General features: G+C 63.2%; 52 protein-coding genes and 1 other RNA gene (2 of these 53 cut by a window edge). 37 read left to right on the forward strand and 16 right to left on the reverse strand.

What is annotated here, in order from left to right; genetic code table 11:
* Positions 1–1451, forward strand: the 3' portion of a protein-coding gene (gene ettA, locus ACH196_RS05100) for an energy-dependent translational throttle protein EttA (RefSeq protein ID WP_396645485.1). The gene continues 199 nt to the left of window position 1, outside the view; 1451 of the gene's 1650 nt are visible here — the last part of the coding sequence; the start codon falls outside the window, past its left edge; it ends in the stop codon at positions 1449–1451.
* Positions 1452–1461: 10 nt separating this feature from the next.
* Positions 1462–2214 carry a BglII/BstYI family type II restriction endonuclease gene (locus ACH196_RS05105; protein WP_396645487.1) on the forward strand — a complete coding sequence of 251 codons (753 nt, stop codon included), beginning with the start codon at positions 1462–1464 and terminating at the stop codon, positions 2212–2214.
* Between the two features lie 3 nt (positions 2215–2217).
* Here the strand turns inward: ACH196_RS05105 and ACH196_RS05110 are convergent, their stop codons facing one another.
* Entirely contained in the window at positions 2218–2862 is a 645-nt protein-coding gene (locus ACH196_RS05110) for an MT-A70 family methyltransferase (protein WP_396645488.1), read from the reverse strand.
* Positions 2863–3071: 209 nt separating this feature from the next.
* Here ACH196_RS05110 and ACH196_RS05115 point away from each other — a divergent pair, with 209 nt between their 5' ends.
* The 5 genes from ACH196_RS05115 (at position 3072) to ACH196_RS05135 (ending at position 7552) form a co-directional block, all read left to right on the forward strand.
* A complete protein-coding gene (locus ACH196_RS05115) occupies positions 3072–3329 on the forward strand; it encodes a hypothetical protein (protein ID WP_396645490.1) in 258 nt (85 codons plus the stop codon).
* A gap of 439 nt (positions 3330–3768) precedes the next feature.
* A complete protein-coding gene (locus ACH196_RS05120; RefSeq protein WP_396645491.1) occupies positions 3769–4626 on the forward strand; it encodes a hypothetical protein in 858 nt (285 codons plus the stop codon).
* Between the two features lie 151 nt (positions 4627–4777).
* Positions 4778–5557: a trans-aconitate 2-methyltransferase gene (gene tam / locus ACH196_RS05125; RefSeq protein WP_396645493.1), complete on the forward strand. Its 780-nt coding sequence runs from the start codon at positions 4778–4780 to the stop codon at positions 5555–5557.
* Between the two features lie 128 nt (positions 5558–5685).
* Positions 5686–6804 (forward strand): beta-ketoacyl-ACP synthase III, encoded by a 1119-nt coding sequence (locus tag ACH196_RS05130; RefSeq protein ID WP_396645495.1) that lies wholly within the window; start codon positions 5686–5688, stop codon positions 6802–6804.
* A 121-nt stretch (positions 6805–6925) separates the two neighbouring features.
* Positions 6926–7552 (forward strand): MOSC domain-containing protein, encoded by a 627-nt coding sequence (locus tag ACH196_RS05135; protein ID WP_396645496.1) that lies wholly within the window; start codon positions 6926–6928, stop codon positions 7550–7552.
* A 20-nt stretch (positions 7553–7572) separates the two neighbouring features.
* On the opposite strand, the gene ACH196_RS05140 is transcribed toward ACH196_RS05135, so the two are convergent.
* Entirely contained in the window at positions 7573–8412 is an 840-nt protein-coding gene (locus tag ACH196_RS05140) for an SDR family oxidoreductase (protein ID WP_396645498.1), read from the reverse strand.
* A gap of 141 nt (positions 8413–8553) precedes the next feature.
* On the opposite strand from ACH196_RS05140, the gene ACH196_RS05145 reads away from it, so the two are divergent.
* Positions 8554–9135: a TetR/AcrR family transcriptional regulator gene (locus tag ACH196_RS05145; protein ID WP_396645500.1), complete on the forward strand. Its 582-nt coding sequence runs from the start codon at positions 8554–8556 to the stop codon at positions 9133–9135.
* An 80-nt stretch (positions 9136–9215) separates the two neighbouring features.
* Here ACH196_RS05145 and ACH196_RS05150 read toward each other — a convergent pair whose 3' ends face one another.
* Together ACH196_RS05150 and tsaA are read right to left on the reverse strand one after the other, a co-directional pair.
* A complete protein-coding gene (locus tag ACH196_RS05150) occupies positions 9216–9524 on the reverse strand; it encodes a DUF2293 domain-containing protein (RefSeq protein WP_396645502.1) in 309 nt (102 codons plus the stop codon).
* Entirely contained in the window at positions 9524–10048 is a 525-nt protein-coding gene (gene tsaA, locus ACH196_RS05155) for a tRNA (N6-threonylcarbamoyladenosine(37)-N6)-methyltransferase TrmO (protein WP_396645504.1), read from the reverse strand. The genes ACH196_RS05150 and tsaA overlap by 1 nt, the downstream gene beginning before the upstream one ends.
* Positions 10049–10166: 118 nt before the next feature.
* Between tsaA and ACH196_RS05160 the strand changes: the two genes are divergently transcribed.
* Both ACH196_RS05160 and metF read left to right on the forward strand, forming a co-directional pair.
* Positions 10167–11165 (forward strand): ArsR/SmtB family transcription factor, encoded by a 999-nt coding sequence (locus tag ACH196_RS05160; RefSeq protein WP_396645506.1) that lies wholly within the window; start codon positions 10167–10169, stop codon positions 11163–11165.
* Entirely contained in the window at positions 11165–12094 is a 930-nt protein-coding gene (gene metF, locus ACH196_RS05165; protein ID WP_396645508.1) for a methylenetetrahydrofolate reductase [NAD(P)H], read from the forward strand. The genes ACH196_RS05160 and metF overlap by 1 nt, the downstream gene beginning before the upstream one ends.
* Before the next feature lie 342 nt (positions 12095–12436).
* On the opposite strand, the gene ACH196_RS05170 is transcribed toward metF, so the two are convergent.
* A complete protein-coding gene (locus tag ACH196_RS05170; RefSeq protein WP_396645510.1) occupies positions 12437–13384 on the reverse strand; it encodes a DMT family transporter in 948 nt (315 codons plus the stop codon).
* 343 nt (positions 13385–13727) lie between these two features.
* Here ACH196_RS05170 and ACH196_RS05175 point away from each other — a divergent pair, with 343 nt between their 5' ends.
* Entirely contained in the window at positions 13728–14951 is a 1224-nt protein-coding gene (locus tag ACH196_RS05175; RefSeq protein ID WP_396645512.1) for an alanine racemase, read from the forward strand.
* 60 nt (positions 14952–15011) lie between these two features.
* On the opposite strand, the gene ACH196_RS05180 is transcribed toward ACH196_RS05175, so the two are convergent.
* A complete protein-coding gene (locus tag ACH196_RS05180) occupies positions 15012–15203 on the reverse strand; it encodes a hypothetical protein (protein WP_396645514.1) in 192 nt (63 codons plus the stop codon).
* Positions 15204–15377: 174 nt separating this feature from the next.
* Here ACH196_RS05180 and glsA point away from each other — a divergent pair, with 174 nt between their 5' ends.
* Both glsA and ACH196_RS05190 read left to right on the forward strand, forming a co-directional pair.
* A complete protein-coding gene (gene glsA, locus ACH196_RS05185; RefSeq protein WP_396645516.1) occupies positions 15378–16379 on the forward strand; it encodes a glutaminase A in 1002 nt (333 codons plus the stop codon).
* A 37-nt stretch (positions 16380–16416) separates the two neighbouring features.
* Positions 16417–18036 carry an MFS transporter gene (locus tag ACH196_RS05190; RefSeq protein WP_396645518.1) on the forward strand — a complete coding sequence of 540 codons (1620 nt, stop codon included), beginning with the start codon at positions 16417–16419 and terminating at the stop codon, positions 18034–18036.
* Between the two features lie 221 nt (positions 18037–18257).
* Here the strand turns inward: ACH196_RS05190 and ACH196_RS05195 are convergent, their stop codons facing one another.
* The 3 genes from ACH196_RS05195 to ACH196_RS05205 all read right to left on the reverse strand — a co-directional run bounded on the left by ACH196_RS05195 (position 18258) and on the right by ACH196_RS05205 (position 22553).
* The gene (locus ACH196_RS05195) at positions 18258–19472 is read right to left on the reverse strand and encodes a lytic murein transglycosylase (RefSeq protein WP_396645520.1); all 1215 of its coding nucleotides are present in this window, start codon (positions 19470–19472) and stop codon (positions 18258–18260) included.
* Positions 19473–19740: 268 nt separating this feature from the next.
* Positions 19741–21507, reverse strand: coding sequence for a beta strand repeat-containing protein (locus tag ACH196_RS05200; RefSeq protein ID WP_396645522.1), 1767 nt, complete (start codon positions 21505–21507; stop codon positions 19741–19743).
* Positions 21508–21731: 224 nt separating this feature from the next.
* Positions 21732–22553 (reverse strand): GH25 family lysozyme, encoded by an 822-nt coding sequence (locus tag ACH196_RS05205; protein WP_396645524.1) that lies wholly within the window; start codon positions 22551–22553, stop codon positions 21732–21734.
* A gap of 200 nt (positions 22554–22753) precedes the next feature.
* Here ACH196_RS05205 and ACH196_RS05210 point away from each other — a divergent pair, with 200 nt between their 5' ends.
* Both ACH196_RS05210 and ACH196_RS05215 read left to right on the forward strand, forming a co-directional pair.
* Complete coding sequence (locus ACH196_RS05210; protein WP_396645526.1) at positions 22754–24145, forward strand: serine hydrolase domain-containing protein; 1392 nt, start codon at positions 22754–22756, stop codon at positions 24143–24145.
* A gap of 99 nt (positions 24146–24244) precedes the next feature.
* On the forward strand, positions 24245–24541 hold the full coding sequence (locus ACH196_RS05215) for a hypothetical protein (protein ID WP_396645528.1): 297 nt from the start codon (positions 24245–24247) through the stop codon (positions 24539–24541).
* On the opposite strand, the gene ACH196_RS05220 is transcribed toward ACH196_RS05215, so the two are convergent.
* Together ACH196_RS05220 and ACH196_RS05225 are read right to left on the reverse strand one after the other, a co-directional pair.
* Entirely contained in the window at positions 24538–25206 is a 669-nt protein-coding gene (locus ACH196_RS05220; protein WP_396645530.1) for a class I SAM-dependent methyltransferase, read from the reverse strand. The two genes, ACH196_RS05215 and ACH196_RS05220, sit on opposite strands and share 4 nt — an antisense overlap.
* Positions 25203–26447, reverse strand: coding sequence for a DUF3419 family protein (locus ACH196_RS05225; RefSeq protein ID WP_396645532.1), 1245 nt, complete (start codon positions 26445–26447; stop codon positions 25203–25205). The genes ACH196_RS05220 and ACH196_RS05225 overlap by 4 nt, the downstream gene beginning before the upstream one ends.
* Positions 26448–26617: 170 nt before the next feature.
* Here ACH196_RS05225 and ACH196_RS05230 point away from each other — a divergent pair, with 170 nt between their 5' ends.
* Positions 26618–27007 carry a cupin domain-containing protein gene (locus ACH196_RS05230; protein WP_396645534.1) on the forward strand — a complete coding sequence of 130 codons (390 nt, stop codon included), beginning with the start codon at positions 26618–26620 and terminating at the stop codon, positions 27005–27007.
* 12 nt (positions 27008–27019) lie between these two features.
* Here ACH196_RS05230 and ACH196_RS05235 read toward each other — a convergent pair whose 3' ends face one another.
* Together ACH196_RS05235 and ACH196_RS05240 are read right to left on the reverse strand one after the other, a co-directional pair.
* Positions 27020–30682, reverse strand: coding sequence for a hydantoinase B/oxoprolinase family protein (locus ACH196_RS05235; protein WP_396645536.1), 3663 nt, complete (start codon positions 30680–30682; stop codon positions 27020–27022).
* A gap of 149 nt (positions 30683–30831) precedes the next feature.
* A complete protein-coding gene (locus ACH196_RS05240; protein WP_396645538.1) occupies positions 30832–31074 on the reverse strand; it encodes a hypothetical protein in 243 nt (80 codons plus the stop codon).
* 300 nt (positions 31075–31374) lie between these two features.
* Here ACH196_RS05240 and ACH196_RS05245 point away from each other — a divergent pair, with 300 nt between their 5' ends.
* The 5 genes from ACH196_RS05245 (at position 31375) to rnpB (ending at position 34932) form a co-directional block, all read left to right on the forward strand.
* Entirely contained in the window at positions 31375–31587 is a 213-nt protein-coding gene (locus ACH196_RS05245) for a hypothetical protein (protein WP_396645539.1), read from the forward strand.
* Between the two features lie 220 nt (positions 31588–31807).
* Positions 31808–32527, forward strand: coding sequence for a TerB family tellurite resistance protein (locus ACH196_RS05250; RefSeq protein WP_396645541.1), 720 nt, complete (start codon positions 31808–31810; stop codon positions 32525–32527).
* Positions 32524–33294 carry an N-acetylmuramoyl-L-alanine amidase gene (locus ACH196_RS05255; RefSeq protein WP_396645543.1) on the forward strand — a complete coding sequence of 257 codons (771 nt, stop codon included), beginning with the start codon at positions 32524–32526 and terminating at the stop codon, positions 33292–33294. The genes ACH196_RS05250 and ACH196_RS05255 overlap by 4 nt, the downstream gene beginning before the upstream one ends.
* A 184-nt stretch (positions 33295–33478) precedes the next feature.
* Complete coding sequence (locus tag ACH196_RS05260) at positions 33479–34384, forward strand: lytic transglycosylase domain-containing protein (protein WP_396645545.1); 906 nt, start codon at positions 33479–33481, stop codon at positions 34382–34384.
* 97 nt (positions 34385–34481) lie between these two features.
* An RNA gene (gene rnpB, locus ACH196_RS05265) (RNase P RNA component class A) lies at positions 34482–34932 on the forward strand.
* A 110-nt stretch (positions 34933–35042) separates the two neighbouring features.
* Here the strand turns inward: rnpB and ACH196_RS05270 are convergent.
* A complete protein-coding gene (locus ACH196_RS05270; RefSeq protein ID WP_396645547.1) occupies positions 35043–36155 on the reverse strand; it encodes a cystathionine gamma-lyase in 1113 nt (370 codons plus the stop codon).
* Between ACH196_RS05270 and ACH196_RS05275 the strand changes: the two genes are divergently transcribed.
* Positions 36154–36294 (forward strand): hypothetical protein, encoded by a 141-nt coding sequence (locus tag ACH196_RS05275; protein WP_396645549.1) that lies wholly within the window; start codon positions 36154–36156, stop codon positions 36292–36294. The genes ACH196_RS05270 and ACH196_RS05275 overlap by 2 nt on opposite strands.
* 26 nt (positions 36295–36320) lie before the next feature.
* On the opposite strand, the gene ACH196_RS05280 is transcribed toward ACH196_RS05275, so the two are convergent.
* Positions 36321–39314, reverse strand: a complete 2994-nt coding sequence (locus ACH196_RS05280; protein ID WP_396645551.1) for a beta strand repeat-containing protein — start codon at positions 39312–39314, stop codon at positions 36321–36323.
* 375 nt (positions 39315–39689) lie between these two features.
* Here ACH196_RS05280 and ACH196_RS05285 point away from each other — a divergent pair, with 375 nt between their 5' ends.
* The 15 genes from ACH196_RS05285 to ACH196_RS05355 all read left to right on the forward strand — a co-directional run bounded on the left by ACH196_RS05285 (position 39690) and on the right by ACH196_RS05355 (position 55124).
* Entirely contained in the window at positions 39690–39929 is a 240-nt protein-coding gene (locus tag ACH196_RS05285; RefSeq protein ID WP_396645553.1) for a hypothetical protein, read from the forward strand.
* Positions 39929–40471, forward strand: a complete 543-nt coding sequence (locus tag ACH196_RS05290; protein ID WP_396645555.1) for a GGDEF domain-containing protein — start codon at positions 39929–39931, stop codon at positions 40469–40471. Before ACH196_RS05285 ends, ACH196_RS05290 begins: the two co-directional genes overlap by 1 nt.
* Before the next feature lie 490 nt (positions 40472–40961).
* On the forward strand, positions 40962–41426 hold the full coding sequence (mraZ, locus tag ACH196_RS05295; protein ID WP_396645745.1) for a division/cell wall cluster transcriptional repressor MraZ: 465 nt from the start codon (positions 40962–40964) through the stop codon (positions 41424–41426).
* Positions 41423–42439: a 16S rRNA (cytosine(1402)-N(4))-methyltransferase RsmH gene (gene rsmH / locus ACH196_RS05300; RefSeq protein ID WP_396645557.1), complete on the forward strand. Its 1017-nt coding sequence runs from the start codon at positions 41423–41425 to the stop codon at positions 42437–42439. Before mraZ ends, rsmH begins: the two co-directional genes overlap by 4 nt.
* Before the next feature lie 2 nt (positions 42440–42441).
* Positions 42442–42819: a hypothetical protein gene (locus tag ACH196_RS05305; protein ID WP_396645559.1), complete on the forward strand. Its 378-nt coding sequence runs from the start codon at positions 42442–42444 to the stop codon at positions 42817–42819.
* Positions 42816–44531: a peptidoglycan D,D-transpeptidase FtsI family protein gene (locus ACH196_RS05310; protein WP_396645561.1), complete on the forward strand. Its 1716-nt coding sequence runs from the start codon at positions 42816–42818 to the stop codon at positions 44529–44531. Before ACH196_RS05305 ends, ACH196_RS05310 begins: the two co-directional genes overlap by 4 nt.
* Positions 44532–44600: 69 nt before the next feature.
* Positions 44601–46055 (forward strand): UDP-N-acetylmuramoyl-L-alanyl-D-glutamate--2,6-diaminopimelate ligase, encoded by a 1455-nt coding sequence (locus tag ACH196_RS05315; protein WP_396645562.1) that lies wholly within the window; start codon positions 44601–44603, stop codon positions 46053–46055.
* Positions 46052–47485, forward strand: coding sequence for a UDP-N-acetylmuramoylalanyl-D-glutamyl-2,6-diaminopimelate--D-alanyl-D-alanine ligase (locus tag ACH196_RS05320; RefSeq protein WP_396645563.1), 1434 nt, complete (start codon positions 46052–46054; stop codon positions 47483–47485). Before ACH196_RS05315 ends, ACH196_RS05320 begins: the two co-directional genes overlap by 4 nt.
* Before the next feature lie 25 nt (positions 47486–47510).
* Positions 47511–48593 (forward strand): phospho-N-acetylmuramoyl-pentapeptide-transferase, encoded by a 1083-nt coding sequence (gene mraY / locus ACH196_RS05325; protein WP_396645564.1) that lies wholly within the window; start codon positions 47511–47513, stop codon positions 48591–48593.
* Positions 48594–48597: 4 nt separating this feature from the next.
* The gene (gene murD / locus ACH196_RS05330) at positions 48598–49998 is read left to right on the forward strand and encodes a UDP-N-acetylmuramoyl-L-alanine--D-glutamate ligase (protein WP_396645566.1); all 1401 of its coding nucleotides are present in this window, start codon (positions 48598–48600) and stop codon (positions 49996–49998) included.
* Entirely contained in the window at positions 49998–51155 is a 1158-nt protein-coding gene (gene ftsW, locus ACH196_RS05335; protein ID WP_396645568.1) for a putative lipid II flippase FtsW, read from the forward strand. Before murD ends, ftsW begins: the two co-directional genes overlap by 1 nt.
* Positions 51156–51167: 12 nt before the next feature.
* Positions 51168–52295 (forward strand): undecaprenyldiphospho-muramoylpentapeptide beta-N-acetylglucosaminyltransferase, encoded by a 1128-nt coding sequence (gene murG / locus ACH196_RS05340; protein ID WP_396645570.1) that lies wholly within the window; start codon positions 51168–51170, stop codon positions 52293–52295.
* Entirely contained in the window at positions 52292–53698 is a 1407-nt protein-coding gene (murC, locus tag ACH196_RS05345; RefSeq protein ID WP_396645572.1) for a UDP-N-acetylmuramate--L-alanine ligase, read from the forward strand. Before murG ends, murC begins: the two co-directional genes overlap by 4 nt.
* A complete protein-coding gene (murB, locus tag ACH196_RS05350) occupies positions 53695–54660 on the forward strand; it encodes a UDP-N-acetylmuramate dehydrogenase (RefSeq protein WP_396645574.1) in 966 nt (321 codons plus the stop codon). Before murC ends, murB begins: the two co-directional genes overlap by 4 nt.
* A 17-nt stretch (positions 54661–54677) precedes the next feature.
* Positions 54678–55124, forward strand: a complete 447-nt coding sequence (locus ACH196_RS05355; protein WP_396645576.1) for an NUDIX domain-containing protein — start codon at positions 54678–54680, stop codon at positions 55122–55124.
* 54 nt (positions 55125–55178) lie between these two features.
* Here the strand turns inward: ACH196_RS05355 and ACH196_RS05360 are convergent, their stop codons facing one another.
* Positions 55179–56738, reverse strand: partial view of a calcium-binding protein gene (locus tag ACH196_RS05360; RefSeq protein WP_396645577.1) — the 3' portion only. Its footprint extends 687 nt past the window's final position; the window shows 1560 of its 2247 coding nt (coding positions 688–2247); its start codon lies off the right edge, out of view — the gene reads right to left on this strand; the stop codon is at positions 55179–55181.

A 56738-nucleotide genomic window follows, 5' to 3' on the forward strand; every position in this document is an offset into this window, starting at 1 on the left:
ACGGCGCCACCGTCGGCTACCTCGCGCAGGAGCCGCAGCTCGACCCCGACAAGACCGTGTTCGAGAACGTCATGGAGGGGGTCAAGAAGAAGACCGCCATCATCGAGCGCTACAATGAGCTGATGATGAACTATTCCGACGAGACGGCCGACGAGTCCGCGAAACTGCAGGACGAGATGGACCGCCTCAACCTGTGGGATCTCGAGCAGCAGGTTGAGATGGCCATGGAGGCGCTGCAGTGCCCGCCCGGCGATTCCGAGGTGACCAACCTCTCCGGCGGCGAGCGCCGCCGCGTCGCGCTCTGCCGCCTGCTGCTGGAGCAGCCCGACCTGCTGCTGCTCGACGAGCCGACCAACCACCTCGACGCCGAGACCACGCAGTGGCTGGAAAAGCACCTGCGCGATTATCCCGGCTCGGTGCTGATCATCACCCACGACCGCTACTTCCTCGACAACGTCACCGGCTGGATTCTGGAGCTCGACCGCGGCCGTGGCATCCCCTACGAGGGCAACTACACCAAATATCTCGACGCCAAGGCAAAACGCCTGATCCAGGAGGGCCGCGAGGACGACGCCCGCCAGAAGGCGATCTGGCGCGAGCGCGAGTGGATCGCCTCCTCGCCGAAGGCCCGCCAGACCAAGTCCAAGGCGCGCATCAAAGCCTATGAGGATCTGGTCGAGCAGGCCGACAAGCGCCGGCCGACCGACACGCAGATCGTCATCCCGGCCGGAGAGCGGCTCGGCAACGTGGTCATCGAGGTCGCCGACATTGACAAGGGTTTTGGCGAGGAACTTTTGATCGAGAACCTGTCGTTCAAGCTGCCGCCCGGCGGCATCGTCGGCGTCATCGGCCCCAACGGCGCCGGCAAGACCACGCTGTTCAAGATGATCACCGGCCAGGAAAAGCCGGACGACGGCTCGATCCGCGTCGGCGAGACGGTAAAACTCGGTTACGTCGACCAGAGCCGCGATGCGCTTGACCCGACCAAGACGGTCTGGGAGGAAATCTCGGGCGGCGCCGAGGTCATCAAACTCGGCAAGCACGAGGTCAACTCACGCGCCTATTGCTCGTCCTTCAATTTCCGCGGCGGCGACCAGCAGCAGAAGGTCGGCAACCTCTCGGGCGGCCAGCGCAACCGCGTGCACCTGGCAAAGATGCTGAAGAACGGCGGCAACGTGCTGCTGCTCGACGAGCCGACCAACGACCTCGACACCGAAACGCTGGGCGCGCTGGAAGACGCTCTGGAAAACTACGCCGGCTGCGCCGTCATCATCAGCCACGACCGCATGTTTTTGGACCGCATGGCCACCCACATGCTGGCCTTCGAGGGCGACGCCCATGTCGAGTGGTTCGAGGGCAATTTCGAGGAATACGAAAAGGACAAGGCCCGCCGCCTGGGACCGGAGGCGCTCGTGCCTCACCGCATGACGCACAAGAGGTTGACGCGGTAAGGGCAGCCCGATGTTCGATCGGCTGCGAGAGCGAGGCTTCGACATACTCGCGCTTCATCATGCCGAGGCGATCATTTCGCGCGACATGGCCCTTGCCGAGGCGGAGATCGAGCAGTCTTTACTTGAACTGAATATTCCAATTGCCGAGATCGTTGCGGGAGGAGGCGGAGAAGCCGGTTTGACGCAACGGCTTCGCCGAGGTCTTGCCGAGCGCGGCTGGCGCAAGCGCAATATTCAGGTGCGTAAGCTTGTGAAATGGGGTGACGATCAGCCCGAGCGGGAGGTCGCCGCGCTGTCTCATGAAATTGACCACGTTAAAGGCTTCGGAGTGGAGGAGTCGATCTTTGCGCTCGAAATCGAATGGAATAACAAGGATCCATTCTTCGACCGCGACCTTGAGAGCTTCAAACGACTACATGCCGAGGGTGCTGTTTCGGTAGGCGGAATCATTACTCGTGGCGAGAGCCTTCAGCGAGATATGCGAGGACTCTTAAAACGTTTCGCCGATGAAGCAGAACTCAATGATCTCGATCAACTTGACGCTCGGGGCTACACGCCGACACGCCGCCAGCGCAAAATGATTCTTGAACGGGCCGAAAGGACTGGCGATTTACGGCAGTCATGGGTCGATGCGTTCGTCAGCGATAAATTCGGTGAGGCCACGACCCACTGGCGGAAACTCCAAGACAGAGTTCTGCGTGGTGTGGGCAATCCTTGCCCGCTGGTTCTTATTGGAATTCCGTCTGGGGCTGTGACTTTCTAGCCGTTACTCAGCCGCCTCCGCCGCCGAATTGTAAGCATACGTTTTCCATGTCGGCTTATAATCCTCGTCAGCCTGATTGCCCCAGTAGGTCCAGCCCGGCCGCGTTCCGCGTGCGAACAGTTCCAGATATGGACCCTTCGAGCAGCTTTCGATTAGCTCGTATTGTTCGTCCGGTTTGCGCGAGTGCTCGCGCTTGCGCGACGACATATAGTTGACTTGGCTTCGTCCCGGCGCTTCCGTTCGCGCGTTTTTCCCACGCGTGCCGAACAGCAAAAGTTCAGTGACGTTGCGAAAGTAGAAGCCGACGCCCCGTCCATCCGACCCGCCGTCCTTGCGAACCTTGTGCCAGACGATATTTGCCTTGTATTCGAAACCCCAGGCTTTCATGACTCGAAGGCCGTCGGGCAGCAGCGCGTTCGGCACCCACAGATAGAGATGAGCAGGCTGCCATGTGAGGTCGGCGACCGGCAATTCGCAAATGTCATCCGTGGTCATCGTCTCGTAGCGCGAGAGCCTGCGATGCTCCGGAGCCACCTTTCCAGTTCGATTGGTAAAGCGCCACGGGGGATCGGCGAGCACCGTGTGAAAGCGCTTCCCACCAGTTCGCTTCGCCAAGTCGATGGCGGCATTCATCGCTTCGGCGTTCACGGCAAATCCCCTTACATGATGAACAAAAACAGAACAAACCCTTTAAGTCAAGATTGCACGATTCGAAGGGGCTGTCCGAAGGAATCCATTTGAAACGGCTATAATCCCCCACGGGATGAGAGTGCCAGCCGTTCGCGAATTGGCGAAAACGTTACCAATCTCCCTCAAGTTCGATATCCTTCCAGCCTTCTGCGATAGAGGCCATTCCCATGGAAAACATCGACCGGCTGGACGACATCCGCACCAAACTGATTGAAGCGAAGGAGGTTTTGGAGCGGGCGCGTTACAGGGTGGATGCGCTCGACCTGATTCTTGAGGGCGTCGCCGACCAGAAGGTCCGGGGCGCTTGCCACGAAGTGTTTGGACTGACCACCGAGCAGTTGGACGCCTTGGACGACCGGCTGGACGAGATCTACCGGGATGTGGCGGCGATTGTGCGCGAAGCCCGCGACAAGGCGCCGGAATAAAGCCGGCGCGAGACAGCTTCACCGGCGGATTGCCCGGCTCATGCAATTCCATGTTGTCCGCGGATCATAGGGTGAAACTCCGGCCGATGCCGGAATGGCAAGCGTCGGTCTTTTGAGGATTTTTGTGAGGACTTTTTGCGGCCGCTTGGTCATGCTTGTTACGCAAAAATCCAATCGGGTTGCCGCCAACTATCTGTTTCTGCTCGGCTTTACAGGCATGACATTGTTTTCGACCGGCCTTGCGCCCAGGCTGGGAAGGCCATGATGCAGGCCGTGGCCTCTCGAAAAATGAAACCTTTTCAATGTGTTGTGCAGGTGGCGATGGCAGCCTCGCCTTCCCGTCATCGTCAAGGATTATTTTCTTAGGGTGCTTGTATTTGTTCCCTATATGTTCCATACTGAATGCTGGCCCTGTCTGGAGGAGGCAGCGGGGGAGTTGATGGACGGAAGTTTGGCGATCGAGAAGAACCGGGAAGCGCTGAAGCGTATCCTGGCAATGCTTGTCGGCATGGCCGAGATGGCCGGCGGGGCGTCAACTCTGCCCCGTCATCTCTACCGCGCCATCTTGCGGTTGCTGCGCCCGGCCGAATCCGCCGCCCGGCGCCTCATCATCGCGGCGGCGCGCGGCATCGTGGTGGCCTTGCCGCCGGTGCGCCCGCGAAAACCGAAGCCCGTGGACACGGCGGCCGCCATGCGCCGCCTCGGCCTCGCCGTCACCGTGTCGAATGACGATCTCAGGCGCGCCGCCGCGGCGAAGAAAGCCGCAGCGCTGCGCGCCGCCAGGCCCCGCACAATGAGCCTGCCGCTGTTCGATCCGCCGAAATATCCGTTCCGCATCCGCCGCAAGTATGTGCCGGCGCACGCCATGCCGCGCATCTGGGTTCCCGGCTTCAGCGAGCCGGCTCCGCTGCCGCTGCCACCGCCCCCGCCATCGCGTGACGACCCGATCGATGCGGCGCGTCTGTCGTTGCGGCTCGCCGCGCTGGGTGCGGCCCTCGACGACCTGCCAAAACAGGCCAAACGCTTCGCCCGCTGGAAGGCGCGTTGCGATGCGGCAGTTGCGGAAATGAGGCAAATCGGCAGCGCTGTAATTGTGCGCGGCAGGACGGCGCGCGGCACGGTCCGGTTCCAGCGGACACGGCCGCTATGGTCCGGCCGGCCGCCGGGCGGCCGGCTGTCGCCCTACGATCCCATCGCCCGGCGTAGCAAGAACATTCGCGAGATCGACGATATCTTGGCGCACTGCCATGCGCTGGCCTTGGACGCGCTGGATCAGCCGCGCCCCGACACGTCGTGACGGCGCCCTCGCGCGACGCAACACCGGAAGGGCAAGAGCCACGGCGGATTTCCGCTGTGTGGCGACGACAGCGCTTGTGGCGTCGGTCGATTTGAATGCAAACTGCCCGGCAATGGCCTCCGCGAACAATTGCTTTCCCCCGGCTCGTACGATGCAGAAGACGACGAAAGACTGGTCCGCGCAAAAATACCTGCAGTTCGAGAACGAGCGGACGCGGCCGGCGCGCGACCTGTTGGCGCAAGTCCCGCTCGAAAATCCGCGCCGCGTCGTCGACATCGGCTGCGGGCCGGGCAATTCGACCGAATTGCTGGCGGCTCGGTGGCCGCAGGCAAGGGTCAGTGGCATCGATTCCTCGCCCGACATGATCGACAAGGCGCGCAAACGCCTGCCGGGGCTCGACTTTTCGCTGGCCGACATCGCCCCCTGGACGCCGGATGCGCCGGTCGACGTGCTGTTCGCCAATGCCGTCCTGCAATGGCTGCCCGGCCATGAAACGCTGCTGCCACGCCTTTTCGGCCTGCTCGCGCCCGGCGGCGTGATGGCGATCCAGATGCCCGACAATGTGTCAGAACCCTCGCACCAACTGATGCGGGAGACGGCGGCGGCCATGCCCTTCGCCGCCAAGCTAGCAAACGCGGCGCGCCCGCCGCTGCCGCCCGTCGGCTTCTACTACGACCTGCTGGCGCCGCATGCTGCGCTGGTCGACGTCTGGCACATCGCCTACAACCACCCGCTGGCCGATGCGAAGGCAATCGTCGACTGGGTGAGTTCGACCGGGCTGAAACCGTTCCTCGACCCGCTCGGCGCGGACGAGCAGGAAAAATTCCTTGCGGCCTATTCGGCTGGCATCGCCGAGGCTTACCCACCGCGCGCCGACGGCCGCGTGCTGTTGCGCTTCCCGAGATTGTTCATCGTCGCGCAGCGGGCATGATGAGCCGGCCTTTGCGGCGCGATTAATTCAGCGTAAACGGGTGCGGCGCAATGTGACGCCGCCGGGGCGGGTGAGCCGGGCCGGGGGCGCAAGCCGGTCGCGCGGAAGTCACGGAAGTCATAACAAGCATGCATCGCGTCATGATCAGCGGGATCGGGGTGCTGATCCCCGAGGCTGCCATCACCAACGAAGAGCTGGTCGCAAGCTTCAACACCTATGTCGACGCCGAGAACGCGCGGCGCGAGGGTACCGAAAAACCGCCGCTGCAAAAATCGGCCGAGGAATTTATTGCCTATGCCTCCGGCGTGAAGACACGGCATGTGCATACGCTGGACGGCATCCTCGACCCCGACCGCATGGCGCCGCGCATTCCGCCGCGCGCCGACGACGAACTGTCCGTCATGGCCGAGTTCGGCGTCGGGTCCGCCCTGCGGGCGCTCGACCATGCCGGGCTGACCGGGGCAGACATCGACCTCGTCATCTGCGCGGCCTCGCACCACCAGCGGCCCTATCCGGCGATCGCCATCGAGATACAGCAGGCGATCGGCGCGCCCGGCGCCGGCTTCGACATGGGGCTCGGCTGCTCCTCGGCCGCCGCCGGCCTGCACGTCGCCGCCAATCTGGTCAGGGCAGGGGCGCAGCGCCGCGTGCTGGTGGTAACGCCGGAGATCATCACCGGCCATCTCGATTTCCGTGACCGCCAGACGCATTTCATCTTCGGTGATGCCTCCACCGCCATGATCGTCGAGCGGATGGGCGACGAGCCGAGGCCCGGTCGCTTCGAGGTGGTCGACACGCGCGGCTGGACGCAATTCTCCAACAACATCCGCACCAATTTCGGCTTCCTGCTGCGCGATGGGCTGGACGACACTTCGGCCATTCCCACGGAAGGCAATCTGATCAAGCAGGTCGGCAACAAGGTGTTTAAGGAAGTCACCGTCGCCGGCCACCGCTTCATCGTCGACTTTTTGGCTGAGCACGGGCTGACGCCAGACGACATCAGACGTTTCTGGCTGCACCAGGCCAACGCCCGCATGAACGCCATGATTTTAAAGCTCTCCTTCGGCCACGATGTCGGCCGCGACCGCGCCCCGATGGTGCTGGACCGGCTGGGCAACACCGCCGCCGCCGGCGCGGTGGTCGCGCTGAAGGAAAACCACGAGGACATGGAGCGTGGCGACTGGGGCCTGCTCTGCGCCTTCGGGGCGGGATATTCGATCGGCGGCGCGCTGCTCAGGATGATGTAGGGTTGGCCGTTAGGGGGTCTCAAAGCAAGCTCCCCATTTACCGCCTTGATTGACCGATCAGGCTTTTTGGCTGGACGCCGCCTACCGCCGTGGGCAGATTGCGCAAAGCGAAGGAGTGCTTATGCTCGACCTGCCGATCCCGCCCACCCGCGAAGCCGGTTTCAACATCGTCCCGGCAAAGAAGCTTACCGGCCGCGTTGCCGGTCTTTATCTCGCGGCGGCGGATCATTTCGAAACTGCGGCAGTCGATGGGCTGACGCTCGGCTTCGACGGCATTCCCGGCGATTTTCACCGTGGCCCGACGCGCCGCTCCGGCAGCCGCGAGCCCTGGTATCCGCGCGGCACCGAGATGCGCAACGAACGGCAACTGTCGATCGTCGCGCCGGATGAGCTGACGCTGGTTGCCGAGCGCATGGGGCTTGCGGAAGTCCGTCCCGAATGGATCGGCGCCAACATCCTGCTCGATGGCATCCCGCATCTGTCGATGCTGCCATCAGGCACGCTGCTGTTCTTCAAGGGTGGCGTCACCGTCAAAGTGGACGCGCAGAACGGCCCGTGCCGCTATGCCGGCAAGCAGGTGGCGATGCGGGCGGGCATGGCGGACGAGGAGGCGGGCTCGCTGCTCTTTCCCAAGGCGGCGAAGCGCCTGCGCGGCCTCGTCGCCTGGGTGGAAAAGCCCGGAACGCTGACGATAGATGAGGAGGTTTCCGCCCGCGTCCCGGAGCAATGGATCTACCGGCCCGCCTGACCGACGGGCCGGCGAGGGCCTCAGCCCTTGCGGTTCTTCTTCTCGCCCTGCGCCATGTCGGCAATAAAATCCCACTTTTCCCAGAGCGCCAGGCGACTGGCGTATTCCTGGCGGATCATCGGCAGGCCGACATCGCCGAAGAAGACGCGGAGCGGCGGTTCCGCTGCGTCGACCAGCGCCAACATGGCTCTGCCGGTGGCTTCCGGGTCGCCCGGGACGACATTCGCGCGGCGCTCGAGCATGCGGGCGCGGGCGGAATCATAGACGGGATTGGGCGTCGCGCGTTTGGCCGATGGGCCGCTCCAGTCGGTCGCGAAGCCGGCCGGTTCGACCAGCGTCACGTGGATGCCGAACTCGGCCACCTCGAGGCCGAGCGCCTGGCTGAAACCTTCGAGCGCCCATTTGGAAGCATGATACATGCCGATATTGGGGAAGGCATTGACGCCGCCGATCGAGGATATCTGGATGATGTGTCCGGATTTCTGGGCGCGCATGATCGGAAGTGCTGCCTGCGTCACCCACAATGCGCCGAACACATTGGTCTCGATCTGGGTGCGGGCATCCTCCTCGCTGATTTCCTCGATGGCGCCGAACTGGCCATAGCCGGCATTGTTGATGACCACGTCGAGACGGCCGAAGCGCTTATGGGCCTCTGCTATCGCCGCGCCGGCCTCGGCTTTGTCGGTGACGTCGAGTTTCAGTGCCGCGACGCGGTCGCCGTATTTTTCGACCAGATCGGAGAGCGTTTTTGGATCGCGGGCGGTAGCGGCGACGGAATCGCCGCGCGCCAGCGCGGCTTCCGCCCACACCTTGCCAAAACCCTTGGATGATCCTGTGATGAACCAAACCTTGCTTGCCATGATTGTTTGCCTTCCTGCCCCGTGGGGCGAATAGCGGCCTCTTGCCCGCGGGCGCGGGCGGCCATAGATAAGCGGAGTGACCTCCGTTTCGGAAATATACGGAGCCTCCTCCGTTTTACCAGAGGTCGCGGGAGAAGTTTTTTGAAATCGCCCGAAAAGCGAAAGCCGCCGCGCGCCGATGCGGCACGAAACCGTGAGAGACTGCTGGATGCGACCTCGGCGCTGGTCGCCGAGAAGGCTGGGGAACTCTCGCTGGCCGCCGTCGCCGAGCGCGCCGGCGTCGGCATTGGCACGCTCTATCGGCATTTTCCGAACCGCGACGCGCTGCTTGCCGGGCTTTACCGCAACGAGGTAGCGCGGCTGAAGGCGGAGGCCGACATATTGGCGCGTGAGCTGCCGCCGCTGGAAGCACTGACGACCTGGCTGGAGCATTATGCGGCGCTGATGGCGGTGAAATATGGTTTTGCCGACGCCATGAAGTCGGCGCTGAATTCCGACGCCGAGGTGTTTTCTCAATCGCGGGTGCAGGCGGCCGGCGCGCTGTCGTCGCTGCTTGAGGCGGCGGCGGAGGCCGGCGCCGTGCGCCGCGGCATCGATCCCGAGGACGTGCTGATGGCGGTGGCCGCCACTATCTCGGCCAGCCTCAACCGTGAGGACTCGGCCGCGCGCGGCAAGCGCCTGCTCGGTCTGATTGTCGACGGGCTGCGGTTTCAGGAAGGATGAGCGCGCTTTGAGCCGAATCGGATCAGGGCAGCGGAGCGAAGCGAAGGTCGGGTGCGGTTGACGTTACAGCCTCTTCACGATCACATATCCTCATCGTCCGGATCGAGCAGCCTCGTGGCGCGCCAGCGCGTCAGCACGGCGTTGATCTGGTCGACGACGAAGAAGCGGGCGGAATCGCGGTCGTAATCGTCCTCCAGCAGCGCCTCGTAGTCGGTGTGCGCGTGGCGGACATGCGCCACCGTGGCCAGCCAGACAGCAATTGTCGGCGGCATGGTCCTCAAATGCTTTGCGCCGGCATCCGTCCTGATTTTTTCCGCATCGGCAAAAGGCGCCAGCGGCAGCAGCGCCGTCAATGCCTTGGCGATGGCTCGCTGACGGTTCGTCGACATCAGCCCTCGTCCGGATCGGCTACGGGACGGCTCTTGGCGTAGGTCGCGTCCGGAAAGGCGTCGGTCGATGCGAAATAGGGTTTCACGTCGATGACCGGCGTCTCGTCCAGCACGTCGATGCCTTCCAGCGTGAGCACGCCGGCAGCGATATCGACGCCCAGCAGTCGCGTCACATGCACTCCGACCGGGTTCGGCCGCGCGGGTGAGCGCAGGGCGAAGACGCCTTTCGAATCAGTGGCATGGCGCGGTTTCTGCACAATCAGATTCCGCGGCGCGTGATGCAGCCAGGTGAGCAGCACGACATGGCTCGCGGCGGACAGGCCTTGAAGCCCCTCCCGGAAGGCAGGCGCGATCTCGACGGTGGCGGCCTCGCCACGCTCACGCGCCTCGCGCATGTTCTTCGGGCAGTTCTCGCGTAGCACCCAGGGCGAGCGCACGGTTCCGATGAAGACCAGATGCGCATCGCCGGCCTGATCAGCCGGGTCGTCCGGAAGGGCGATCTCGCCGCCGCGTATCTCGAACATGGCCATATCTCCGTAACCGGCAAGCGGCATTTTCTTGTCCGTGAACGACATAAAGGTTGCGGTGTTTCGATTCTTCACATAAAGATATGTTTATGTCTTTTTGGCAAGTGATCGACCGATGCGCATTACCTTGGACCTGATGGTTGATATATTGAAGGCGGCCGCCGAATCCAGCCGCTTGCGCATCCTCGCTCTGATCTCGCGGGGCGACCTGACCGTTTCCGACATCACTGAAATCCTCAACCAGTCGCAGCCGCGCGTCTCCCGCCACCTCAAGCTCCTGATGGAAGCCGGGCTGGTCGAGCGCTACCAGGAGGGGTCCTGGGCGTTCTTCCGCATCTCCGACGACGAGGACGTGCGCGAATTCGTCGCCGGCATCGTCTCGCGGGTGCATGAGCGCGACGCGCTGGTCGACCGCGACCTCGAACGGCTGCATGCGGTGAAGCAGCGGCGGCAGGAGAAGGCGAGCGCCTATTTCGACCGCAATGCCGCTTCCTGGGATCAGTTGCGGACATTGCATGCACCGGATCAGGCGGTGGAAGCCGCTCTGCTGACACTCATCGGCAAGCGGCCGTTCCAGTCGATGCTGGATCTCGGCACCGGTACCGGCCGGCTGCTGGAACTGTTCGCCCCGCTCTACCGCCGCGGTGTCGGCATCGACCTGTCGCGCGAGATGCTGGCCGTCGCCCGCGCCAATCTCGACAGGGCAGGGGTGTCGCATGCGCAGGTGCGGCAGGGCGACTTGTTCGCGCCGCCGGTCGAGCGTGACAGTTTCGACCTCATCACCATGCACCAGGTTTTGCACTATCTCGAAGAACCGGGCGCCGCGATCCGCGAGGCGGCGCGGCTGCTCAGGCCGTCGGGACGGCTGGTCATCGTCGACTTCGCGCCGCATACCCTGGAATTCCTGCGCGACGAGCATGCACATCTGAGGCTCGGCTTTTCCGACCAGCAGATCGCCGAATGGTTTTCGGAGGCCGGCCTGGATGTTGAGGCCACGAAGGCATTCGAGCCGCGTTCCGCCGGGCGGGCGACGCTGACCGTAAAACTGTGGCTCGGCCGCGACCGCCGGGTCCTGATCGCCGACCAACCCGCGCTGCAGAGGGAAGCCGTCTGATGAGCCAGTTCCGTTTTTCGCGACGTCCCGACATTGGTGGCCGGGTGCGCGTGTCCTTCGAGTTCTTCCCGCCCAAGACCGACGAGATGGAGGAGAGGCTGTGGCAGACGGTCACCCGTCTGGCGCCGCTCGGGCCGAAATTCGTATCGGTCACCTATGGCGCGGGCGGTTCGACCCGCGAGCGGACCGCACGCACCGTCAAGCGCATCCTGACCGAGGCCAGCATTCCCGCTGCCGCGCACCTGACCTGCGTCGGTGCGACCAGGGACGAAGTGGATGCGGTGATCCGCCAATACCAGGGCATCGGCATCGGGCGCTTCGTGGCGTTGCGCGGCGACCCGGCGACAGGGGTCGGTAGCGTCTATCGCCCGCATCCGGGCGGCTACCAGAACGGCGCCGATCTCGTTGCCGGGCTGAAGTCTATCGCCGATTTCGACATTTCGGTCGCGGCCTATCCGGAAAAGCATCCGCAAAGCCCTGATTTCGCGACCGATATCGAGATGCTGAAGCGCAAGGTCGACAATGGCGCGACCCGCGCGATCACCCAGTTCTTCTTCGACAACGACCTTTACGAGCGCTACGTCGAGCGGGTGCGGCGCGCCGGCATCTACATCCCGATCGTGCCCGGCATCCAACCCGTGCACAGTTTCCGGCAGGTGGCGAATTTCTCGGCCAAGGCCGGTACCCATGTTCCGGCCTGGCTGGCGGAGCGGTTCGAAGGGCTGGACAACGACCCGCAGACCCATGCGCTGGTGGCTTCGGCAGTGGCCGCCGAGCAGGTGATGGACCTGATGGAGCGCGGCGTGGAAGAATTCCATTTCTACACGATGAACCGGGCGGATCTTGCCTTCGCGATCTGCCACATGATCGGGCTCAGGGCGCATGAAGCGCCTCAAACCATCGAGATCCCCGGATCGGCCGCGGCCTGACCGGCAAATCACCGCAAAAGAAAAGGCCCGCCGGCGAACGGCGGGCCTTTGTCTTTTTCGGTATCAGAGCGCGTCTGACACCCCCCAAGCTCATGCGGTCAAGGAAGAACCCCCATTATCAGGGCGCCGATAAATGCGAACGCAGCACAAATCATCAATGCGTTGATTGGCCGTGCAAGTCCCATACGATGCCTCCATGAGGTAGAGTACGAGGGCGGAGTCTAGGGGAGTTTGGGCCGCAGACAAGCGGAAACCATGCTGCATAGCGGCAGAATTATGGAAAACCCTTGGCGTGATCGGTCGTTAGCCGTTGAAAAGATTTTGCAATCCGGGCTCGTAAAATTATGGCGAAGGTTTCGGCCCGATCGCCCTGGTAGCGCTATCAAGCAGCCTGCCGTCGATCGTCACCAGCCCGAGCGCGATGACGACCATGCCCAGCATCTCGATCGGCTCCAGCCTTTCGCCGAGGAACAGCACGCCGAGCAGGACCGCGCTGGCCGGCACGATCAGGGTGACCAGCGAGGCATTGGTGGCGCCGGCCTCGGCGACGAGGCGGAAATAGAGCAGATAGGCGAAGGCGGTGGAGAGCAGCGCCAGTGACAGCACCGCCGCCCAGACCGGAGCGCTGAAGGCGAACAGACCGTCGGAGCCGTTCAGGATCAACACGATCGGGAGCATGACGACGGTCGATGCGGTCAGTTGCGCGGTGGCGACGACGGCGGGTGGAATCTTTCTGAGGCGCTTGGCGACCATCAGGGCGAAGGCATAGGACAGCGACGCGCCGATCAGCGCGAGTTTCGCCCATGTCGGTGCGCCGAGGCCGGAAAACAGGCCGGGGCCGATCATCACCGCCGTGCCGGCGATGCCGAGCAATATGCCCAACATCTTGTTCCAGGAGAGTTTTTCGTCTGTCGTCAGGTGGCTGGCCAGGAGCACCGTCCAGAATGGTGTCGTCGCGTTGAGCACCGAGGCGAGGCCAGCGCCGAGCTGCGTCTGGCCGGCAAAGATCAGCGAAAAGGGGATCACGTTGTTGAGCACGGCGAGCAGCACGAGGCCGGGCGCATAGGGCAGGGCGGCGCGAAACGAAACGCCCGTTGCCGCGAGGTAGATCTGGAGGGCGAGTGCCGCGATGGCGACGCGGAACAGCACCAGTGTCAGTGGCTGGAGTTCGGAGACGGCGATGCGGGCAAAGAAGAACGAACCGCCCCAGATGATGCCGAGCAGGACCAGCATCGCCCAGCTTTTCAATGACATAGTGGTCGATCTTGGCTGCGCCCGAACCGTGGACATTGTTCATCCTTTTGACGGCTGCGATATAATCCAGGCCGCCGAAGCCCCGCCACCCGTTTCCCGGTGCATGTCAGGGAATCGATGAGGCCAGAAGTGGGCGCGGAGCGCATCAAGTCCTCTTTTTTCAACGATTTCATAAGCTTGTGAGAAAATCGCAAGTGAGGGACTCGTTTTGACCCGACGCGGGGTGGTCGCGGACTGGAGAAACAGGCCCGAATCGGCGCCATCGGCAGGACAGGCGACCCAAGACGGCGTTCTGGAATGGCCCGAACGCCACGCGCAAACGACATTCAACTGGCGTCCAAAACGCGCTAACACTCGGCGGCCATCCCGAGGAGCCGCCATGCAAAGATTCGAAAATGCCAAGGAAGCGGCGCTGGCGCTGCGCCCAGACGATCCGGTCTATTGCTTCCGGCCGGAGGTGCTGAAGGCGGATGCAAGACAGTTCATGGGCATGTTCCCCGGCAAGACCGCCTATGCGGTCAAGACCAATGGCGAGCAACTTGTGCTGAAGACGCTGCTGGAGGCGGGGGTGACAGCTTTCGACGTCGCCTCGCCCGGCGAGTTCGCGGCGGTGCGGGCGGTCTCGCCCGATGCAGAGATGCTCTACATGCATCCGGTGAAAGCGCAGTCGGACATCCGGCTGGCGCTGGAGGAATACGGCATCCGGGTGATTTCGGTCGACCACGAGGACGAGATCACCAAGCTGACGCGGGTGGTGCGGGCCCTCGACATCGACCCCGGCCAGATCACGGTGTTCGTACGCATCCAGACGAAAGGCTCCGCGGCCTACGAGCTTTCGAAGAAATTCGGGGCCGGGCCGGCTTATGCGGTCGAACTGGCGCAGCGGCTGGACAAGACCGGCTACAAGGTCGGTCTCTGCTTTCATGTCGGCAGCCAGATCGAGGATCCCGACACCTACGACCGGGCGCTGGCCTCGGCCGACTGGGTGCGCAATAGGGTCGGTTTCCCGCTGGCGGGGCTGGATGTCGGCGGCGGTTTCCCGGCGGAATATGGCGACGATCCTTCTTCGAAGAAGCCGCCCATGCCGGCACTCGGGCAATTGATGTCGCGGCTGCGCGCCGACATCGTCGCCTGGAACTTTGGCGAGATGCCACTGGTAGCGGAGCCGGGCAGGGTTATCGTGGCGCGGGCCTTTTCGCTGATAGTGCGGGTGCTGCTCAGAAAAGGCCGGCGGCTCTATATCAATGACGGCATCTGGGCGTCGCTGTCGGATTCATGGACCGGCAAGCTGACGCTGCCGGCGCGTTTCATCCCCGATCCGGCGATCCGCTCGCGCAATGGCGACGAGAAGAACATCGTGCCGTTCAAGGTGTGCGGCGCCACCTGCGATTCCGTCGATATCCTGTCACGCCCGTTCTGGCTGCCTGAGACGATCGACACCGGCGACTGGATCGAGATCGGCCATATCGGCGCCTATTCGCTGTCGCTCCGGACGCGCTTCAACGGGTTTTATCCCGACAAGTTCGTCGAGGTGACGACGCCGTTCGAGGACGGCGACAAGCCGCAGGGGTTTGCCAGCATGGAGACGATGGCGGCGGAGTAAAGGGCAGGGGCACGCGATATAGCGGCAGAGCGGTCATTCGGCTGCCGCCACGACGATCGGTCACGGATTGCGCCGGGCCACCTTGAGCACCAACAGCACGATGCCGACCACGAGCAGCACGATGCCGGCCACCATATAACCAGTCGAGTCGGCCCTGTAGCCTGATGCCGCTAGCAGAAAGCCGATTATGACAAGCGCTATTGCGACGAGTTTATTGGTTAATAGACTGCTTCTTCCATCTAGTGCCGGCATCATCGACCTCCGTGCCACATCGAACTGCTTTCGCACTGGCGATTGGAGGATAGATTGCCTGGGCTCCGCGGTCGAGTGCCCGTTGCGGATATCGATTTGTTGAACTAGCATCGCATCCACGAGTAGAAACCTTCCATGGGCTGCATCCACCGCAGGATGCCAGGGAGGATGTGCATGGATCTGCTTGATCCCCTCGTCGATGCCGAAAACGCCTATGTCTCGACCGGGAGCCTTCCGCCATCCGATCGCGTCGCAAGGCTGGTAACGGAAGCCCATGAACGTTTCGGATCGGTTGCGCTCGGGCAGAATTCCCAAGTCTATCCGGCTCTTGCCCGGGTTCCGAGCAATCTGTTCGGTATCTGTGTGGCGGGCGCGGACGGCCGCATCTTTTCGGTCGGCGACGCAGAGCATGAATTCACCATCATGAGCGTATCGAAGCCGTTCATCTTCGCGCTGGTCTGCGATGTGATAGGTGCGACCGGCGCGCGCAAGCGGCTCGGCGTGAACGCGACGGGCTACGCATTCAATTCGCTCACCGGCATCGAACGCACTCCGGACGGGCGCACCAATCCGATGGTGAATGCCGGAGCCATCGCCACAACCAGTCTGGTGCCAGGCGAGAATGAAGAGGCGAAGTGGCGTTTCATAAATGACGGGCTGTCTCGTTTCGCCGGCCGGAAACTGTCGGTGAACGAAGAGGTCTACGCCTCGGCGACGGCCACGAATTTTCGCAATCGAAGCATTGCCTGGATGCTTGAAAGCATAGGGCGTATTTACTGCGATCCCGTCGAGGCCACGGAACTCTATACGCGGCAGTGCTCGCTGAATGTGAGTGCGAAGGATCTTGCCATAATGGGTGCGACGCTGGCGCATGGCGGCTTCAATCCCGTCACGCGCGAACAGGTGGTCAAGCCTGACGTCTGTCACTATGCATTGGCCGTGATGCTTACCGCCGGCCTGTATGAAACGTCCGGCGATTGGCTCTACGAGATCGGACTTCCAGGCAAGAGCGGCATCGGTGGCGGGATTGTCACGGTCTCGCCCGGCAAGGGAGGTCTGGGCACATTCGCTCCGCCGCTTGATGAAGCAGGCAACAGCATAAAGGGCCAGTTGGTGGCGCAGTTCCTGTCGCAGCGGCTGGGGCTCGATCTGCTCATGTCGTCGCCGGGCGGATAAAGCCTGCGATTCGATCTTAGCTAAGGGAGGCAAATCCATGGCCGCGACCACATCCGTTCCCCAAAATCATGCGGAAGAGCGAGCGTCGTGGATCCCGATGATCGCGATTGCATTCGGCCAGGCGATCATGTCCTTCAACGTGGCCTCCCTGCCCGTGGCGCTCGGGGGCATGGTTGCGAGCTTTGGTGTGCCGCCGACAACCGTCGCTACCGGTATCGTCGCCTATTCCATGATTGTCGCAGGCTTCGTCATGCTGGGCGCGAAACTCGTCCAACGGTTCGGGGCCTTGCGTGTATTCCGCCTGGCCGTGATCGTTTTCGGCTTGGCGCAGGTGCTCATGACCTTCAGCCCGACCGCGACCGCGATGATCTCCGCGCAGGCGCTGTCCGGAGCGGCCGGGGCCGTGATCGTTCCGGCACTCGTGGCGCTGATCGCCGAGAATTACCACGGCACCCAGCAGGCGACGGCATTGGGCACCCTGGGGTCGGCACGAGCGGGCGCCGGTGTCCTGGCGTTTCTGATCGGCGGTATACTTGGCACCTATATAGGCTGGCGGCCGGTCTTCGGAATTCTGATCGTCGTCTCCGCGCTCGTTCTGCTGCTCAGTTTCCGGCTCAAGCCGGATCAGGGACGTCCGGAAGTGCGAATCGATCTGGTCGGCGTGCTGCTGGCGGCATTGGCGATTGTCCTCATAAGCTTCGGCTTCAACAATCTGAACGGCTGGGGACTTGCGCTGGCACGACCGACGGCGCCGTTCAATCTGCTCGGCCTGTCGCCGGCGCCGATCATGATCGTCGTTGGAATTGTGCTCGGCCAAGGATTTCTGCTGTGGACGCGACGTCGCGAGGCCGCCGGCAGGACGCCCCTGCTGGCGCTCGAAGTGCTGGATTCGCCCCAGGAGCGTGCGGCGGTCTACACGATGTTTTCCGTCGTTGCGCTCGAGGCGGCCCTCAATTTCTCGGTGCCGCTCTACATCCAGATCGTGCAGGGCCGCTCGCCCCTGGCGACTGCCGTCGCCATGCTTCCGTTCAACCTGACCGTCTTTTTCGCAGCGATGCTGATCGTGCGCTTGTACCAGCGGTTCACGCCAAGGCAGATCGGCCGTTTCGGGTTTGTGCTCTGTACGGCGGCGCTGCTGTGGCTCGCCTTCGTGGTGCGCAACGACTGGAGTACGATCCCGGTGCTGATCGGTCTGGTGGTGTTCGGGATAGGTCAGGGGTCGCTCGTGACGTTGCTGTTCAACGTCCTGGTCACGGCCTCGCCCAAGGAACTCGCCGGAGATGTTGGATCGCTGCGCGGTACAACGAACAACCTCGCGTCCGCCGTAGGCACAGCCGTCGCCGGCGCATTGCTCGTGGGTCTGTTGAGTTCCGCGGTCATGCGGCAGCTCACTGAAAATCCGACCTTGCCGATCGATATCCAATCCCAGGTCGATCTCGACAGCGTTACCTTTGTTAGCAACGAGCGGCTCGAAGCCGTCATCGCAGCCACAACTGCTACGCCCGAACAGAAGGCCGAGGCCATTCGGATCAACACGGAGGCCAGGCTGCTGGCGCTGAAAATCGGCTTGCTGGTCATGGCCGGGCTCGCCCTTCTGGCGATACTGCCGGCTGGCCGGCTGCCCGCCTATCGGCCGGGCGAAATACCCGAGCCCTGAACAGGTAACGCGCCCTGCGTGAAGACTTCGGCGCTGCCGATCACTCCGCAATCAGATCGGGCTCGCAATGCCAGAATGATTCATCGGCCGACCTGGCCGAATGCCTGGGCTATGAGCCAGCCGAGGCGAGGAAGGCGAGCACGACCAAGAGGAAGCTGATGGCGACCGTAAATAGCTCGGCGTTCCGACGGCACCAGCCATGCAGGCGACAATCTCGCCGGCTACATCATCCCCAGCAGCGCCGGCGTCGGCCAGCCATCGACGGGGATGCCGAGCTTCATCTGCTCCTGGCGCACGGCCTCGCGCGTGTTGACGCCAAGAATGCCGTCGACGCCTCCGACGTCGTAGCCCTTGTCGGCGAGTTTCTGCTGCAGTTGTCTCATCGCGTCGCCGACGAGGCCGGGCTCGGGGTTGCGCTTGTCGTAGGGCGGGGCGCCAGCGAGGCGGGTAGCCAGAACGGCGGCGGTCAGCGTGTAGGTGGCCGACTGGTTCCACTGGAGATAGATGTCGTAATTGTCGTAGCTCAGGAAGGCCGGGCCCTTGCGGCCCATCGGCAGCACGACGCCTGCATTGAGCCCGTGGTCGAGCAGCGGCGAGCCGTCGCGGTTGGTGACGCCCCACTCGGTCCATTTCGCCACCGGCAGCTTGTTGGTGCGGCCGGTCTGATCCCAAGGCATCTCGTCGGGGACGCGGATTTCGACCAGCCAGGGCTGGCCGGCCTTCCAGCCGCGATGCTGGATTTTGTTGGCGGTGGTCATGATGACGTCCGGCGCGCTGCCGCGCAGGTCCACCTTGCCGTCGCCGTCGCCATCGATGCCGCGCAGCAGGTAGTCGGTGGGTAAAATCTGCGTCTGGCCGATCTCGCCGGCCCAGGCGCCCTTCACGTCGGCCGGCACGATGCCGCGGTCGATGAGGGTGAGCAGCGGCACCAGTTGCGGGCGGAAGAGCACCGGCCGGCGGCAGTCATGCGCCAGCGTGACTAAGGCGTTCAGCGTGTCGAAATCGCCCTGCACCGCGCCGAAATCCGTCTCCAGCGCCCAGAAGGCGGCAATCACTGGGCCGGGTACGCCATAGTTCTGTTCGGCGCGGGCGAACACGTCGGCGTATTTCTTCAGATTGGCCGCACCCTGCTTCAGCCGGTAGTCGGAGATCATGCGCGACGAGAATTCGATGAAGGTCTGGTTGAAGACGCCCTGGGCGCGGTCTCGCGCCAGCACACGCGTGTCGATGTCGGCAGAGGCAAGTGCTGCCAGCCCCGTCTCGCCGACGCCGGCAGCGCGCGCCTCGTCGGCTACGTCCTTGCGCCAGATCTCGAAGTCGATGCCGCATTCGGGCGCTGCGGCCGTCGTGGGCTCGGCGGGCGCCTGAGTCTGCGCATGGGCCGGCGCGGCGACGGACAGGGCGGAGAGAACGATGGCAGCTACGAACATCCGCATTCTGGGCGCATCCTGATGATCTGGAGACTGTCCCCAAATGGACGAGGGCGGCTTGCGAATTTTCGCCGCCCGTCGACCATACTCAGACAGACTTTTGGAGAACTCGGCGTCCTCTGCCCAAGTCTCATGGCGAAAACCGGGCGGAACGGCAAGTGCAAGTTCCGGTGAACGCCTTTTCGGTGTGACGATTCCCTGGTGCCTCGCGGGCGAAACAGCCCCTGCGCAGCGGGGCCGCGCGGCGATGATTCGCGAGGCACCAGGCAGGCGGCTACACTACAACAAAGTCGGCCGCCGTGAGTGCAGCATGGTTGGCGAGGACGGCAAACTTGACCGCCGCGAACGCGCTGCCTGAGCCATCCGCGTCGTAATAGAGGTTGCCGGTGCTTGTCTTGTAGATGATGCGGTCGCTGGCATCTATCGCGCCAGCATCGAGGTCCTTGAAGGCAGCGGCGGAGAGTGTGCCGGTCACCGTCAGTGCGGCAAATATGGCATTGTCGATCTGGATCGCATCGGCTGCGGCGTTGAAATCGGTGATGGTATCGACGTTGGTCGTGGCGTTCAGCGCGGTGTTGAAGACGAAGTTGTCGACCCCCGCCCATCCGGTCAGCGTGTCGTTTCCCGCATAGCCTCGGACGATGTCGTTGCCCTTGCCGCCGTCAATAATGTTTGCGACGCTGTTGCCGGTCAGTGTGTCGTCTCCCCCGCCGCCAGTCAGATTTTCGAAGCCGGTGAGGATGAAAATTCCCTTGCCGGTATTCACTTCCGCGGAACTCGCAAGCGAAATGACGAGGCCAGGTGTAAATGCAGCGAAGCTGACAGAGTCAAAGCCGCTACCACCGTTCATCAGGACCTTGTCGTCGACGACGTCCAGCATCGACAGCACCACGGTATCGTCCCCGCCGTATACGCTGATCGAACCGGTGCCCCCCTTGCCGAGATTGACCTTGTCGATACCGTTGTAGCCGACGATCGAGCCAACCCAGCCCGCTCCGGTGGTAACGATATTATTGCCGTGCCCGACATTCACCGAGCCGGCGCCGTCCACGCCGACCGTTACGATGTCCGTGCTGGAGTAGCCAAAGATCGCATCCACCCAGCCGACGCTGGTGACAGTATTCTTGCCGCTGCCGAGATTGACGGAGCCGGCGCCGCCGGCCCCGATGTCGACAGTGTCTATTCCTTCCCGCGTCACCACCGAGTCGACGTAGCCGGCGCCGGTCTTGACGACATGATTGCCAGTGCCGAGGGCGATGCTGCCGACGAAGCCCGTGCCGGTGATCGAGACCGTGTCGTCCCCGTCGAAGGCGACGATGGCATTCACCGTGCCGTTGCCGACGGTGACCGTGTTGTTGCCGTCGCTGACGCGGATCAGTTCCATGTTGCCGTTGCCGACATTGACGGTGTCGTCGCCCGCGTTGGTATCGACGACGCCCACCCATCCGGTGCCCCCGATTACCGTATCGTTGCCGCCGCTCATGGCGATGGCCTCGACGTTGCCGGCCCCAAGAGTGACCTTGTCATCGCCATCGCCCATGCCGATAAGACTGATGTTGCCGGCTCCGGTGGTAAGAGTGTCGTTGCCGTTGCCGCCGAGCACCGAATTGACAAATCCGCCGCCGGTCTTGATCACGTCGTTGCCGTCACGTCCGTCGATCGTCGTGAAGCTGCCCGAACCGACGGTGATCGTGTCGATGCCTTGCCCACCCTGGATGAAGTCGACGCTCGTCTGATTGAGCGTGATCTTGCTGCCGCCGGTGTTGCCGTTCGCCACCAGCAATTCGATATGGCGGTCGGCTGCGGGCGTGGCAGTATCGGTGATGATCACCTTGATGTTGGCCTGACCGTTGAACCGAATTGTGCTCATGTCCCATGAGCCGCTGAGGTTGACGGTGGCCGTATAGGTGCTGCCCGTGTCGCCGGACCAGACATCGACGTAGCCGAGCCAAGCGTTATCCCAGGAATAAACGTCGCCCCCAATGGTGAAATTGTTGACGCCGTCAAGATTAAAGCTGACGTTACTATGGATCGTCGACATTCCCCTCTCCCACGATTCTTTTGTTTCGCTTATGCGGTGGCAGGAAACGACATTGGAAGCCAGAACCTGCTTCCGCAGTATATTCATATTACCTTAGCCCGGCGGGAGCAACAGGATTGCGATTGTCGCTTTTGGGGGACGGGCACGGCAATCATGACTATCAGGCACCAACTCGCGTTGACGCCTGTGGTCTCAAGTGCAACTGCGTCGAAAGCTCCGCGCCGCTAATGCGTGTTCGCGGCGACCCATTTGCGCCAGGTCGCCTGGCTGCCGTTGAAGACGTTGATGTCGGCGTCGCCCTTGATGCCGGGCACGACGCCGGTGCCGGTGTACTGCCAGAAGGTGAAGGGATGCGCGCCGTAGCGGTCGCTCGGATGGTCGGCGACCGAACGCAGCCAGTAGGGATAGTCGGTGAAGCCCGCCAATTGGTTGTCGTCGAAGAAGTCGATCGAGGTGTAGATGATGGGCTTCTTGCCGTAATGTTTTTCGACCATCTGCAGGAAGATGCGCATTTCGCTCCGCACCGTCGCGGCGGGCGGGCGAAGCTTGCAGGTTGGCGACTGCGGATTCCACTCCATGTCGAGCACCGGGGGCAGGGCGCCGCGCTCCTTCGGCACGTTTTCGATGTACCAGCGCGCCTGTTCGGCGGCGGTGCGGCAGAAATAATAGAAATGATAGGCGCCGCGCGGGATGCCGACCGCCCTGGCGTTGCGCCAGTGCTCGGCGAATTTGTCGTCGACGCGGTCGCCGCCCTCGGTCGCTTTGATGAAGGCAAAGGAGATGCCGGCGTCGCGCGCCTTCGGCCAGTCGATCGAGGTCTGGTATTTCGACACGTCGGTGCCGTGCACGGCATAGGAAAAGGGCGTGCGCGCCGTCCACTCGTGAGGGTCGCTGTCGCTGAAGCGTGGGTTGAGCACGGAGACATTGGCCGTTGCCTTGGCGCTCGAAGGCGGCAGGGCAGAGGCCGACGAGTCCAGGCCGAGATCGCCGCTGGTGCTACAGGCGGAAAGCAGGCAGGCAAGGGCTAGAGCCGCCAGTCGGCGCATGGGTCTCCTTCGCGCCGGTCCCCCCGGCTGGTCTCTTGGTGCCTGACGGTCCCGCAACACGCGGGCCGTTATCGTTCACACGGTCATCAACTCCTAACCGTGATCGCCGAACATGGTTGATATTCGGTTGATCCCGCTCGACATCGGTAGCGAACTACGGGACGAATTCGGGCAATTTGAAGGACAAAAGAGGGCAGGGCATGCGACTGATATGGCGGCTGGTCAAAGGACTGGCCATTTTTATGGTCGCGGCCATAGCGGTGCTGATCGGCTGGCTGTATGTCGCGCCGCCTGAACTGATCCGCGTCGGCGCCGGCTACAGCGCGAAGATCGTCTGTTCCAACGTCTTCCTCGCCGGCCGCGACGCTGGCCAGGTGCTGGCCGACGACGTGCAGGCGCCGGGGCATCCGCTGCTGAAGATCATGCGGGTGAGCGTCGACCGCGACCGCAAGATGGTGAGCGCCGGCCTGTTCGGTTTCCTTGGCGAACGTACGGCCGTGGCGCGCGACGGGCTGGGCTGCACCGTGCTGCCCGAAGGGGTGTCGGCCGATTCGCTGGAGCAGGTGCCGCCAGCTTCGACGGCGCAGGCTGCGTCAGGTTCGGGGCTATGGCCGGATGGCGACGGCGTCGCGCCGTCGGAAAATCCCAAACTCACGGCAATTCTCGACGATCCGGCGATGGCCGGGCCGGGGATGCGGGCGATGGTGGTGGCCAAGGACGGAAAAATCGTCGCCGAACGATACGGGCCGGGTTTTTCGGAAAACACGCCGCTGCTCGGCTGGTCGATGACCAAGACAGTGAACGCCGCGATCATCGGCACGCTGGTCAAGGACGGCAAGATGAAGGTCGACGACAAGAGGCTGTTCGGCGACTGGCAGGCCGACGGGCGGGCCAACATCTCGGTCGCCGACCTGATGGGCATGTCGAGTGGGCTGGAGTTCAACGAGGATTACGGCGACGTGACCGACGTGACGCGCATGCTGTTCCTCGAACCAGACATGGCGGGCTTCGCCGAGGCAAAGCCGCTGGCGCATCCGGTGGGCAGCGATTTCAGCTATTCGAGCGGCACCACGCTGCTGCTGTCTTGGGTGTGGCAGCACGCGCTGGGTGACGGCGCGGCGGCACTGACCTGGCCGCGTGCAAAACTATTCGGGCCACTCGGCATGGACAGCGCGGTGCTGGAGACGGACGCGGCGGGCACCTTGGTCGGCTCCTCCTATCTCTACGCGACGGCGCGTGACTGGGCGCGCTTCGGCCAGTTCCTGCTGCAGGATGGTGTGTGGAAAGGTGAGGCGGTCCTGCCGGAAGGGTTTGTGGCATGGATGCGGCAGCCGGCGCCGGCCTCGTCGGGCACCTATGGGCGCGGGCAGCTCTGGTTGCGTGGGCCGAGCGGCACGCGGGAAGAGGATGCAGCGCTCGGCATTCCCGGCGATGCGTTCTGGATCAACGGCCATGACGGGCAAACGGTAACGGTCATCCCGTCGCGCAAGCTGGTGGTGGTGCGCATGGGTCTGACGCCGGACAAGCTGGGGTATCGGCCGCAGAAGATGGTGGCGGCGGTGGTGAAGGTTCTGGATGGCATTGATGACTAGCGCATACACTTTCGCCCAATGTTGAAATCTAGTGAGATGGACGGCGCCAATCCGATATCTGGATAACAGCAGCCACTAAGACGTCACGGGGAACCAAAAATGCCTGACGGAAGAACCAAACGTATGGTCAGCCTTCTAGCTTATGTCGCGCGCAACAAGGGAACTATCACCTACAGTGAGTTCGCTGACATTATCGGTGGCATTGCCCGTGGTGTAGGCAAGCTGCTGACCAACGAATTGGCGCCGCACTGCCGATCCGAAGGACTGCCGAATTTGTGGGCGTTGGTCGTGAATGCAAAGACTGGCATGTCGACCGACCCGGACGTCACTCAAGCAGACCTCGACGCCTGTTATACCTTTGATTGGAATGTAACGCAGGATCAGCGAGCAAACTAAACGCCGCTACTGCTCCCTACCACCGCCAGATGCGCGTAGTCGCGATAGAGCCGGTCGAACCGCAAGGGGCGGCCATCCTCGGTTGCTTGTCGGTACAGTTCGGCGTCGAGCGTCGCGCGCGGGGTGACGTGGTATTTCGCCAGCCAGGCGCGCAGGGCGCTGCGGAACCAGCCGGGCAGCCGCTGCTGCTGGCCGAAATCGACGATGTGCAGCGAGCCCGCCGGCGACAGAGCGCGCAGCGCGGCGGCGATCGCCCCTTCCCAGCCGGGGATCATCGACAGCGCGTAGGAGATGAAGACGCGGTCGAATTTTTCCATGCCGAACAGGTCGGCTGCGTCGAAGGCGGTGGCGTCGCCGCGCGCCAGTCTTGTCCGGTCGGCAATGCCTTCCTTTGCGAGGTTGGCGGCGGCGGTTTCGAGCATTGCGGCTGATATGTCGAGGCCGAACAGCCTTGCCTTCGGATAGCGGCGGCCGGCGAGGATCAGGTTGCGGCCGGTGCCGCATCCGAGCTCCAGCACCGTGCCGCCGTCCGGCACACCGAGTCTGGCGATCATCGGGTCGCGGCCGAGCAGGTAATATTTGCGGGTAAGATCGTAGACATGGCGCTGGAACCGGTAGTTGCGGTCCATCAGCGCCGCGTGATGCGAGCGGTCGACGACGCTCATCGGTCTTTCAGCACGTAGAGGTGGAAGCCGCCATAGATCGCCGAGCGATCGCGCGCCGAGTAATTTCGCGACTCTTCTTCCTCGTAGTGCCACTGGTCGAGCAGGATGTCGGAGACGCGGCCGGGCAGCAAACTGGGTTCCGCCGCCGTGCGGAAGATGACGCGGGCGCCGGGGGCGGCGGTGCGGGTGATCTCGCTCCACAGCGCGTTGAGCTGCGCATCGGTCATCCAGTCCTGCGCGTCGAGCAGGATGTAGCGGTCGACCGACATGGCCGGCTTGCCGCCAAGAATCTCGCCGATATTGGCGTGATGCACCGTGACGCGATCCGCATTGGTCCGGATTTTCGGAAAGTTCTCGCGGGTGAGATAAGCCGGCAGCGCAGCTTCGCCTTCGCGGGGATAGCGGCGGGCAAAAGCCTGCCAGGCGAAATAGTTGTCCGATAGCGGAAAGTCGCAGGCAAGCTTCTCCAGCCGGGCGCGCAGCACGCTTGCCATGGTGCCGTCGCCGGAGGTGACGAGTGAATCGTATTGAGCCGGCGGGATGCCGAGGCCGAAAAGCGACGCCTTCTGCGCCGTTGCCCAGCGCAGCACGGGCTTGTTGAAGACCGGGGCGAGTCGCTCGTCGAAGAAGCGGCGCTGTTCGTCGATGCTCTGCGCCTCTGCCAGTTTGCGCGGGTCGACGCCGTGGGCGCGGGCGGCGAGATGGCCGGCGGCGATCGCCCAGCCGAGCAGGCCGGTGCGGTAGAAATCGCGCTCGAACACGCCGATACGGCGGCCGCGCAGCCGGCGTTTCTCCCAATAGCGCCGCGACGTTTCGTCGAGGTTTGGAGCGATGAAGCGGTCGTAGGCCTCGCTGTTTTCGCGGTTGCCGGCCTCGCCGAAGAAGCGGAAGAAATCGCGCTGGCCTGGCAGGTGTTTCAGCGCGGCGAGCTTCAGCCGGTTGAGCGCGACATGCGCCGAATTCAGGTCGACGGCGTCGATGGCAGCGGGCGAGCGGGTGAGATAGGCGAGCACGTTGCAGCCGCCGGACGCAATTGTGATGACGCGGTGGCCTTCGCCGAGCTGCATGGCTTCCATGTCGACCGCCGGGTCTTCCCAGATCTGCGGATAGACGAGGCCAGAGAACAGAAGCGTGAACAGCCGCTCGGAAAAGCCGGCCTTCGACAGCGCCTTGTGCTGGTAGACGGCCTGCTTGAGACGAGCATTTCCGCGAAGAAGCGGGGCGGCGGAGGTTCCGGTCATGAGCGGCGCGAATCCCGTTGGAAATGTTCCGCAAGCCGGTAGCGCGATGGCGTGACGGAGGGGTGACGCAGGGATGACAGGCGTGTGACGACTGTCAGGAGGGCACGGCGCGCCGGCTTGCGCCCGCCGTTCGCCTCGCTCATCCTTCAGGCTGCAAATTGGAGGCCCAAATGGCTCGACGTGACTTCGACCCTTCAACCGTCGCTCCGGACGGCCGCTCGCCGGCGAAGGCGCGGCTCTTCAACGGCGCGCTCGACGGTCCCTATCGGGGTTCCGTTAATGGCGAGACCCTGCCTACCGCGGTCACCATATTGACCTATGGCAACGACGAGCCCGGCACGGGGCCGATGCTGCATGTTCATCCCTATGACGAAGTTTTCGTGATCCAGCAGGGCCGTGCGCGGTTCTTTGTCGGCGACAAGATGATCGATGCGGAGGCGGGCGAGGTCGTGCTCGGTCCGGCCGCGCTGCCGCACCGTTTCATCAATCTCGGTCCGGGGCGATTGCAGACGCTCGACATCCACCTGTCGCCCAAATGGATTCAGACCAATCTGGAGTAGGAGCGGCGGGTCTCATCGCGCGCCAAATCCTCCAGATGTCGGCGTGGTGACGATCACGGCTTCGCCGGCCTCGAGCACCGTCTGGTCGCAGGCTTTCAGCGTTTCGATGCTGCCATCCGTGCGGCGAACCTCGGTGCGGCCGACCTCGCCGTCGCCGCCGCCATCGAGCCCGCGCGGCGGGCGGTTCCGGTGCGAGGAGAGGATAGCGCATTCCATGCGCTCCAGGAAGCGGATGGTGCGTTTCGTGCCGTCGCCTGCGGGGAAGGCGCCCTTGCCGCCGGAGTTTTCGCGGATGTGGAAATCCTCGAGCAGCACCGGGAAGCGCAGTTCCAGCACTTCCGGGTCGGTAAGGCGCGAATTGGTCATGTGGACATGCACGCCCGATGTACCGCCAAAACCGTGCCCGTCATTCATGCGGCCGGCTGGCGAGCCGGAGCAGATCGTTTCGTAATACTGATAGCGATCGTTGCCGAAGGTGAGGTTGTTCATCGTCCCCTGCGCGTTGGCGAGTGCGCCCATGGCGCCGAACAGCGCATTGGTGACATGCTGCGAGGTCTCGACATTGCCGGCGACGACGGCGGCCGGATAGCTGGGCTTCAGCATGCAGCCGTCGGGGATGATGATGTTGATCGGTCTTAGGCAGCCGGCGTTCATCGGGATGTTGTCCTCGACCATCACCCGAAAGGCGTAGAGCGCGGCGGCGCGGGCGACCGGCTCGGGGGCGTTGAAATTGTTCTTCATGACCGGCGAGGTGCCGGTGAAGTCGACGGTGGCTTCGCGCTTGTCGCGGTCAACGATGATCTTCACCTTGATCACCTGGCCGGTGTCGGTGGGATACTCATATTCGGAGGCGTCGGGCAGACGCTCCAGCACGCGGCGCACGCTTTCGGCAGCGTTGTCCTGCACATGGCCCATATAGGCCTCGACCACGTCCAACCCGAAATGCGCGACCATCTCGCGCAATTCCGCCACGCCCTTCTCGTTGGCGGCGATCTGCGCCTTGAGGTCGGCGATGTTCTGGTGCGGGTTGCGGGCAGGGTAGGGGTGGTCGGTGAGCAGATGGTGAAGCTCCGCCTCGCGGAATTTTCCGCGCTCGACGATGCGGAAATTGTCGAACAGCACGCCTTCTTCGTCCACGGTGGTCGCCAGCGGCGTCATGGAGCCGGGCGCGGTGCCGCCGATGTCGGCATGATGGCCGCGCGAGGCGACCCAGAAGAGGATGTCCTTGCTACGGCCGTCAAACACCGGCGTGACCACCGTAATATCCGGCAAATGCGTGCCGCCATTGTACGGCGCGTTGAGGGCAAACACGTCGCCGGGATGCACGTCGCCCTGGTTCAACCTTATGATCGTCTCGACGGAGCGGTCCATGGAGCCGAGATGCACCGGCATATGCGGGGCGTTGGCGACCAGCGCCCCAGTGTGGTCGAAGACCGCGCAGGAGAAATCCAGCCGTTCCTTTATGTTCACGGAGTAGGCAGTGTTCTGCAGCGTCACGCCCATCTGCTCGGCGATCGACATGAACAGGTTGTTGAAGACTTCGAGCATGACCGGGTCGGCCTCGGTGCCGATGGCCTTGCTGCGATGCTTCTTCTCGGCGCGGCGCATCAGCACGTGGTTTTTCGCTGTGATTTCCGCCTGCCAGCCGGGCTCGACGACGATGGTCTGGTGCGGCTCGACGATCAGTGCCGGGCCGGCGATGCGATTGCCCGGGCGGAGCGTTTCGCGCGGGAAAATTCCCGCGTTGCGCCAGTCGCCCTCGACGAAAATCCGCCTGCGTTGCGAAGGGATTACATCCGTTTCCTGCAACGTTGATTCCGCTTCGGCGCCGGCCGCGCCGCGGTTGTCGCTGCCCTCGACGGCGACCGCCTCGACTATCATCGGCTTAGCTTCATAGACGAAGCCGAATTGCGCCTTGTGGGCGCGTTCGAATTCTGCCCTGGCATTGTCCAGCGAGCCGTCCTCAAAAGGCACGGGCAGCGCGGTGTCGGTGCCGTCGTAGCGGACGTGCAGGACAGGGCGGCAGGCTGCGTCTTGCGGTCCAATGCCCTGATCGGAGAGTTCGGCGAGCACGTCGCCTTTCAGCGTCTCGATCAAGGTATCGATCGCCTCGTGTGAGGTATCGTCGAGCGGCTTCAAAAGCCCTTGCTGCCGCGAGGCAAAGACGGAGGCCAGCCCGATGCCGTAGGCGGAAAGTAGGCCGGAGAAGGGATGGATCAGCACCGCCTCCATGCCCAGCGCGTCGGCGACAAGGCAGGCATGCTGGCCGCCGGCTCCGCCGAAGCAGTTGAGCAGATATTCGGTGACGTCGTAGCCGCGCTGCACGGAAATCTTCTTGATGGCGTTGGCCATGTTTTCGACGGCGATGGTGACGAAGCCCTCCGCCACCGCTTCGGGAGAACGGCTGTCGCCGATCTCCCGCGCAAGTGCCGCGAAGCGCTGGCTCACCGTATCACAGTCGAGCGGCTGGTCCTGGCCGGGGCCGAAGATCGCCGGGAAGAAATCCGGCTGCAGCTTGCCCAGCATGACGTTGGCGTCGGTGACGGTCAGCGGCCCGCCGCGCCGGTAGCTTGCGGGGCCTGGACTGGCGCCGGCCGAATCCGGGCCGGCCCGGAAACGTCCTGCTTCGTAATGCAGGATCGAGCCGCCGCCGGCCGCCACGGTGTGGATGCGCATCATCGGCGCGCGGATACGCACGCCGGCGACTTCGGTGTCGAAGGCGCGCTCGTAGCTACCGTCATAATGGGCGACGTCGGTGGAGGTGCCGCCCATGTCGAAGCCGATGACGCTTTCGAAGCCGGCGGATTTTGCCGTCTCGACCATGCCGACCACGCCGCCCGCCGGGCCGGAGAGGATGGCATCCTTGCCCTGGAATTTTTCCGCCGCGGTGAGGCCGCCGGAGGACATCATGAACATCAGGCGGGGAGATGAAGATTGACCAGTCTCCCCCCAGGCGGGAGAGATCGGCAGTTTCGGCGCGGCGCCAAGCTCCGCCGCCACCCTTTGCACATATCGCGCGAGAATCGGCGACAGGTAGGCGTCGACGACCGTGGTGTCGCCGCGGCCGACCAGCTTCACCAGCGGTGAGACCTCGTGGCTGGCGGAGACCTGCGCAAAACCCATCTTTCGGCAGAGCTCGGCCACCGCGCGCTCATGGTCCGGATATTTCCAGGCATGCATGAAGACGATGGCGACGGCGTCTATGCCGTCGGCCTTCGCCTGTTCGACCGCCGGAATCACGTCGGAAAGGTCGAGAAGCGTCTCCACGCAGCCGTCGGCGCGCACACGCTCGTTCACTTCCACGACACGCTCGTAGAGCTGTTCGGGCAGGATGATCTGCTTGGCAAATATGTCGGGCCGCGCCTGGTAGGCGATGCGCAGCGCGTCGCGGAAACCCTTGGTGATGAACAACAGGACGCGGTCGCCCTTGCGCTCAAGCAGCGCGTTGGTGGCGACCGTCGTGCCCATCTTGATCTCACCGATCAGGTGAGACGGTACGGCGGCATAGCGGTCGATGCCGAGCAGGTCGCGCATGCCCTGGATGGCGGCGTCGCGATAGGCCTCGGGATTTTCGGAAAGCAGTTTTACGGGATGCAGGGCGCCGTCAGGCGAACGGCCTATCACGTCGGTGAAGGTGCCGCCCCGATCAATCCAGAAGTCCCATCTGCCGTTCACGATCCGCGCTCCGTGTCGTTGCGCCTGACAGATAGCGGAAAGCCTGGGAACGGTCACCGATGCATTGTGCAGATCGGAGGGCAGAAACAACTTCGCCCACGCTTGAGAGCACGTGGGCGAAGCAAATCACAGGAGAATCGCGGGTTGGATTATTTGGCAGTCCGCGCCTTCGAAGCTGTGAGCGGGGCGCCATCGGCGGCCCTGATGAGGTTGTATATCTCCGCGACGGTATCGCGCACTCCCAGCACCTTTGGTTTGGTGTCGGCCTTCTTTTCGCTTTCCTCAGCGAAATACAGGGTCGAGCCGCCGCCGGTGCGCGGGCCGATGTGCGTCAAACGATCGACGTCGACCAGAACCGGCTCGAGATCGTTTCGCGTAAGCTTAATCCACATATCTTCCTACCCTCTCCAAATGTTGTCTAAGCATCGGCCCTGAGGCCCGAAGCCGTGCGGAACAAAGATAACGAAAGGTGGCCTTTCTAGGACCGTCGCGGCGCGAAGACAAGTGCGCTTTTTCGAACCGCAACCAACCTGGATTCGAAATGACCTTGCGAAGTGGCGAGGCCACTTTCATCGGGCGTATAATCACGAATTATTACAGAAATATGCCAAGCGTGAAGAAACGCATGCCCGGTTCGAGCATTTCAACCTGATTGCCAAGCCATCGACGAAGAGAGAGGAAAGGAAGAAATCATGAAGAAACTCATTCTGGGTTCCATTGCGGCCTTGGCCCTGTTGGGCGCCGCGGCATGCAGCGACAGCAAGGACAGCACAACCACGCAGAGCACCAATCCGCCACCGGCCGACCAGACACAGCCTGTCAAGCCCGAGGCTACGCCGCCGCCGACTACCGACCAGGGCGGCAGCATGGCCCCGAAACCAGCGGAGCCGGCTCCCGCTCAGTAACGGGTCGAAGCAGTTCGTTGTGAAAGGGCCGGATCGCTCCGGCCCTTTCTATTGTGTAGTCAGTTCCTTTGAGATTCGGCGGGCTGTGCGCACGAGCCCCGGCCGTCGTGGGAAATCGCCTAGGCCCACTGCCGGCAGGCAGCCGGCAACCGCATGGTCTGATCCAATCTCATCTCGCTCCGGCCTCGCCAAGCGGCGACGCGTTGGCTATGAAGCGGCCATGTCGATCTGGATGCGCATCGGGGAATTCGTCAGCAAGGTGAGCGCCTCGGCAAGCGCTGGCGCGGCCGATCTTGCCGAAGCGGTGCGCACGGTATTCGGCGGCGATCCAGAACTGCGCCGCCGCGTTGCCTTTTCGATTGCCATGATCGCGCTTTCGGCCAAGATGGCGAAGGCCGACGGCATAGTCACCCAGGACGAGGTCCGCGCATTCCAGGAGATCTTTTCGGTGCCTCCCGCCGAGGCGCGGAACGTTGCACGACTCTACGATCTGGCGCAGGGCAACGTCGCAGGCTTCGAGGCCTATGCGGAAAAGATGGCGGGGTTGTGCGGCTCCGGCCGGCCGAACTGCGCGATGCTGGAAGACATACTCGACGGCCTGTTCCACATCGCCAAGGCCGATGGGCTGCTGCACGAGCGCGAGGGACTTTACCTGCGTCGCGTCGCCGAGATTTTCGAGATCGGCGAGGACCACTATCGCAGCATCCTCGCCCGTCACGTCAATCTCGGTGAGCGTGACCCTTATGTCGTGCTCGGCATCGAGCGTGGGCGTCCCTTCGAGGAAGTCCGGCGCCGCTATCGCAAGCTGGTCGCCGACAACCATCCCGATCGGCTGATCGCGCGTGGCCTGCCAGCCGAGTTCATCGCCATCGCGACGACGCGTCTGGCGGCGATCAACACCGCCTACGAGATGATCGAGCGTGGCATGCGGCATCTATGAGCGGGTTTTCGCCCGATCATCCTGGCGCAGCGGTCCGGGCCTCACCGAATTTCGGCGAGCGCCGCGAAGGGCTGCAGCCGGAGATCATCATCCTGCACTATACCGGGATGGCAACCGGCGCGGGAGCCGAGGACTGGCTGTGCAACCCGGCTAGCGAGGTTTCGTCACATTATCTGGTTCATGAGGACGGGCGGATCGTGCAGATGGTGCGCGAGGCCGATCGCGCCTGGCATGCGGGAAAAAGTTTCTGGCGCGGCGTCACCGACATCAATTCGCAGTCGATCGGCATCGAGATCGTCAATCCCGGCCACCAACTCGGCTACACGGCTTTTCCGCCGCGGCAGATCGCCTCGGTCAGCGCGCTCTGCCAGGGCATTGTCGCTCGCCACGGCATCCGGCCGGAGATGGTGCTGGCGCATTCCGACGTGGCACCGGGCCGAAAAATCGATCCGGGTGAAAAGTTTCCGTGGGCTCTGCTGGCGCGAGCCGGCGTCGGCCATTTCGTCCGCCCGGCGCGGCATCGAAGCGGGCCGGATTTGCGTGAAGAGGATGTGGGCGGGGGCGAGGGCGTGGAGCGGCTGCAGTTAATGCTTTCACGCTACGGCTATGGCATCGAAGTCACCGGCTGCTATGACAAGGCGACGGCGACTGTCGTTGCCGCCTTCCAAAGACATTTCCGGCCGTCGAAGGTCGACGGCGTCGCCGACCGGGCTACGGTGGAGACGCTGCGGAGATTGCTTGAGGTGCCTTCTCCGCCGCAGGGATGACGCCGGGGAACGCTCGGCGGTGTGTTTGGCGTCTGACACAATTTGTAACACAATGTGATTGGCGGCGCCCTTTTCGCCCCATACTTCGGCGTCAAACGACCGGTCCTCCCACCGGCGCACCTTTCGCGCGCCTATGACCGACCCGGCCGCGCCCTGTTGCCCGGCTTTCACAAAACAGGACCTGATGAATAAGTTTATCGTGTTGACGGTGGCATTCGCCGCCGGCCTGATCGCTTTTGCCGCGAGTGCTGCGGAGCTCCCCAACATCCCACGCAAGCCGCTGTTTGCGACGCAGAAAGCCGCATCGACGAAGGAGGCGGCGAAGCCAGCCGCCAAGTCGGCGAAGGCCTCCAAGACCAAGGCAAAGCCGGCCACTTCAGCCAATCTCGCCGACCGGAAGCCGGTCATCGCGCGCACGCCGCTGTTTTCTATGCAGAAGACCGCCTCCAGCGCGGAAACCGGGAAACCGGCTGTTAAAGCTGCAAGACAGAACGCCAAGGCGATGGCGGCGAAAGGCGGTAAGGTGAGTGGCGCGCCCAAGACGCAGCGCAAGACGGCGAAGCTGAATATCAAGAAGACGAAGTCGGCTGCCAGAACGGTCAAGGCAAACAGCAGGAAGGCGAAACCGAACACCACGACGGTGACGGAAATCACCCTCGATGCGAAAACGGCGGCTTATCCTGTGAAGCCGGATGTCGCGGCGAAGCCTGGCGGGGTAGCGGGGCCTTATCATGCCGTGATCGCCCGTTATGCCGCGGAATACGGCGTGCCGGTCTCGCTCGCCCATGCCGTCATCAGCGTCGAGAGCAGCTATCGGCCGAACATGACCGGTTCGGCCGGCGAGGTCGGGCTGATGCAGATCAAGCCGGCGACGGCGCGAGGCCTGGGCTACAGCGGATCTGTGGCTGGCCTCTACGATCCTGAGACAAACATCCGCTTCGGCATGAAATATCTGGCCATGGCGCACGAACTCGGCGGTGGAACGACCTGCGGCACGATCTTGAAATACAATGCCGGCCATGGCGCAAGGCGCATGAACCCGGTGTCGCAGGCCTATTGCGGCAAGGTGCAGCGACTCCTGGCGAGCTGATCACGGTAGCCGCGGCGCCGTCTGGCGCCTCTCGGAACTCCGGGCAAAGGCCGAATTTGACTTGCGTTTTGCCGCCAAAGCACCTTTATACCGCGCGTCAGCCGGCCGGGCGGCCGCACCCGCAATCGCCGAAAGGCCGCGGGTGAGGAAAGTCCGGGCTCCATGGATACACGGTGCCGGATAACGACCGGCGGGGGCGACCCCAGGGAAAGTGCCACAGAAAGCAGACCGCCCCGCCGATAAATCGGCCCATTCGTATCGGGCAAGCCGCCGCGAGCGGGCCGATCTATAGGCGGGGTAAGGGTGAAAGGGTGGGGTAAGAGCCCACCGCGCTGCCGGCAACGGGAGCGGCAAGGCAAACCCCACCGGGAGCAAAACCGAATAGGGATGGCGCGAGGGGCAACCCTCAGGACTGTTTCCGGTCCGGCCATCCGGGTAGGTTGCGCGAGGCGTGGAGCAATCCGCGTCCAAGACGAATGGCCGCCACGTTCGCGGGCCCAAAAGGCACGCGGGCCATACAGAACCCGGCTTACAGGCCGGCTGACATTTTTCGACTTTTCAAGTAGTTAGACGGCATGCCTGACAAAATGAGCCAATTTGGCGGCCGTAGGCGCGCCTCGCCAACGCTGGGGCTCGCCAATGGCCGGAGGCTGTGGCATCAGGCGGCGGCCGTCAGCGCCTGGTCGATCGCTTTCCAGAGTTCCTCCGTCGGCTCGCAGCCGACGGACAGGCGGACAAAACCGGGCTCCACCGCGTCGCCCCAACGGGCGCGGCGCTCGGCCGAGCTGTGCACGCTGCCGAAGGAGGTTGCGGGCTGGAGGAGGACGCAGCCGTCGATGAAGGCTTCCGCCTTCTCGGCGCTTTCCAGGGTCAAGCCGATCAGCGAGCCGAAGCGCAGCATCTGCGTCGAGGCAAGATTGTGCGACGGGTGATCCGGCAGGCCGGGATATTGCACCGTCTTGACCGCTTTATGCTCCTTCAGCCGGGCGGCGATGGCGCCGGCCGAATTGTTCATGCGGTCGAAGCGGATCTCCAGCGTCTCCAGGCCCCTATGCAGCAACCAGGCCTCGAATGGGCCAGGAATGCTGCCGGACAGTTCGCGCCAGCGCCTGACCGATTCGATGATGTCCGGGTTTCGGGTGGCGACATGGCCGAACAGCGCATCGGAATGGCCGTTGGGGGCCTTGGTGTCAGCGGCCACCACGATGTCCGCGCCAAAATCCAGCGGCCGCTGGCCGTAGGGCGTCATGGTGGTGTTGTCGGCAACGACCAGCGCGCCGGCGACATGCGCGGCGGTGGCGACTGCCGCGATGTCGCAAAGGTCGAGGCCGGGATTGGCGGGCGTCTCGACGAAGACCAGGCGGTAGCCGTCAAAGCCACCGTCGAGGAAGGATGCCGTCGGCCTGAGATCGAAGGAAACGCCGAAGCGCGACAGGAACCGCTCGCTGAGCACGCGCGTCGTGTAATAGCCGTCGGAGGGAAGCAGGATGCGGTCGCTGGTTTTCAGCAGGCCGAAGAACACAGCCGAAATCGCCGCCATGCCGGAGGGGAAGGCGAGGCAGGGCGCATCTTCCAGATGCGACAGCAATTCCTCCGCCGCTTCCCAGGTGGCGTTGTCGAAACGACCGTACTGGTTGAAGTTTCCGGGGTCGCCGGGCAGGTGATAGGTTGAGGCGAGCGTCAGCGGCAGGGGAACCGGATCGCCCTTGGCGAGCTTGCGGCGCCGCAGATGCGGCAGGCCGGCCGCGCGGGACGTGGTGGTGTCGGTCATGATGGATCCCGCCTCGATACGCGCAATTGTCTTTGACGCGGCGTTTGTCGCGGTAAAGCTGCGTCCGTCATTGAGTATCGATGTGAAAGAGGCGCGGCAAGGGTTGCTGCCGCGCCTCCTGAGAGACGATCTCTTTTGAGCGCCGTGGCGGCGACCCGCTCCGGCCTACACCACCTGGAAATCCGCCGCCGTGATCGTCGGCAGGCCCGTAAGCGTTGCGAACTGGACGGCGGCGCCGGCGCCATTGGCGTCTGCGTCGTATAGGAGCTTGCCGGTGTCGGTTTCGTAGATGATATGGTCGTTGGTGTCCTGCGCCGAACCGGTGGCGTTCGCTCGGAAATAGCCGGAAAGAAGCGCGCCGGTCGCTCCCAATGCCGAGAAGATGGCATTGTCCAGCCGGATCGTGTCGTCAGCGGCCGAGAAGTCGGCGATGGTGTCGACGTTGGAAGCGCCAAGCGCCGTCGTGAAGACGAAGAAGTCTTTTCCCGCGCCGCCGGTTAGCGCATCCGATCCCGCTCCGCCGTCGATCAGGTCGGTTCCGTTCAGGCCGTAAACGGCGTTCTTCGCGGTATCGCCGGTCAGCCTGTCGCTGAAGCCGGAGCCTTCGAGGTTTCCGATGGAAATGAAGGTATCGCCGGCTGCCTCGCCGGTGTTGCCGGCGGGTGTAGCAAGGTTGACGAAGACGCCTGCCACCGCGCCGGCGTAGGAGGCCGTGTCGGTTCCATTCCCGCCGTTGAGGTAATCGGCGCCGGCGCCTCCGGACAGAAGGTCATTGCCGTCACCGCCGCCCAGCTTGTCGTCACCGTCGCCGCCCCGCAAGACGTCGTTGCCGGCCGCGCCGCGAAGCACGTCGATGCCGCCGAGGCCAGTCAAGGTGTTGGCGCCTGCATTGCCGTCGAGCGTGTCGTTGAAGGCCGAGCCTTCGAGGCTTTCGACCGAGTTGAAGGTATCGCCCTTGGCCTCGCCGGCATTGAGTGACGGATCGGCGAGGTTGGCTTTGACGGCGGCGGTGGCCTGGGCGTAGGAGGCGGTGTCTATGCCGGTTCCGCCGCTGAGATGATCGCCACCGGCGCCGCCGAGGAGCATGTCGTTGCCATCACCGCCGAAAAGTTTGTCGTCCCCGTTATAACCCTTGATGGCGTCGTTGCCGGCGTTGCCAATGATCGTGTTGGCGTTGTTGTCGCCGTTCAAGGCGTCGTCATAGGCCCAGCCCGTCAGGTTTTCGATCGACATGTAGGTGTCGCCTGCTACATCGCCGGTATTGATCGAGGGATTGGCGAGGCTTGCAATGACGCCGGTCGCGGAATCGGCGTAGGACGCGGTATCCACCCCGTCACCACCGATCAGCGCATCGGCACCAGCGCCGCCTGTGAGAGTGTCGTTTCCCTTGCCTCCAGACAGGCGGTTGGCGTTTAGGTCGCCGGTCAGCGAATCGGCGAAATTGGAACCGGTGACGTTTTCAATGTTTGTCAGGAGATCGTCCTTGGCGTCTCCGCCAGTGTTGACATTGGTAGTGAGATTGACCGTCACACCCGACTTGGAGCGCGTGTAAGTGGCGGTGTCATTGCCGCCCCCGCCGTCAATGTGGTCGCCGGGCCCATCGAAGGAATTAACTGCAATTCCATCGCCTCCCTCGAAATAGTCGTCAAACTTGCTACCCCAGAGCCAATCTCCCTTTGAAGTCCCGATAACGCTTATTCCTGACGTTACCCCTCCATCGCCGATGATCGCGCGCTCGCCATTTTTTGCCAATCGTGCAAAGTCTATAAGGCCCCCTGCGCCGACTAAGCTAAATCCAATTGTCTTTTCCTGTCCTTCACCCGTAATTTGACTTAACGATTTAACTTGATCAATGTTTAGGAATAACCTCTGATTGTTGTAAGATAAGTCAAGTATCTCGATGTTCTTGAAGCTAATGCCGGAGAGTGACCCGCCATCAAGTGAAATCGTATCAATTCCGATGCCTCCATCAATTGATGCGCTCACTTCGCCTGTAATCGAAAATATGTCATTGCCTCTTCCACCATCCAAAATGTCTGAGCCGAGGCTTACATCGAATCTGTCATTTCCATCCCCGCCTTTTAGGATGTCATCGAAATTCGACCCGCTCAGCCAGTCATCCCCGTTGCTGCCCGTGATATTTGCACCTGAATTGATTCCGTATAGAAAAACCGTAACGGATTGACCGTCAGATATGCGAGTTGAAAAATCAATCGATCCGCCGTCTCCTTGAAAGCCGAATACAATTTTGTTTGTGGGAGCAATGGAATCCAGAATTATATTTTCAAATTCATTCATCTGTTCGAAGCTGGCGCGCACCTCATATGGAGATTTGACGATTAGTACTTCAACGTCATGAAATTCAGGATTAAAATATTCGTCAAACATAGAGCTTGCAATCACGGTGTCTATGCCAGAGCCGCCGCTTATAATTTCATTCCCTCCAGAAATTACGAAGGTATCATTTCCGTCATTGCCATTTAAAGTATTTTTTTGTCCATTGTTGTTTTTAAAATAGTCATCCCCGTTTCCGCCATTCAACGTATCTGCGCCAAAGCCGGGCGTGGCCATAAGAATGTCGTTGCCATCACCTCCGTATAAAATATCAATACCACCGCCACTTACTAAGTTATCGCTTCCATCGCCGCCGTTCAAAACATCGTTGAAGTCCGTGTCTCCTAGAAAATCATCGTTTGGTGTTCCAAATACATCTATCGCTGATGTTGTATCCGAGAAATAATCATAATTTAATTTTATTGAATAACCTTTCGATATATTTTCAGAGAAATTAAGGGCTCCTCCTGCTCCGTCGACATATATGCGCACAAATCCGCCAGAGTTCTTGGAGAATATAAAATCGAAACTGTTCAATTGGGATGCGTTTGCCGCGAGGCTGTAGGTTTTTGAGACGTCAACTATTTCGATGTTCTTGTATATTCCAGTTCCTAGCCCCGCCGGGCCTAAGGCTAAGGTATCTGTTCCTGCACCTCCATCTATGACTCCTCCGGCATTCCCAGAGATCAGGAATTTGTCATTCCCGCCTCCGCCATAAAGTAAATCAGTCCCGCAGGTCTTCCCGTCGATCCACCCATCAAACGTATCCGGGCCGTCGGTGCCGGTGATCGTGTCGTCGCCTGTCGTGAGCAGATAGGTGGCCATGGAATTTCCCCGGGTCGAATGCCGTTGCGCCGTCCGCCGTTCGCCGGCGAGCGAAGAAAGTTTTCGGGATAGCTGATCGTCCGGCCTCGTTCCCCTCCTGCGCGGAACGAAGCGGACCAGTTGTGACTTTATTGTCCTTCAAACGCTGTATCGCAAATGCATACTTGGCGTGTCAATGGAGGCAAGTATTTGACGCTAGGGTGGGGAAATTCAACAACAGGGGCGGTTATTCGATTTGTCGGCCCTGACGGCGCTTGGGGATTGCTGTATCAGGCCGCGAAGGGGAATTCGTCACGCGTACCATTCGACTTTGCGGTCTCGCGGGAACCCTCCTTTAACAATCCTTGAGTATGCTGCGGTGCAACGAGGCGTGGCGTGTCGGTGAAAAAACTGGATTTCTCGTCCCGGGGTTGGGGCCGCGTCTATCTGCTCAGCGTGCTCGGTACGCTGGGATGCATCGCTGTTGCCTTCGCCATCGACAGCTATTCGTTCGAGGCCGGCGTGTGGCGCTGGGGAAGCGATCCCTGGAACAATCTGTTCATTCCGCTGGTGCTCGTCTTTCCGCTGTTCGTGCTGCTGCTCAGCGGGCGCTGGCGATCGCCCACCATCAACTGATGATCGTCGCCTCGACCGACGGCCTGACCTCGTGCCTGACGCGCATCGCCTTCACGACGCTGGTCGACGCCTATCTGGAGAAGGTCGCGGCGGAGGAGAGCCGCAGGGAAGGGGCGCTGCTGGTCATCGATGTCGACCACTTCAAGACGATCAACGACAGTTTCGGCCACGACCGTGGCGACGAAGCGCTGAAAGTGATCGCGGACACCATCAAGGGCGCGGTGCGGGAAATCGATCTGGTCGGGCGGCTTGGAGGCGAGGAGTTTTCCGTATTTCTCCCCGGACTGGATGCCGACCGGACGGCGGCGGTCGCCGAGCGGATCAGGGCTGCGATCAATGCGGCGGAATTCGTGCCCGACGGGCAGCGATGCGCCCTGTCGGTCAGCGTCGGCGGTGCAATTTTTGAGCGCGATTCGTCGTTCGCGCAACTCTACAAATATGCCGACCAGCGGCTCTACAATGCCAAGCGGAACGGCCGAAATCGCGTCGAGATAGCGCGCGGCGCCGTCCCGGACGGGACCGCCGGTCCGGTCATGCATTAGAAGCGCCGCGGCGCTTCGAGGTCGGGCTGGCAAGCCTCTGATCTGTCTCGTTCAGAACGTCAGCCGCGGCCGAGTGATCCGACTCCTCCCGGATATTGCCTCGCGACCTCCGTCAGTCCAGGGCAGGTGCCGCGCCCGGCAATAACCCTTCGTTAGTCTTAATGGACCATAAAGGATAACGGGCCGGAGAAGCTCCCGTTGGGTGCCTTCCGTCTCGTATCTTTGACCCGATCCCGTTGACGCCCATAGTGCCCCATGCTATCCCATTTCCAACTTCAGCAGCGCGTGCAGGGACGGGTGACGGCGTCGAAATTTTCGGCGGCCGGTCTTGGCGTTTTTCAGCCGCAAGCCCGCGCTGGCAAGGCCTTAAAGGGGCGGGGAGTGGAAGCGTCGCAATCGGCGCGGCTTGTCCCCAAGGACCTGAAAGGGCTCGGCAAAAGCGCGTCGGAAGAGGCGCGGGACAGGAGGGATGCGGCCGCCGCATCGGATGATGGACCGATTTCTGTCGAATGCCGTCAACAGGATCGATGCGAAGGGCCGGGTGTCGGTTCCGGCGCATTTCCGAGCCGCGGTGCAGAAGCGGGGCTATTCGGAGCTGTATGCACTCAGAGCGCTGGATATGCCGGCGATGGACGTGGGCGGGCTCGACCTGCTCGACCGATACGAGCAGCGGATCGCGCAGGAAGATCCGTTCCTGCGGACAGCGGACGACATGTCGTTCTTCGTGCATGGCGACGGGGCGTTTCTGAGGATCGACCAGGACGGACGCATCACGATGAGCGACTTCATCCGCGACCATACCGGGATCACCACGGAGGCGGTTTTCGTCGGGCGCGGCACGTTCTTTCAAATCTGGGAGCCGGGCCGTTTCGTAACCTACGGCAAGGCGGTGCGCGAACGGCTGCTCAGCCTGAGGCAAGCCCGGGAGAGTATTGGCGCGAGGGCGTCGGAATGATGGCGGGCCACGGCGAGGATGACCTCGCGGTTGGCGGACCGGCCCGCCACATTCCGGTTCTCCTCGCTGAAGTGCTGGAGGCGCTGCGCCCGGAGATCGGGCAGGTGATGATCGATGGCACGTTCGGGGCGGGCGGATATACCAAGGCGATTCTTGCGAGCGGCGCGTCGGTGGTTGCCATCGACCGCGACCCGGACGCCATTCGGGACGGCAGGGTGCTGGCGGCAGCATCCGAGGGCAGGCTGACGCTGGTGCAGGCGCCGTTCTCGTCGCTCGACGAGCATGCGGAGCAAGTCGACGGCGTGGTGCTCGACATCGGCATCTCCTCCATGCAGGTCGACCAGGCGGAGCGCGGTTTTTCGTTCCGCGCCGATGGGCCGCTGGACATGCGTATGGCGCAGGCGGGGCTTTCTGCCGCGGACGTCGTCAACCGCTTCAAGGCGGCTGACCTGACGCGAATCTTTGGCCTGCTCGGCGAGGAAAAACATGCCGGGCGCATCGCCCGCATGATCGAGCGGCGGCGGGCCGAAAGACCGTTCGAGCGGACGACGGACCTTGCCAAGGCTGTCGCCGACCTCGTCGGCTTCCCGCCGCGCGAAAAGATCCATCCGGCGACGCGGGTGTTCCAGGCGCTGCGCATCTACGTCAATGACGAACTGGGCGAACTGGCGCGCGCACTGGTCGCGGCGGAAAGGGCGCTGAAGCCCCGCGGGCGGCTGGTGGTGGTGACGTTCCATTCGTTGGAAGACCGTATCGTCAAGCGTTTCATCGCCGACCGCTCGACCGATCCGGCCGGTTCGCGGCATCTGCCGCAGAGGCAGGCGGTGGTCTCGACCTTCGACAAGCTTGGCGGTGTGGTTTCGGCATCGGAAGCGGAGATTTCGGCCAATCCGCGCGCTCGTTCGGCAAAGCTGCGCGCGGCTGTCCGCACGGAAGCGCCTCCGCGCGCCGTCGATCCGGCGCTGTTCGGGCTGCCAAAACTTCCAGACATACGCTCAAGCACGGAGAAGTAACGGTGTTCCGTACAAGCGACATGGTGCTGATCGCGGTCATGGTTTCGGCCGCTGCCTTTACCTACAAGACCAAGCAGGAGGCCGAGGGGCAACTGGCGTCGGTACGCAAGCTCGAACAGCAGATACGCTTCGAGCAGGATTCGATCGCGTTGCTAAAGGCCGACTGGAGCCTGCTGACGCAGCCGGTGCGGCTGCAGAAGCTGAGCGAGATCTTTCAATCCGACCTGCAACTCCAGCCGGTCGATCCGCACCAGTTCGCAAAACTCGACGAGATTCCCGTCCGCGCCCTCGATATCCAGGACATCATCGGGCAAGCGCACGATCTGGTGGCCGGCGGCGACAACATGGACGAAACCAAAACCGGCGCGGTGCAGCAATGATGAAGTTTTGGCGCAAGAAGTCGGACGCGGCACAAAGTTCGACGGCGTCGATCGTTGTCGACGGCGCGCGCATGTCGACCGGGGGACGCACCAAGACCCGTGTCGTCATGACCATGGCTGTGTTCTTCGGCATCTATGCGGCGATTGCCGGCCGGCTCGTCTATCTCGGTTTCCAGGATCCGGAATCGGGCGGCCCGCCGGTGTCGCGGGTAACGGCGTCGCGGCCCGATATCGTCGACCGCAACGGCCAGGTGCTGGCGACCGACATCAAGACGGCGTCGCTGTTTGCCGAGCCCAAGCGGATCGTCGACGCCGACGAGATCATCGAAAAGCTGTCGACCGTGCTGCCAGATTTGGAGGTCGAGCAGACGTATCACAAGCTGAAGAACGGCGCGGGTTTCGTCTGGCTGAAGCGGCAACTGACGCCTCGGCAGCAGGCCGACATCATGGCGCTTGGTCTGCCCGGCATCGGCTTCCGCACCGAAAAGCGGCGTTTCTATCCCGGCGGCCCGACCGCCTCCCACATTCTCGGCCTGACCAATATCGACAACAAGGGCATTGCCGGGATGGAGAAATACATCGACGACAACGGCCTTGCCGACCTGCAGGCGTCGGGGCTGGCGGTCGCCGACGATCTGCAGCCGGTGAAACTCTCGATTGACATCAGGGTGCAGCACATCGTGCGCGACGAGGTCTCGCAGGCGATGGAGCGCTATCACGCGATTGCGGCGGGCGCCGTGGTGCTCAACGTCAAGACCGGCGAGGTGCTGGCCATGGCGTCGGTGCCGGATTTCGATCCGAACAATCCGGTCAATGCGCTCGACAAGGACCGGCTGAACCGCATGTCGGCCGGTCTCTACGAGATGGGCTCGACCTTCAAGAGCTTTACCACGGCGATGGCGCTGGATTCCGGCAAGGTGACGATGCAGAGCCGTTTCGACGCCAGCCGGCCGATCACAATCGGCCGCCGGACCATCCGCGACTTCCATGGCAAGGGCAGGGTGCTGACCGTGCCGGAAGTGTTCATCTATTCATCGAACATCGGCTCGGCCAAGGAGGCCGACGTGGTCGGCATCGAGGGCCACAGGGAGTTCCTGCACAGGCTGGGCGTGCTGGAGCGCATGAAGACCGAGCTTCCCGAGGTCGCCAAGCCGACCGAACCGAAAGTGTGGAAGAAGGTGCACTCGATCACTGTCGCCTTCGGCCATGGTGTCTCGACCACGCCGCTGCAGACGGCCGTCGGCGCCGCCGCTCTGATGACCGGCATGCTGCTGCCGCCGACCTTCCTGCCGCGGACGGAGGAAGAAGCGCAGGTGGCGGGCAAGAAGGTCGTCACCGACTACACGGTCGAGAGCATGCGCTATCTGTATCGCCTCAATGCGACCGCGCCGGGCGGCTCCGGCAAGCGGGCGACGGTGCCGGGCTACCGGGTTGGCGGCAAGACCGGCACGGCGGAAAAGGTGATCAATGGCCGCTACTCGGGCAGTGTGCGGTTCAACGCCTTCGTCGCGGCGTTCCCGATGGACGATCCGCAATACATAGTGCTGTCGATCATCGACGAGCCGAAGCCGGAGAAGCCGGGCGCGGGCGCCACCGCAGGCTTCAACGCCGCGCCGATTGTCGCCAACATCATCCGCCGCTCGGCCTCCATGCTTGGCGTAAAGCCCGATTTCAGCCATGAAGGCGAGGCAACGCTGGCTTCTACTCAATGATTCCAGGGGCGCGCGGACAAGGCGCGCCGTTTGTTTATGACGACCGGACAGAAGATCGAAACAACTCCAATGAAACTCGCCGATCTCGCCGTCATCGTGCCGGTAGCGCAAGGCCTGCCCGCCGACCTGGAGGTGACGGGCGTGACCTCGGATTCGCGGGCCGTGCGGCCGGGCATGATCTTCGTCGCCGTGCCGGGCACGAAGGCCGACGGATCGGCCTTCGTGGTTGACGCCGAGGCGCGGGGCGCCGTAGCGATCGTTGCCGGAAAGGGCGCGACCGTCGGCTCGCTGGTGGTGCCGGTGATTTCGGTCGATGATTCCCGTCTGGCGCTGGCGCGGATCGCCGCGCGGTTCTATAGCCGGCAGCCGGAAACCATGGTGGCGGTGACGGGAACCAGCGGCAAGACTTCGGTCGCCTCGTTCACCCGGCAGATATGGGAGCAGGCAGGACATGCGGCGGCGAGCATCGGCACCACGGGCGTGATCGCGCCCGGGCGCAACGATTACGGTTCGCTGACGACGCCCGACCCGGTCGCCCTGCACAGGCTGCTGGCTGAACTTGCCGATGCGGGCGTCACCCACGCGGCGATGGAAGCCTCCAGCCACGGGCTCGACCAGCGAAGGCTGGACGGCGTCAGGCTCGCGGCGGGCGCCTTCACCAATCTCGGCCGCGACCACATGGATTACCACCCGACGGTCGAGGATTATCTCAACGCAAAACTCCGGCTGTTCGACACGCTGCTGCCCAAGGGTGCGCCGGCGGTGATCTTTGCCGACGACCCCTATTCCGAACCGACGATACATGCGGCGGACGCGGCCGGGATGAATGTGCTGACCGTTGGCCGGCATGGTGACTTCCTGACTCTGAAGCGGGTCGAGCACGAGCGCTACCGGCAGCGCGCCGAGATCGAGCACAAGGGCGAGATTTTTGAGATCGACCTGCCGCTGGCCGGCGATTTTCAGATCTACAACGCATTGGTCTCCGCCGGATTGGCGATTGCCACCGGAACGCCGGCCGGCAAGGCACTGAAGGCGCTGGAGAAACTGAAGGGTGCGTCGGGGCGGCTGGAACTCGTCGGCACGGACGCCAATGGTGCGCCGGTCTATGTCGATTACGCACACAAGCCGGATGCGCTGGAGAATGTGCTGTCCTCCGTCCGTCCATTCACGACCGGCCGGGTGATCGTGGTGTTCGGATGCGGCGGCGACCGCGATCGGGGCAAACGGCCGATCATGGGCGAGATCGCCACGAGGCTCGCCGACGTGACGATCGTCACCGACGACAATCCGCGCTCCGAGGTGCCGGCCGAGATCCGCGCCGCCATCCTTGCCGCCGCGCCGGGCGCCATCGAGATCGGCGACCGCCGCGAAGCGATCCATTCGGCCGTCGACATGCTGAAAGCCGGCGACACGCTGATCGTCGCGGGCAAGGGGCATGAGGAGGGACAGACGATCGGCGCCGAGACCTATCCGTTCTCCGACCATGAGGAGGTGCGAAAAGCCCTCCGGGACCACGCCGCATGAGCCTGCTCTGGACCGCCCATGAATTGATCCGCGCGATGGACGGCCGCCCGGTGGGTATGATGCCGGCCGGTATCGGCGGCATCTCGATCGACAGCCGCACGCTGAAGCAGGGGGACGCCTTCTTCGCCATCAAGGGCGAGGTGATGGACGGTCATGACTTCGCGACCGCCGCCGTCAAGGCGGGCGCTGCGCTGCTGGTCGTGGCCGAAGGCAAGCTACCGGCGCTGGGGCGGCTGACGGCGCCGATGATCGTCGTGCCGGACGTGCTGGTCGGGTTGGAGAACCTCGGCGTCGCGGCGCGTGCCCGCAGCGATGCCAAGATCGTGGCGGTGACCGGTTCGGTCGGCAAGACGACCACCAAGGAAGCGCTGCGCCACGTGCTGTCGTCGGTCGGCAAAGTGCATGCCTCCGACAAGTCGTTCAACAACCACTGGGGCGTGCCGCTGACGTTGGCGCGCATGCCGGCCGACTGCGACTACGCGGTGTTCGAGATCGGCATGAACCACCCCAATGAAATCCGGCCGCTGGTCAAGATGGTGCGCCCGCATGTCGCCATCGTCACGCTGATCGCGCCGGCGCATCTCGGCTTTTTCAACAGCCTCGACGAGATCGCGCAGGCCAAGGCGGAAATATTCGAGGGTGTCGAGCCGAACGGCTACGCGCTGCTCAACCGCGACGACAGCCGCTGGAAGCTGCTGGAGAAACTGGCGCGCAAGGCCGGGGTGAAGAATGTCGTCGGTTTCGGCGAGAACGGGCGCGCGCAGTTCCGGCTGACAAAATGCGAGCTTCACGCCGATCATTCGGCGATATCGGTCAAGATCGGCGGCAAGACGATCGAGGCGCGAGTCGGCGCCCCCGGACGCCACATCGTGCAGAACGCGCTTGCGGTGCTCGGCACGGCAAGGTTGGTAGGCGCGGATATGGACAAAGTGGTTGCCGCACTCGCCGACCTCGTGCCGGAAAACGGGCGCGGCCGGCAGCATCGGCTCGACACGGAAAGCGGCGTCTTCACGCTGATCGACGAGAGCTACAATGCCAACCCGGTGTCGATGAAGGCAGCGATCGAACTGCTCGACGCAACGCCTGTCGCCGCCGAGGGGCGGCGTATCGCGGTGCTGGGCGACATGCTGGAACTCGGCAGCCATTCGGCCAAGCTGCATGCCGGCCTGGCACGGGTCCTTTCGGAGACCAGCACCGACATCGTGCTGATGGCCGGACCGTATATGAAGAACCTGGCGGACACTCTGCCCGGTGACATGCGCAAGGAATACCGCGCCAGTGTTGACGACCTGAAGCCGATCCTGCTCGACGCCGTCGGGCCCGGCGACGTGGTGATGGTCAAATCCTCCAAGGGCATCGGCTTTTCCAAACTGGTCGATGCGCTCCTCAACCGGTTCCCGGCGCATGCCGGCGGCCAGAAATCAAACTGACCGCGGTACCGGGGGATAGGGGGCGATGCTTACACTTCTTGCGAATTTCGACGACCACATAAAGTTTTTCAACGTCTTCCGGTACATCACGTTCCGGACCGGTGGCGCGTTGATCACAGCCGCGGTGCTGGTCTTCATCTTCGGCCAGCCGATCATCGACTCGCTCCGGGTCCGGCAAGGCAAGGGCCAGCCGATCCGTGCCGATGGACCGCAGACGCATTTCAAGAAGGCCGGTACGCCGACCATGGGCGGGCTGATGATCATCTCCGGCATCGTCGGCTCGACGCTGCTGTGGGCCAACATTACCAGCGTCTATGTCTGGGTGGTGCTGTTGGTGACGCTCGGTTTCGGCGCGATCGGCTTCTACGACGACTATCTGAAAGTGACGAAGCAGTCGCATCTGGGCTTTTCGGGCAGGGCGCGGCTTGCCATCGAATTCGTCATCGCAGGCATCGCCGCCTGGGTGATCATGCATAATGGCCAGGCGCCGTTCTCCTCGTCGCTGACCTTCCCGTTCATCAAGGATTTCCTGCTCAATCTCGGCTGGTTCTTCATTCCGATGGGCTGCATCGTCATCGTCGGCGCCGGCAATGCGGTAAACCTTACGGACGGGCTGGACGGACTGGCGATCGTGCCGATCATGATTGCCGCCGCGTCTTTCGGCGTGATCGCTTACCTGTCGGGCAACGCAGTGTTCGCCGACTATCTTCAGATCCATTTCGTGCCGGGCACCGGCGAACTCGCCATCATCCTCGGCGCGGTGATTGGTGCTGGCTTGGGTTTCCTGTGGTTCAATGCGCCGCCGGCGGCGATCTTCATGGGCGACACAGGGTCGCTGGCGCTGGGCGGCCTGATCGGCACCATCGCGGTCGCCACCAAGCACGAGATCGTGCTGGCGATCATTGGCGGGTTGTTCGTGATGGAAGCGCTGTCGGTGATCATCCAGGTCGGCGCCTTCAAGATGACCGGAAAACGGGTGTTCCTGATGGCGCCCATCCATCATCATTTCGAAAAACTCGGCTGGACGGAAAGCCAGGTGGTCATCCGCTTCTGGATCATCGCTGTCATCCTGGCCCTGGTCGGCCTCTCGAGCCTGAAGCTTCGGTGAGATCATGATCGCCGCGCGCTCCTTTGCAGGCAGGAAAGTAGCGCTCTTCGGGCTCGGCGGCTCGGGGATCGCGACGGCGCGCGCGCTGATCGACGGCGGAGCGGATGTGTTGGCCTGGGACGACAATCCCGACAGCGTGGCAAAGGCCGCCGAACAGTCCATCCCGACGGGTGATCTGCGCGCTGCGGAGTGGCCGGGGTTCGCCAGCTTCGTGCTGTCGCCCGGCGTGCCGCTGACGCATCCGAAACCGCACTGGACGGTCGAACTGGCGCGCGGGGCGGGCGTCGAGATCATCGGCGACGTCGAGCTTTTCACGCGCGAGCGCATCGCCCGGGCACCAGCCGCGCCATTCATCGCCATCACCGGAACCAACGGGAAGTCGACGACGACGGCGCTGACCGCGCATATTCTGAAGGCGGCCGGGCGCGACACGCAGATGGGCGGCAATATCGGCCGCGCGGTGATGACGCTCGATGAACTCGAGGACGACCGTTTCTACGTCGTCGAATGTTCTTCCTACCAGATCGATCTGGCGCCTTCGATCAACCCGACAGCGGGCGTGCTGCTCAACCTGACGCCCGACCATCTCGACCGTCACGGTACGATGCAGCACTACGCCTCGATCAAGGAGCGGCTGGTCTCCGGCAGCGAGACGGCGATCATCGGCGTGGACGACATCTATTGCGCGCAGATCGCCGACCGGCTGGAAAAGGCCGGCAGGCATGTCGTGCGCGTCTCCAAGCGGTTACCGCTGACCGACGGATTTTTCGCCGACGGCACCAACCTGATGGAGGCGAGCGACGGCCGTTATGAACGGATCGCCTTTCTCGAAGGGATCGGCTCGCTGCGTGGCCAGCACAATGCGCAGAATGCGCTGGCCGCCGTCGCGGCCTGTTTGAAGGTTGGGCTGGACCTCGGCGAGATCCAGTCGGGGCTCGAGAGCTTTCCCGGTCTGGCGCACCGGATGGAGCAGGTCGGGCGCAAGGGTAAGGTACTGTTCGTCAACGATTCCAAGGCGACCAACGCCGACGCCTCGGCACCGGCGCTCTCCAGCTTTCCGCGCATCTACTGGATCGCCGGGGGACTGGCCAAGGAAGGCGGCATCGAGCCGCTGCGATCCTATTTTCCGCGTATCGCCAAGGCGTATCTGATTGGCGAGGCCGCGCCCGCCTTCTCCGCCACGCTCGGCGAGGCGGTGCCCTATGAAATATCGGGAACATTGGCCGCAGCGGTCGAGCACGCGGCCAAGGACGCGGATGCGGACGGGTCGGGCGAAGCGGTGGTGCTGCTGTCGCCGGCCTGCGCCAGTTTCGACCAGTTCCGCAATTTCGAAGTGCGCGGCGATGCCTTCCGTACCGCCGTCGAGGCCATCGAAAACATAACCCCCATCGGAGGGACACGCTGATGCAAACCAGCCGCCTGGATCGCAGCCCGGTTGCCGTCTGGTGGCGGACCATCGATCGCTGGTTCCTCGCCGCCTTCCTGACGCTGATGGGGCTGGGCGTGGTGCTGTCGTTTGCGGCAAGCCCAGCGGTCGCCGAGCGCATCGGCCTCGACAGCTTCCACTTCGCAACCAGGCAGATCATCTACATGATCCCGGCTCTGGCGGCGATGCTGGCTGTGTCGTTCCTGACGCCGCGGCAGGTGCGGCGCATGGCGATCATCATGCTCGGCGTATTCCTGCTCCTGATGGTTGCAGTGCTGTTCGTCGGTGTGGAAGTGAAGGGAGCGCATCGCTGGGTGTCGTTCGCCGGCATTTCCGTGCAACCGTCCGAATTCCTGAAGCCGGCCTTTGTGATCGTCTGCGCGTGGCTGTTTGCGGAAAAGGCGCGCAATCCGGCCATTCCCGGCAATGTGCTGGCCATGCTCCTGCTGTGCGTGGTCGTATCTCTGCTGGTGCTGCAGCCCGACCTCGGCCAGACGATCCTGACGACCAGCACCTGGGGGGTGATGTTCTTCATGGCCGGAATGCCCTGGTTCTGGATCATCGCCATCGGCTCGCTGGCGGTGGTGGGCGCATTCGGCGCCTATGTGACTTTCGACCATTTCGCCGGCCGCATCGACCGCTTCCTGACCGGCGAGGGCGATTCCTACCAGGTGGACATGGCGCACGATGCGCTGCTCAACGGCAAGTGGCTCGGTGTCGGGCCGGGTGAGGGCCTGTATAAGAAGATGATCCCGGACAGCCACGCGGATTTCGTGTTCGCGGTGGCCGGCGAGGAATACGGGCTGATCATGTGTTTCCTGATCATGGCGCTGTTCGCTTTCGTCGTGCTGCGGGGCCTGAACACCGCGCTGAAGGAGCATGACGATTTCACCCGCTACGCGGTGGCCGGGCTGGTCTGCGTGTTCGGTTTCCAGTCGATCATCAATATGGGCGTCAATCTGCAGATGATGCCGGCCAAGGGCATGACGCTGCCCTTCATCTCTTATGGCGGTTCCTCTCTGATCGCGATTGCGATCTCGATGGGCATGGTGCTGGCGCTGACGCGCAAGAAGCCGACGCGCCTGATGCAGTCGGGTACCGCCATGCTGGCGCGCCATGCGCTTCCGGCCGAATAGTGGCGGAGCAGCATGGCGAAGGGTGCGATATTACTGGCTGCGGGCGGAACCGGCGGGCATCTGTTTCCAGCAGAGGCGCTGGCGCATGAGCTGACCGCGCGCGGCTGGACCGTGCATCTGGCGACCGATGACCGGGCGGAGCGCTATGCAGGCAATTTTCCGGCCGCGGCTGTCCATCCGATTGCGTCGGCGACGTTCGGGTCGCGCAATCCGATAAAGCTGGCGGCCGCTTTCTGGACGATCTGGCGCGGGGTGCGGCAGTCCTCCGACCTGATCCGCCGGATCAAACCCGCGGCCGTTGTCGGCTTCGGCGGCTATCCGACCCTGCCGCCGCTCTATGCGGCGACGCGGCGCAAGGTGCCGACGCTGATCCACGAACAGAACGCGGTGATGGGCCGCGCTAACAAAGCACTGGCGGCGCGGGTGAATATGATTGCCGGCGGTTTCCTGAAACCAGGGGCGAGCGGCGTCGCGGCGAAGATCGTCGAGACCGGAAACCCGGTGCGTCCCGCGGTGCTGGAGGCGGCGAAGACGCTGTATCGGGCGTCAGGCCGTGGCGAACCGTTCCGGCTGCTGGTGTTCGGCGGCAGTCAGGGCGCGCAGTTCTTTTCCGACGCGATTCCTTCCGCGGTCGCAAAGCTTTCACCGGAGCAGCGCAAGCGCCTGAACGTGACTCAGCAAGCGCGTGCCGAAGATGCTGAGAAGGTCAAGAAGACCTATTCGGAACTTGGCGTTCCTGCGGAAATCTCACCTTTTTTCACCGACATGGCGGCGCGTATCGCCGCGTCGCATCTGGTGATGTCGCGTTCCGGGGCCTCGACTGTGTCGGAGATCGCGGTGATCGGCCGGCCGGCATTGTTCGTCCCCTATCCGCATGCGCTCGACCACGACCAGGCGGCGAATGCGGCGGCTCTTTCGGCCGCCGGTGGGGCACAGGCATATCCGCAGTCGACACTGTCGTCGGAGCGCATTGCGGAACTGATCGGCGGCCTGATGGACGACCCCAAAACCCTGTCAGGCATGGCGGTGGCGGGCAAGTCGGCCGGCAAGCCGAACGCTGCGCGGTTGCTCGCCGACCTCACAGAGGCTATTGCCGAGGGAAGAAGTTTGAACGAATTCAGGGAGGGTGCCGGCGCATGAAGATGCCGCAGACCATAGGGCTGGTGCATTTCATTGGCATCGGCGGCATCGGCATGAGCGGCATCGCCGAGGTTCTACGCAATCTCGGCTATCGTGTGCAGGGCTCCGACCAGGCCGACGGCGCCAATGTGCAGCGGTTGCGCGACAAGGGCATCGAGTGTTTCGTCGGGCATAGCGCCGAGAATCTCGGTGATGCCGAGGTGGTCGTTGTGTCGACGGCGATCAAGAAGAACAATCCCGAGCTTGTGGCGGCGCGTGAAAAATTGCTGCCTATCGTGCGGCGCGCCGAGATGCTGGCCGAGCTGATGCGTTTCCGCCAGGCGGTGGCGATCGGCGGAACGCATGGCAAGACCACCACGACATCCATGGTGGCGGCGCTGCTCGACGCCGGCGGGCTCGATCCGACGGTGATCAATGGCGGCATCATCAACGCCTATGGCACCAACGCCCGCATGGGCGACGGCGACTGGATGGTGGTGGAAGCCGACGAGAGCGACGGTACGTTCCTGAAGCTGCCGGCCGAGATCGCGGTGATCACCAACATCGATCCCGAGCACCTCGACCACTATGGCAGCTTCGACAAGGTGCGGGAGGCGTTCCGGCAATTCGTCGAGAACGTGCCGTTCTACGGCTTCGGCGTAATGTGCACGGATCACCCGGAAGTGCAGGCGCTGGTCAGCCGCATCGAAGACCGCCGGGTCATCACCTATGGCGAGAACGCGCAGGCCGACGTGCGCTTCACTCGCCACCGTATGGAGAACGGTTCGTCGAAATTCGACGTGATCATCCGCAACCGCAAAAGCGGCGTACAGACGGTGATCGACGGGCTTAGCCTGCCGATGCCCGGCCGGCACAATGTATCGAACGCCACGGCGGCGATCGCGGTGGCGCATGAACTCGGTATTTCCGGCGAGGCGATCCGCAAGGGACTGTTGGGTTTCGGCGGCGTCAAACGCCGGTTCACGCCGACCGGCACGTGGAACGGCGTGCGTATCTTCGACGATTACGGGCACCATCCGGTGGAGATCAAGGCGGTTCTGAAGGCGGCGCGCGACGCGACCGACGGACGCGTAATCGCGATTGCCCAGCCACACCGCTTCACGCGCCTGCACGATCTGTTCGACGAATTCTCGGCCTGTTTCAACGACGCCGACACGATCCTGGTCACGCCTGTCTATCCAGCCGGCGAGGAGCCGATCGAAGGCGTCAACTCGCAGGCGCTGGCGCAGCGCATCCGCGCCGGCGGGCATCGCGATGCGCGTTATATCGACGGCCCGGCGGCGATCGCGCCGGCGGTGCGCGACCTCGCCAAGGACGGCGACTTCGTCATCTTCCTCGGTGCCGGCAACATCACCCAATGGGCTTACGCTCTGCCGAAAGAACTCGGCGGCGAGGCTGTATGAAGCGCGGCGAGGCCCTGCTCAACCAACTCGGCGACAGGCTTGCTGGCCTGCGCGGGCGCATCACGCCCGACGCGGAAATGGAAAAGATCACCTGGTTCCGTGCCGGGGGCACAGCCGACGCGCTGTTCCAGCCGGCCGATGAGGAAGACCTTGCCGCATTCCTGAAGGCGGTGCCCGAAGATGTGCGGCTCGTGGTGGTCGGCATCGGCTCGAATCTGCTGGTGCGGGACGGCGGGTTGCGTGGCTTCGTCATCCGCCTTTCCGCGAAGGGTTTTGGCGAGGCGGAGGTCGTCGGTGAAAACCGTATTCGGGCGGGTGCCGCCATGCCGGACAAGCGGCTGGCCGCCGTGGCCCTGGAGGCCGGTATCGGTGGCTTCCATTTCTACCATGGCATCCCGGGCGCGGTCGGTGGAGCGTTGCGGATGAACGCTGGCGCCAATGGCGTCGAGACACGGGAGCGGGTGGTCGAGGTGCGCGCACTCGACCGGCAGGGCAATTTGCACGTGCTGTCCAATGCCGATATGGGCTACTCTTACCGTCATTCGTCCATGCCGAAAGAACTCATTTTCACCTCTGCGATTTTCGAGGGTCATCCAGAGGATCGTACTGCCATCAAAGCAGCGATGGATGCGGTCCAACACCATCGCGAGACCGTGCAGCCGATCCGTGAAAAGACGGGCGGCTCGACCTTCAAGAACCCACCCGGCACCTCTGCCTGGAAGGAGATCGATGCAGCCGGTTGCCGTGGCATGATGATCGGTGGCGCTCAGATGTCGCCCATGCATTGCAACTTTATGATCAACACCGGTACCGCCACCGGCTACGACCTCGAATATCTCGGCGAGGCCGTGCGGGCGCGTGTGGTGGAGAACTCAGGCATCCGGCTTGAATGGGAGATCAAGCGGCTCGGCCAGTTCGCGCCGGGACGCAAGGTGCACGAGTTTCTGGGGCAGTTGCTGTAGCCTCATCGAGGTCGGGGATGGCGAAGCTCAGCGCAGGTGTCCTCGTCCATCGGCGAATTTCCGGCACCATCGAGGTCCTGCTCGTGCATCCCGGCGGGCCTTTCTGGCGCGCCCAGGATGTTGGCGCATGGTCGATCCCGAAGGGAGAGTACGGCGAAGGCGAGGATCCGGAAACAGCCGCCCGCCGGGAATTTTTCGAGGAGACGGGCTGGGTGCTTGCCGGCGATCTCGTCCCACTCGGGGCGGTGCGTCAGGGCAGTGGCAAGACGGTAACAGCCTTCGCTATCGAAGGCGACTTTGACGTCTCGACGCTTCAGAGCAACATGTTCGAACTCGAGTGGCCGCCGCGCAGCGGGCGCATGGAAGCGTTTCCCGAGGTTGACCGTGCCGCGTGGTTCAGGCTCGCGGAAGCGAGCGAGAAGATCGTTGCTGGACAAAGACCGCTTCTGGAACGGTTGCCTTGAAGCCTCACTCCTGACCTTGGCGGACCGGATCGGCTGCCAGTCGCGGCCGGCCTCTCACGCCACGTAAAAATCCGCGCTGCCGATCGTCGGCAGACCTATGAGTTTCGCGAATAGGACACCGCCACCCGCCGCGCTGCCATTGAAGTCGTAGTAGAGTTCGCCGGTGTCGGTCTCGTAGATGATGTGGTCGTTTGCATCCTGCGCAAGCCCGGTCGTGTTGGCGCGGAAATACCCCGAAAGCAGCGCGCCGGTGTTCAGCGTGGTGAAAACTGCGTCCGACAGCAGGAAGCGGTCGTCCGCGGCCTTGAAGTCGCTGATCGTATCGACATTGGCGCTGCCCAGCGTCGATGCGAACACGAAGGTGTCGTCGCCGTGGAGGCCGGTGAGCGTGTCGTTGCCGCCTTTGCCTTCGAGGCGATTGTCGCCGTAGTTGCCGGTGATGTTCTGGGCGAACTCGTTGCCGGTCAGGTCGATGCCCGACGTTCCGGTCGAGCCGTTGGTGGTCATGATCTCGACACGCACACCGGCGCCGAGCCGGTAGTCGACGGCGGCCGCTACCCGGTCGGCAGTCCCGTGCGAGGTGGCTTCGACGACGACGTCGCCGGCATTGTAAATGCGGTAGGTGTCGTTGCCGGCGAGCCCGGCAAGTGTGTCGGCCGCGCCCGCTCCGCCGTCATGCAGGACATTGGCGCCGGCATTGCCGGTGATCGATTGCCGGAGCGCATTGCCGGCGAGGTTGATTGCGGTCGTGCCCGAGGACGAGGTTGTCGCCAGGATCTCGACATTGACGCCGGCATCGAGGGCGTAGCTCGCGCGGACCCCGACCCGGTCCGCGGTCCCGTAGCCGGCGTGTTCCGCGATCACGTCGGACATCGAATCGACATAGTAGAAATCGTTGCCGGCCCCGCCCGCCATGACGTCGTTGCCCGTGCCGCCGTCGAGGATATCGTTGCCGGCGCCGCTGCTCAGCCTGTCATTGCCGGCATCGCCATAGAGCCAGTTGGCCCGAGAGTCCCCGGTGATCCTGTCGCTGCCGCCAAGACCCGACATGACGCCCGATGCATCCGTGGTGAGAACGTCGACGCCGGCCGTGCCCTGGCCGTAGATGCGTCCGGCGACACCCTCATTGTCGATATCGATCGACTCCGTGTTGTAGGTCACGACGAACCCGCCACGCGGGAGCGCCGCGACGGCCGCCTCTTCCTGCGTGTCGTAGCCGTCGGCGTTGATGCCGACGACAAAAGCGGCGCTGACCGGCGTGCCGTCCGCCGACAGCACGCGCGCCATCACGTCCCGTCCGGCACCGCCATCTTCCGGATACTGATCCCAGACCACGACGAACTGCCCTGTTGCAAGGCGGGTGATCTGCACATCGCCGACGACTTCGTCCGAGGTGTAGACGGGCAGGTCGCCGCCCAGCGCCTGACCGGTGGCTCCGAAGAATTGCATGGAGATGGTCTGCGTGCCGGCCTCACCCGTATCGGCCCAGTCGAGGTTGGCGATGGCAAACCCGCCGCCCGCCGTCGCGGTGACGTCGTAGCCGAAATTTTCATCGTCGCCGGCGCCGCCGATATGCGGCGCCAAGCCGAAGTCGCCGCGCAGCACGGTGCCGTC

Origin of the sequence: Mesorhizobium sp. IMUNJ 23232 (genome assembly GCF_044326205.1) — a bacterium.
GTDB lineage: Bacteria > Pseudomonadota > Alphaproteobacteria > Rhizobiales > Rhizobiaceae > Kumtagia.

Bases quoted from the DNA above. Each gene is read 5' to 3' on its own strand.
- ACH196_RS05105 (WP_396645487.1), top strand. From the start codon at position 1,462: ATGTTCGATCGGCTGCGAGAGCGAGGCTTCGACATACTCGCGCTTCAT.
- ACH196_RS05115 (WP_396645490.1), top strand. From the start codon at position 3,072: ATGGAAAACATCGACCGGCTGGACGACATCCGCACCAAACTGATTGAA.
- ACH196_RS05120 (WP_396645491.1), top strand. From the start codon at position 3,769: ATGGACGGAAGTTTGGCGATCGAGAAGAACCGGGAAGCGCTGAAGCGT.
- tam (WP_396645493.1), top strand. From the start codon at position 4,778: ATGCAGAAGACGACGAAAGACTGGTCCGCGCAAAAATACCTGCAGTTC.
- ACH196_RS05130 (WP_396645495.1), top strand. From the start codon at position 5,686: ATGCATCGCGTCATGATCAGCGGGATCGGGGTGCTGATCCCCGAGGCT.
- ACH196_RS05135 (WP_396645496.1), top strand. From the start codon at position 6,926: ATGCTCGACCTGCCGATCCCGCCCACCCGCGAAGCCGGTTTCAACATC.
- ACH196_RS05140 (WP_396645498.1), bottom strand. From the start codon at position 8,412: ATGGCAAGCAAGGTTTGGTTCATCACAGGATCATCCAAGGGTTTTGGC.
- ACH196_RS05150 (WP_396645502.1), bottom strand. From the start codon at position 9,524: ATGTCGACGAACCGTCAGCGAGCCATCGCCAAGGCATTGACGGCGCTG.
- tsaA (WP_396645504.1), bottom strand. From the start codon at position 10,048: ATGTTCGAGATACGCGGCGGCGAGATCGCCCTTCCGGACGACCCGGCT.
- ACH196_RS05160 (WP_396645506.1), top strand. From the start codon at position 10,167: ATGCGCATTACCTTGGACCTGATGGTTGATATATTGAAGGCGGCCGCC.
- metF (WP_396645508.1), top strand. From the start codon at position 11,165: ATGAGCCAGTTCCGTTTTTCGCGACGTCCCGACATTGGTGGCCGGGTG.
- ACH196_RS05170 (WP_396645510.1), bottom strand. From the start codon at position 13,384: ATGTCCACGGTTCGGGCGCAGCCAAGATCGACCACTATGTCATTGAAA.
- ACH196_RS05175 (WP_396645512.1), top strand. From the start codon at position 13,728: ATGCAAAGATTCGAAAATGCCAAGGAAGCGGCGCTGGCGCTGCGCCCA.
- ACH196_RS05180 (WP_396645514.1), bottom strand. From the start codon at position 15,203: ATGCCGGCACTAGATGGAAGAAGCAGTCTATTAACCAATAAACTCGTC.
- glsA (WP_396645516.1), top strand. From the start codon at position 15,378: ATGGATCTGCTTGATCCCCTCGTCGATGCCGAAAACGCCTATGTCTCG.
- ACH196_RS05190 (WP_396645518.1), top strand. From the start codon at position 16,417: ATGGCCGCGACCACATCCGTTCCCCAAAATCATGCGGAAGAGCGAGCG.
- ACH196_RS05195 (WP_396645520.1), bottom strand. From the start codon at position 19,472: ATGCGGATGTTCGTAGCTGCCATCGTTCTCTCCGCCCTGTCCGTCGCC.
- ACH196_RS05200 (WP_396645522.1), bottom strand. From the start codon at position 21,507: ATGTCGACGATCCATAGTAACGTCAGCTTTAATCTTGACGGCGTCAAC.
- ACH196_RS05205 (WP_396645524.1), bottom strand. From the start codon at position 22,553: ATGCGCCGACTGGCGGCTCTAGCCCTTGCCTGCCTGCTTTCCGCCTGT.
- ACH196_RS05210 (WP_396645526.1), top strand. From the start codon at position 22,754: ATGCGACTGATATGGCGGCTGGTCAAAGGACTGGCCATTTTTATGGTC.
- ACH196_RS05215 (WP_396645528.1), top strand. From the start codon at position 24,245: ATGCCTGACGGAAGAACCAAACGTATGGTCAGCCTTCTAGCTTATGTC.
- ACH196_RS05220 (WP_396645530.1), bottom strand. From the start codon at position 25,206: ATGAGCGTCGTCGACCGCTCGCATCACGCGGCGCTGATGGACCGCAAC.
- ACH196_RS05225 (WP_396645532.1), bottom strand. From the start codon at position 26,447: ATGACCGGAACCTCCGCCGCCCCGCTTCTTCGCGGAAATGCTCGTCTC.
- ACH196_RS05230 (WP_396645534.1), top strand. From the start codon at position 26,618: ATGGCTCGACGTGACTTCGACCCTTCAACCGTCGCTCCGGACGGCCGC.
- ACH196_RS05240 (WP_396645538.1), bottom strand. From the start codon at position 31,074: ATGTGGATTAAGCTTACGCGAAACGATCTCGAGCCGGTTCTGGTCGAC.
- ACH196_RS05245 (WP_396645539.1), top strand. From the start codon at position 31,375: ATGAAGAAACTCATTCTGGGTTCCATTGCGGCCTTGGCCCTGTTGGGC.
- ACH196_RS05250 (WP_396645541.1), top strand. From the start codon at position 31,808: ATGTCGATCTGGATGCGCATCGGGGAATTCGTCAGCAAGGTGAGCGCC.
- ACH196_RS05255 (WP_396645543.1), top strand. From the start codon at position 32,524: ATGAGCGGGTTTTCGCCCGATCATCCTGGCGCAGCGGTCCGGGCCTCA.
- ACH196_RS05260 (WP_396645545.1), top strand. From the start codon at position 33,479: ATGAATAAGTTTATCGTGTTGACGGTGGCATTCGCCGCCGGCCTGATC.
- ACH196_RS05275 (WP_396645549.1), top strand. From the start codon at position 36,154: ATGATGGATCCCGCCTCGATACGCGCAATTGTCTTTGACGCGGCGTTT.
- ACH196_RS05270 (WP_396645547.1), bottom strand. From the start codon at position 36,155: ATGACCGACACCACCACGTCCCGCGCGGCCGGCCTGCCGCATCTGCGG.
- ACH196_RS05280 (WP_396645551.1), bottom strand. From the start codon at position 39,314: ATGGCCACCTATCTGCTCACGACAGGCGACGACACGATCACCGGCACC.
- ACH196_RS05290 (WP_396645555.1), top strand. From the start codon at position 39,929: ATGATCGTCGCCTCGACCGACGGCCTGACCTCGTGCCTGACGCGCATC.
- mraZ (WP_396645745.1), top strand. From the start codon at position 40,962: ATGGACCGATTTCTGTCGAATGCCGTCAACAGGATCGATGCGAAGGGC.
- rsmH (WP_396645557.1), top strand. From the start codon at position 41,423: ATGATGGCGGGCCACGGCGAGGATGACCTCGCGGTTGGCGGACCGGCC.
- ACH196_RS05310 (WP_396645561.1), top strand. From the start codon at position 42,816: ATGATGAAGTTTTGGCGCAAGAAGTCGGACGCGGCACAAAGTTCGACG.
- ACH196_RS05315 (WP_396645562.1), top strand. From the start codon at position 44,601: ATGAAACTCGCCGATCTCGCCGTCATCGTGCCGGTAGCGCAAGGCCTG.
- ACH196_RS05320 (WP_396645563.1), top strand. From the start codon at position 46,052: ATGAGCCTGCTCTGGACCGCCCATGAATTGATCCGCGCGATGGACGGC.
- mraY (WP_396645564.1), top strand. From the start codon at position 47,511: ATGCTTACACTTCTTGCGAATTTCGACGACCACATAAAGTTTTTCAAC.
- murD (WP_396645566.1), top strand. From the start codon at position 48,598: ATGATCGCCGCGCGCTCCTTTGCAGGCAGGAAAGTAGCGCTCTTCGGG.
- ftsW (WP_396645568.1), top strand. From the start codon at position 49,998: ATGCAAACCAGCCGCCTGGATCGCAGCCCGGTTGCCGTCTGGTGGCGG.
- murG (WP_396645570.1), top strand. From the start codon at position 51,168: ATGGCGAAGGGTGCGATATTACTGGCTGCGGGCGGAACCGGCGGGCAT.
- murC (WP_396645572.1), top strand. From the start codon at position 52,292: ATGAAGATGCCGCAGACCATAGGGCTGGTGCATTTCATTGGCATCGGC.
- murB (WP_396645574.1), top strand. From the start codon at position 53,695: ATGAAGCGCGGCGAGGCCCTGCTCAACCAACTCGGCGACAGGCTTGCT.
- ACH196_RS05355 (WP_396645576.1), top strand. From the start codon at position 54,678: ATGGCGAAGCTCAGCGCAGGTGTCCTCGTCCATCGGCGAATTTCCGGC.